Annotated in this window: 43 protein-coding genes and 1 tRNA gene; 19 read left to right on the top strand and 25 right to left on the bottom strand. The window is 71.5% G+C overall.

What is annotated here, in order from left to right; translation table 11 throughout:
• Positions 1-39: 39 nt before the first annotated feature.
• The 7 genes from ACOJTC_RS02680 to ACOJTC_RS02650 all read left to right on the top strand — a co-directional run bounded on the left by ACOJTC_RS02680 (position 40) and on the right by ACOJTC_RS02650 (position 7,642).
• Positions 40-906, top strand: a complete 867-nt coding sequence (locus ACOJTC_RS02680) for a 3-hydroxyacyl-CoA dehydrogenase family protein (RefSeq protein ID WP_357933485.1) — start codon at positions 40-42, stop codon at positions 904-906.
• Positions 903-1,172: an acyl carrier protein gene (locus tag ACOJTC_RS02675; protein WP_420115598.1), complete on the top strand. Its 270-nt coding sequence runs from the start codon at positions 903-905 to the stop codon at positions 1,170-1,172. The genes ACOJTC_RS02680 and ACOJTC_RS02675 overlap by 4 nt, the downstream gene beginning before the upstream one ends.
• Complete coding sequence (locus tag ACOJTC_RS02670) at positions 1,162-2,298, top strand: acyl-CoA dehydrogenase family protein (protein WP_420115600.1); 1,137 nt, start codon at positions 1,162-1,164, stop codon at positions 2,296-2,298. Before ACOJTC_RS02675 ends, ACOJTC_RS02670 begins: the two co-directional genes overlap by 11 nt.
• Positions 2,291-3,364: an HAD-IIIC family phosphatase gene (locus tag ACOJTC_RS02665; protein ID WP_420115597.1), complete on the top strand. Its 1,074-nt coding sequence runs from the start codon at positions 2,291-2,293 to the stop codon at positions 3,362-3,364. The genes ACOJTC_RS02670 and ACOJTC_RS02665 overlap by 8 nt, the downstream gene beginning before the upstream one ends.
• A gap of 73 nt (positions 3,365-3,437) precedes the next feature.
• Positions 3,438-4,241, top strand: coding sequence for an SAM-dependent methyltransferase (locus ACOJTC_RS02660; RefSeq protein ID WP_420115596.1), 804 nt, complete (start codon positions 3,438-3,440; stop codon positions 4,239-4,241).
• 82 nt (positions 4,242-4,323) lie between these two features.
• The gene (locus ACOJTC_RS02655; protein WP_420115595.1) at positions 4,324-4,779 is read left to right on the top strand and encodes a hypothetical protein; all 456 of its coding nucleotides are present in this window, start codon (positions 4,324-4,326) and stop codon (positions 4,777-4,779) included.
• A 1-nt stretch (position 4,780) separates the two neighbouring features.
• Entirely contained in the window at positions 4,781-7,642 is a 2,862-nt protein-coding gene (locus tag ACOJTC_RS02650; protein ID WP_420115594.1) for a tetratricopeptide repeat protein, read from the top strand.
• A gap of 90 nt (positions 7,643-7,732) precedes the next feature.
• Here ACOJTC_RS02650 and ACOJTC_RS02645 read toward each other — a convergent pair whose 3' ends face one another.
• From ACOJTC_RS02645 to ACOJTC_RS02620, 6 genes are all read right to left on the bottom strand, one after another.
• Positions 7,733-8,296, bottom strand: a complete 564-nt coding sequence (locus ACOJTC_RS02645; protein WP_420115593.1) for a dihydrofolate reductase family protein — start codon at positions 8,294-8,296, stop codon at positions 7,733-7,735.
• A gap of 4 nt (positions 8,297-8,300) precedes the next feature.
• Positions 8,301-8,780, bottom strand: a complete 480-nt coding sequence (locus ACOJTC_RS02640; protein ID WP_420115592.1) for an SRPBCC family protein — start codon at positions 8,778-8,780, stop codon at positions 8,301-8,303.
• On the bottom strand, positions 8,777-9,139 hold the full coding sequence (locus ACOJTC_RS02635) for an ArsR/SmtB family transcription factor (protein WP_420115591.1): 363 nt from the start codon (positions 9,137-9,139) through the stop codon (positions 8,777-8,779). The genes ACOJTC_RS02640 and ACOJTC_RS02635 overlap by 4 nt, the downstream gene beginning before the upstream one ends.
• Positions 9,140-9,688: 549 nt before the next feature.
• Positions 9,689-11,848: a hypothetical protein gene (locus ACOJTC_RS02630; RefSeq protein ID WP_420115590.1), complete on the bottom strand. Its 2,160-nt coding sequence runs from the start codon at positions 11,846-11,848 to the stop codon at positions 9,689-9,691.
• Between the two features lie 52 nt (positions 11,849-11,900).
• Positions 11,901-12,029, bottom strand: a tRNA-OTHER gene (locus tag ACOJTC_RS02625).
• A gap of 92 nt (positions 12,030-12,121) precedes the next feature.
• On the bottom strand, positions 12,122-13,342 hold the full coding sequence (locus tag ACOJTC_RS02620) for an MFS transporter (RefSeq protein WP_420115589.1): 1,221 nt from the start codon (positions 13,340-13,342) through the stop codon (positions 12,122-12,124).
• Positions 13,343-13,699: 357 nt separating this feature from the next.
• Between ACOJTC_RS02620 and ACOJTC_RS02615 the strand changes: the two genes are divergently transcribed.
• Both ACOJTC_RS02615 and ACOJTC_RS02610 read left to right on the top strand, forming a co-directional pair.
• The gene (locus tag ACOJTC_RS02615) at positions 13,700-14,923 is read left to right on the top strand and encodes an extracellular solute-binding protein (protein ID WP_420115588.1); all 1,224 of its coding nucleotides are present in this window, start codon (positions 13,700-13,702) and stop codon (positions 14,921-14,923) included.
• A gap of 19 nt (positions 14,924-14,942) precedes the next feature.
• Positions 14,943-15,311: a hypothetical protein gene (locus ACOJTC_RS02610; protein WP_420115587.1), complete on the top strand. Its 369-nt coding sequence runs from the start codon at positions 14,943-14,945 to the stop codon at positions 15,309-15,311.
• A 135-nt stretch (positions 15,312-15,446) separates the two neighbouring features.
• Here ACOJTC_RS02610 and ACOJTC_RS02605 read toward each other — a convergent pair whose 3' ends face one another.
• The 16 genes from ACOJTC_RS02605 to ACOJTC_RS02530 all read right to left on the bottom strand — a co-directional run bounded on the left by ACOJTC_RS02605 (position 15,447) and on the right by ACOJTC_RS02530 (position 36,666).
• Positions 15,447-16,886 carry an alpha/beta fold hydrolase gene (locus tag ACOJTC_RS02605; protein WP_420115586.1) on the bottom strand — a complete coding sequence of 480 codons (1,440 nt, stop codon included), beginning with the start codon at positions 16,884-16,886 and terminating at the stop codon, positions 15,447-15,449.
• Positions 16,887-17,077: 191 nt separating this feature from the next.
• Positions 17,078-17,755: an HNH endonuclease family protein gene (locus tag ACOJTC_RS02600; RefSeq protein ID WP_420115585.1), complete on the bottom strand. Its 678-nt coding sequence runs from the start codon at positions 17,753-17,755 to the stop codon at positions 17,078-17,080.
• 338 nt (positions 17,756-18,093) lie between these two features.
• Positions 18,094-19,203 carry an HAD-IIIC family phosphatase gene (locus ACOJTC_RS02595; RefSeq protein WP_420115584.1) on the bottom strand — a complete coding sequence of 370 codons (1,110 nt, stop codon included), beginning with the start codon at positions 19,201-19,203 and terminating at the stop codon, positions 18,094-18,096.
• A gap of 85 nt (positions 19,204-19,288) precedes the next feature.
• Positions 19,289-19,591 carry an acyl carrier protein gene (locus ACOJTC_RS02590; protein ID WP_377681864.1) on the bottom strand — a complete coding sequence of 101 codons (303 nt, stop codon included), beginning with the start codon at positions 19,589-19,591 and terminating at the stop codon, positions 19,289-19,291.
• Positions 19,591-19,716: a 3-hydroxyacyl-CoA dehydrogenase family protein gene (locus ACOJTC_RS02585; protein WP_420115583.1), complete on the bottom strand. Its 126-nt coding sequence runs from the start codon at positions 19,714-19,716 to the stop codon at positions 19,591-19,593. The genes ACOJTC_RS02590 and ACOJTC_RS02585 overlap by 1 nt, the downstream gene beginning before the upstream one ends.
• Positions 19,662-19,865, bottom strand: a complete 204-nt coding sequence (locus ACOJTC_RS02580) for a 3-hydroxyacyl-CoA dehydrogenase family protein (RefSeq protein WP_420115599.1) — start codon at positions 19,863-19,865, stop codon at positions 19,662-19,664. Before ACOJTC_RS02580 ends, ACOJTC_RS02585 begins: the two co-directional genes overlap by 55 nt.
• A 99-nt stretch (positions 19,866-19,964) precedes the next feature.
• Positions 19,965-21,146: a Rieske 2Fe-2S domain-containing protein gene (locus tag ACOJTC_RS02575; protein WP_420115582.1), complete on the bottom strand. Its 1,182-nt coding sequence runs from the start codon at positions 21,144-21,146 to the stop codon at positions 19,965-19,967.
• 10 nt (positions 21,147-21,156) lie between these two features.
• Positions 21,157-22,605, bottom strand: coding sequence for a cytochrome P450 (locus ACOJTC_RS02570; RefSeq protein WP_420115581.1), 1,449 nt, complete (start codon positions 22,603-22,605; stop codon positions 21,157-21,159).
• 3 nt (positions 22,606-22,608) lie between these two features.
• Positions 22,609-23,628: a 3-oxoacyl-[acyl-carrier-protein] synthase III C-terminal domain-containing protein gene (locus tag ACOJTC_RS02565; protein WP_420115580.1), complete on the bottom strand. Its 1,020-nt coding sequence runs from the start codon at positions 23,626-23,628 to the stop codon at positions 22,609-22,611.
• A 17-nt stretch (positions 23,629-23,645) separates the two neighbouring features.
• Complete coding sequence (locus ACOJTC_RS02560; RefSeq protein WP_420115579.1) at positions 23,646-29,576, bottom strand: SDR family oxidoreductase; 5,931 nt, start codon at positions 29,574-29,576, stop codon at positions 23,646-23,648.
• The gene (locus ACOJTC_RS02555; protein ID WP_420115578.1) at positions 29,573-31,009 is read right to left on the bottom strand and encodes an acyltransferase domain-containing protein; all 1,437 of its coding nucleotides are present in this window, start codon (positions 31,007-31,009) and stop codon (positions 29,573-29,575) included. Before ACOJTC_RS02555 ends, ACOJTC_RS02560 begins: the two co-directional genes overlap by 4 nt.
• A 138-nt stretch (positions 31,010-31,147) precedes the next feature.
• The gene (locus ACOJTC_RS02550; RefSeq protein ID WP_204925068.1) at positions 31,148-31,384 is read right to left on the bottom strand and encodes a DUF5988 family protein; all 237 of its coding nucleotides are present in this window, start codon (positions 31,382-31,384) and stop codon (positions 31,148-31,150) included.
• Between the two features lie 81 nt (positions 31,385-31,465).
• Positions 31,466-34,333 carry a helix-turn-helix transcriptional regulator gene (locus ACOJTC_RS02545; protein ID WP_420115577.1) on the bottom strand — a complete coding sequence of 956 codons (2,868 nt, stop codon included), beginning with the start codon at positions 34,331-34,333 and terminating at the stop codon, positions 31,466-31,468.
• 687 nt (positions 34,334-35,020) lie between these two features.
• Positions 35,021-35,503 carry a hypothetical protein gene (locus ACOJTC_RS02540; RefSeq protein ID WP_420115576.1) on the bottom strand — a complete coding sequence of 161 codons (483 nt, stop codon included), beginning with the start codon at positions 35,501-35,503 and terminating at the stop codon, positions 35,021-35,023.
• Complete coding sequence (locus tag ACOJTC_RS02535; protein WP_420115575.1) at positions 35,503-36,021, bottom strand: SigE family RNA polymerase sigma factor; 519 nt, start codon at positions 36,019-36,021, stop codon at positions 35,503-35,505. Before ACOJTC_RS02535 ends, ACOJTC_RS02540 begins: the two co-directional genes overlap by 1 nt.
• A gap of 126 nt (positions 36,022-36,147) precedes the next feature.
• On the bottom strand, positions 36,148-36,666 hold the full coding sequence (locus ACOJTC_RS02530) for a hypothetical protein (protein ID WP_420115574.1): 519 nt from the start codon (positions 36,664-36,666) through the stop codon (positions 36,148-36,150).
• Positions 36,667-36,887: 221 nt separating this feature from the next.
• On the opposite strand from ACOJTC_RS02530, the gene ACOJTC_RS02525 reads away from it, so the two are divergent.
• The 5 genes from ACOJTC_RS02525 to ACOJTC_RS02505 all read left to right on the top strand — a co-directional run bounded on the left by ACOJTC_RS02525 (position 36,888) and on the right by ACOJTC_RS02505 (position 41,441).
• Positions 36,888-37,124 carry a cold shock domain-containing protein gene (locus ACOJTC_RS02525; RefSeq protein WP_420115573.1) on the top strand — a complete coding sequence of 79 codons (237 nt, stop codon included), beginning with the start codon at positions 36,888-36,890 and terminating at the stop codon, positions 37,122-37,124.
• A gap of 456 nt (positions 37,125-37,580) precedes the next feature.
• Positions 37,581-38,261, top strand: coding sequence for a hypothetical protein (locus ACOJTC_RS02520; protein WP_420115572.1), 681 nt, complete (start codon positions 37,581-37,583; stop codon positions 38,259-38,261).
• A 232-nt stretch (positions 38,262-38,493) separates the two neighbouring features.
• Complete coding sequence (locus ACOJTC_RS02515; RefSeq protein WP_420115571.1) at positions 38,494-38,925, top strand: hypothetical protein; 432 nt, start codon at positions 38,494-38,496, stop codon at positions 38,923-38,925.
• A gap of 168 nt (positions 38,926-39,093) precedes the next feature.
• Entirely contained in the window at positions 39,094-40,596 is a 1,503-nt protein-coding gene (locus ACOJTC_RS02510) for a hypothetical protein (RefSeq protein ID WP_420115570.1), read from the top strand.
• 83 nt (positions 40,597-40,679) lie between these two features.
• Entirely contained in the window at positions 40,680-41,441 is a 762-nt protein-coding gene (locus ACOJTC_RS02505; protein ID WP_420115569.1) for a DUF429 domain-containing protein, read from the top strand.
• Positions 41,442-41,676: 235 nt separating this feature from the next.
• Here the strand turns inward: ACOJTC_RS02505 and ACOJTC_RS02500 are convergent, their stop codons facing one another.
• A complete protein-coding gene (locus ACOJTC_RS02500) occupies positions 41,677-42,297 on the bottom strand; it encodes a TetR/AcrR family transcriptional regulator (protein ID WP_420115568.1) in 621 nt (206 codons plus the stop codon).
• Positions 42,298-42,415: 118 nt separating this feature from the next.
• On the opposite strand from ACOJTC_RS02500, the gene ACOJTC_RS02495 reads away from it, so the two are divergent.
• Together ACOJTC_RS02495 and ACOJTC_RS02490 are read left to right on the top strand one after the other, a co-directional pair.
• On the top strand, positions 42,416-43,201 hold the full coding sequence (locus tag ACOJTC_RS02495) for an SDR family NAD(P)-dependent oxidoreductase (RefSeq protein ID WP_420115567.1): 786 nt from the start codon (positions 42,416-42,418) through the stop codon (positions 43,199-43,201).
• Between the two features lie 194 nt (positions 43,202-43,395).
• Positions 43,396-43,923 (top strand): DUF6244 family protein, encoded by a 528-nt coding sequence (locus ACOJTC_RS02490; protein ID WP_420115566.1) that lies wholly within the window; start codon positions 43,396-43,398, stop codon positions 43,921-43,923.
• Positions 43,924-43,955: 32 nt separating this feature from the next.
• Here the strand turns inward: ACOJTC_RS02490 and ACOJTC_RS02485 are convergent, their stop codons facing one another.
• The gene (locus tag ACOJTC_RS02485) at positions 43,956-44,606 is read right to left on the bottom strand and encodes a TetR/AcrR family transcriptional regulator (protein WP_420115565.1); all 651 of its coding nucleotides are present in this window, start codon (positions 44,604-44,606) and stop codon (positions 43,956-43,958) included.
• A 48-nt stretch (positions 44,607-44,654) separates the two neighbouring features.
• On the opposite strand from ACOJTC_RS02485, the gene ACOJTC_RS02480 reads away from it, so the two are divergent.
• Positions 44,655-45,311, top strand: a complete 657-nt coding sequence (locus tag ACOJTC_RS02480; RefSeq protein ID WP_420115564.1) for a CatB-related O-acetyltransferase — start codon at positions 44,655-44,657, stop codon at positions 45,309-45,311.
• A complete protein-coding gene (locus tag ACOJTC_RS02475; protein ID WP_420115563.1) occupies positions 45,308-46,213 on the top strand; it encodes a virginiamycin B lyase family protein in 906 nt (301 codons plus the stop codon). The genes ACOJTC_RS02480 and ACOJTC_RS02475 overlap by 4 nt, the downstream gene beginning before the upstream one ends.
• Positions 46,214-46,232: 19 nt before the next feature.
• On the opposite strand, the gene ACOJTC_RS02470 is transcribed toward ACOJTC_RS02475, so the two are convergent.
• The gene (locus ACOJTC_RS02470) at positions 46,233-47,027 is read right to left on the bottom strand and encodes an NAD(P)H-dependent oxidoreductase (RefSeq protein WP_420115562.1); all 795 of its coding nucleotides are present in this window, start codon (positions 47,025-47,027) and stop codon (positions 46,233-46,235) included.
• A 144-nt stretch (positions 47,028-47,171) separates the two neighbouring features.
• Here ACOJTC_RS02470 and ACOJTC_RS02465 point away from each other — a divergent pair, with 144 nt between their 5' ends.
• On the top strand, positions 47,172-48,020 hold the full coding sequence (locus tag ACOJTC_RS02465) for a helix-turn-helix transcriptional regulator (RefSeq protein ID WP_420115561.1): 849 nt from the start codon (positions 47,172-47,174) through the stop codon (positions 48,018-48,020).
• Positions 48,021-48,216: the final 196 nt, after the last annotated feature.

Genomic DNA, 48,216 nt, shown 5'->3' with positions numbered 1-48,216 from the left:
CGCTCGGGGCGAGGATCGTCGAGGGTCGGGGGCACACGTATGGGAGTCGGGTCCGACAGCCGGCCGGTCGCCGTGGTGGGCGCCGGGGTGATGGGAACGGGCATCGCCACGACCGTGCTCGGCAGTGGACGACCGGTGGTGCTGGTCGACAACGACCCGGCGGCGCTCGACCGGGCCACCCACACGATTCCCCTCCAACTGCGCCATGCCCGGCTGATGAACGCGGCACCGGCCGACGGGCAACCCGGCCGGCTGGTGACGGCCACCTCCGTACGGGAACTGGGTGGGGTCTCGGCCGTGATCGAGGCGGTCAGCGAACACCTCACCGTCAAGACCGCGATCCTCGTCGAGGTGGCCGGGGCCGTCGGCGCGGACGTCCCGCTCGTCACCAACACCTCGGGCATCCCGATCGACGAGTTGGCCGGGGCCCTGCCCCGACCGCACCAGCTGGTCGGCACGCACTTCATGAACCCCGCGTACCTGATCGACCTGGTCGAGGTGATCCGCGGGCCGCGTACCGGCGAGGCGACCGTGGCCGCGCTCATGGCCCTGCTGGCGGGCCTGCGCCGACGCGCCGTGCAGGTGCGTGACTCGCCGGGTTTCGTCACCAGCCGGCTGCTGCACCCGATGCTCAACGACGCGGCCCGCCTCGTGGGGGACGGCATCGCCACGGCCGACGAGGTCGACGCCCTCATGCAGGGCTGCCTCGGGCACCGGACCGGCCCGCTGCGCACCGCCGACCTCATCGGTCTGGACAACCTGGTGGACTCGCTGGCGGCGCTGTACGAACGCACGGGCGAGCAGCGGTACCGGCCCTGCGAACAGTTGACGGCGAAGGTGCGTGACGGCCATCTCGGCCGCAAGTCGGGCCGCGGTTTCTACGACTACACGGAGGTACTGTCGTGACGGCGGAGCAGAGCGCGGAGGTCCTCGACCCCGAGGAGACGTTGCGGTCGTACCTCACCGACCGGCTCAGGACCACCGTCGAGGTCGGCCAGGACCTGTTCGACAGCGGGCTGGTCAACTCGCTGTTCGCGATGGAGCTGGTGGTCCACCTCGAACAGACCTTCCAGATCGCCGTGCTGGGTGCGGACCTGCGGTTGGACAACTTCCGCTCGGTGCGGTCGATGGCGGCCCTGGTGCGGCGGCTGCGTGACGACCATGGCCGGTGAACGCCGCACCACCGCCACCGCCACCGCTCGCGACCTGACCAGCACGCTCATCGGCGACCGGGCCGGCGGCTGGGACCTCGCCGGTGAACTGCCCGTCGCGGTGCTACGGGAGCTGGGCCGGCAGGGGGCGCTGTGCGCCCAGGTTCCGGTGGAGTTCGGCGGGCTCGGTCTGAGCAGCGCGGACAACGGTGAACTGACCGCACACACCGGCGGCCTGTGCAGCTCGGTGCGTAGCGTGCAGACCTCCCAGGGCATGGCGGCCTGGAGCATCGGCCGGTTCGGCGACCCGGACCAGCGGCGGCACTACCTGCCCCGGCTCACCGGCGGGCAACTCGCTGCGGTGGCGTTCAGCGAAGCCGACGCCGGCAGTGATCTGGGCGCGATGACCACCCGCATCGAGATCGTCGACGGCGAGGCCGTGGTCACCGGGGAGAAGGTGTGGACCACGGCGGCCACCTACGCCGACCTCATCCTCGTCGTCGGCCGGTTCGGGTCGGGGGCGGCCGTCGCGGTCGTCCCCCGCGACCGTCCGGGGGTCCGGCTGACGCGGGTCCCGCATCCGTCGGGGTGCCGCGCGGCGGGCCACGCCGACGTCCGTCTCGACGCCGTCCGCCTCCCCGCCTCCGCGATCCTCGGCGGCGGTGGGCACGACCTGTCGATGCTGGTGACCGCGATGCTGCTCTACGGGCGGATGTCCGTCGCCTGGGGGTGCGTGGGCATCCTGCGCGAGTGTCTGCGGGTGTCGGCCACCCACGTGCGTGCCCGCTCCCAGTTCGGCACCGAGCTGGCCCGCCACCAGCTCGTGTCCCGGCACCTCGCCGAACTCCTCGTCGCCGAGCAGGTGGCCAGCCGTGCCTGCGAGCACGCCAGCAGGTGCTGGGACGACGGTGATCCGGGGCTGGTCGCCGCCGTGGTGCTGGCCAAGCAGGTCAGTTCGCGCAACGCGGCGCGGGGCGCGGCGACGGCCGTGCAGTTGCTGGCCTCCCGGGCCGCCCACGACGGGAGCCCGGTGGCCCGGGCCTACCGGGACGCCAAGCTGATGGAGATCATCGAGGGCACCACCGAGATCTGTCAGCTCATCCTCGCCGACCACGCGCTGGCCACGGCGGGGAGGGCCGATGCCTGACCAGCCGGTGAAGTGTCTCGTCTGGGACCTGGACAACACGCTCTGGCGGGGCACCCTGCTGGAGGGCGACGACCTCCGGCTGCCCGACGAGGTACGTGAGGTGATCACCACCCTGGACGCGCGGGGCATCCTGCAGTCGGTCGCCAGCAAGAACGACCACGCCCTCGCGTGGCGGCAACTGGAACGGTGGGACGTCGCGGAGTACTTCCTCCTGCCGGAGATCGGGTGGGGCCCCAAGTCCGAGTCGGTACGCCGGATCGCCGACGGTCTGCGGTTCGCGTACTCCGCTGTGGCCTTCGTCGACGACCAGCCCACCGAACGCGCCGAGGTCGCGTTCCACCTGCCCGACGTGCGCTGCTACAGCCACGAGGAGGTGCCCGGACTACCGCGCCGGCCGGAGTTCACCCCGGCGGTGGTCACCGAGGACGCCCGGCAGCGACGCCGCATGTACCAGGCGAACGTCCGACGTACCGCCGTGCAACGCGACTTCGCGGGGCCGGACCAGGAGTTCCTCCGCTCGCTGGACCTCCAGATGCGGATCGACCGGGCGACCGACCGGGACCTCGCCCGGGTCGAGGAGCTGACCCGGCGGACCAGCCAGATGAACGCGACGGGCGTGCACTACTCCGATGCGGCGCTGCGGCGGCTGCTCGACGATGCGGGCCACGAGGTCCTGGTGACCACCATGGCCGACCGGTTCGGTCCGCACGGGGCCGTCGGGGTCGTGCTGCTGGCGCGTCAGGAGGGCGTCTGGCAGGTGAAGCTCCTGGCCACGTCGTGCCGGGTGGTGCAGTTCGGGGCGGGGGCGGTGATCCTGAACTGGCTCGTGGACCGGGCCTTCGCGGCCGGCGTCCACCTGGTGGCCGACTTCCGCCCGACGGAGCGCAACCGGATGATGGAGATCGCCTACCGGTTCGCCGGTTTCACCTCCGATCCCTGCGCCTGCACGACCGGGTGCGACCGCCCGGACGAGCCGGACACCCAGCATCTGCATCTCGTGCCGACCCCCCGGGACGCGCCCGGCACGATCCGGGTCACCGCCACCGACCTGTTCCCAGCGCGCTGAACCCACCGGGATGTGGACGGCCCCCGGGGCCGGGCCGACAGATCCGATCGACAGTGAACACTGGAGGCCGTAGGTGACATCGACAGCAGACGACAACGCCACCCGGGTCGCGGAGATGTACGACGGTTTCGTCGGGGCGCAGATGCCGGCGAACCTGCACTTCGGCTACTGGTCGGACGACGGCGACCAGGTCGACCTGATCGCCGCGGCCGAACGGCTCACCGCCCGGCTGATCGAGCGGCTGACGCCCGCGTCGGGTCAGCGCATCCTCGATCTGGGGTGCGGGGTGGGTGGTCCGGCGCTCGACCTGGCCCGCTCGTACGACGTGGAGGTCGTCGGCATCACGGTCAGCGACGGTCAGGTGGCGGAGGCCACGGCACGGGCGCAGCGGGGCGGGTTGGCCGACCGGGTGCGTTTCGAGCTCGCCGATGCGATGGAGCTGCCCTTTGACGACGCGTCGTTCGACGGTGCGTGGTTCTTCGAGTCGCTGCTGCACATGCCGGACAAGCAGCGGGCGTTGTCCGAGGCGGCTCGGGTGCTCAGGCCGGGCTCGCGGCTGGCCCTGGCCGACTGCTTCCGCCGGCCCGGTTACGACGAGCCGACGGAGGTCGTCAACCTCATCGACATCGACGACTACGCACCGCTGCTGCGGGAGGCGGGGTTCACGGTGCTCGACATCCGGGACGTCACGGAGCACGCGGTCTTCCCTCCCCCGGCGCAGGAGCAGCTTCGGGAGTACATCCGTCTGCACCCTGACATCGCGCGGCTGTACGGCACGAGCATCACCAACTGGCTGTTCCGGGACGAGGAGGGTGCGCACGAGCGTGGCCCGGGTGGTTTTCCCGGGTACGTCCTGATCACGGCACAGCGTCGTTGACGGTGGCGGGTCCTGTCGGTCGCCTGCAGCCGCCGGCCCGGCTGCGGTTCCGCAGGTGGCGGTGACCGTAGATAATGTAACGATGACCCGTCGTAACAGGAGGATCGCCGGGTGGACGGCCGGGGTGGTCTGCTCGCTGGGCTTGGTCGGCCTCGGCGTGGCGTTCGCCCGCGTGGGCGTGACGGAGGCCGACAAGTGGGCCAGCACGCTCGGGATCTTCGCCACCGTGCTGGGGCTGGCGCTGACCGCCTACACCGCGGCAGCGACCCGCAGGTCCGCGTCGCACACCGGGCCGGTCGGCCGGGTCGACAACACGATCCGGGGCGGTGAGTTCGCCCAGTCGGTCGTCCAGGCCCGTGACCTGACCGTCGGCGGCCCGTCCTCCCCCGCACCTCCGGAGGCCGTCGCCGGTGCGGTGACCAACACGATCACGACCGGCACGTTCCACGGTCCGGTCGTCCAGGCCCGTGACATCGTCCGGCAGCCGCACGACCCGCCGGTCCGCGACGACGGGGCCGACCCGTCCCGGGGCTTGTGACGTGAAGGGCGACGGGTTCGGACGACGGCTCTTCGGCCGGCGGACGGAGGGGACGACCTCGAACACGATCACGGGCGGGGTGTTCCTCAACGCGGTGATCCAGGGGCACACCATCACCGTGACCCTGCCGCCGCAGGTCACCCCCGCCGGGTTGCCCCGCGCCTCGACGTCCTTCACCGGCCGGGAGACCGAGGTCGAGTCGCTGCTCAAGGAGCTGGCACCCGGTGGGGGCACCGGGGCGGGACCGGTGTCGGCGGTGGCCGGACTGGCCGGGGTCGGCAAGACCGAACTGGTCGTGCAGGCCGCCACCCGGGCACGACGACAGCCGGGCTGGTTCCCCGGTGGAGTGCTCTTCGTGGACATGTTCGGCTACGACCCGCTGCGGCGGCTGTCGCCCGGCGCGGCGCTGCTCGGCCTGTTGCAGGCGCTGGGTCTGCCCGGTGAGTACATCCCCGCGGGCGAGCAGGACCGCAGCGCGCTGTTCCGTAGCGTGCTGGCCGCCTACGCCGCACAGGACCGGCGGCTGCTCCTGGTGATCGACAACGCGGCCACCGCCGCCCAGGTGACGCCGCTGCTACCGAGCGACGACAGCACCGCCACGGTGATCACCTCCCGCCACACCCTGGCGGTCGGGGCCCGCCTGCACGACCTCGACGTGCTGGACGTCGAGACGTCCGTGCGGCTCCTGGCCGACCAGTTGAAGCAGCTGCGCGGCCCGGCCGACAGCAGAGGGCACGACGAGCCGCAGGCCGCCGCCGAGATCGCCGGACTGTGCGCGGGCCTGCCGCTTGCGCTGAACATCGCCGCCGGTCTGCTGGCCGACCCCGGCACCCGTACGCTGGCCTCCCTCGCGGAGGCGTTGCGCGCCGCGCACACCCGGCTGGACCGGCTGAGCCGGGAGGACCGTGCGGTGCGTGCCGCGTTCGACCTGTCCTACCGGCAGCTGAGCCCCACCCAGGCCCGCCTGTTCCGGCTGCTGCCGGTCAATCCCGGCCCGGAGGTCGGCACGGAGGCCGCCGCGTGTCTGGTCGACACCGATGCGCACCGGGCCGAAGCGCTCCTGACGGACCTGGCCCGTGCCCACCTCGTCGAGGCCGGCCCCGGTTGGGGGCGATGGCGGATGCACGACCTGGTCCGGCTCTACGCGCAGGAGCAGGCGGCCGACGCCGATGCTCCGGACGCCGCCCGCGCCAGGCTGTTCACCTACTACGTCGGGGCCACCGCCGCCGCCAGTGCCCATCTGCAGCCTCCGTCGGTCGCCGCCGAGCTCACCGCCAGCTCCGTCCCACAGGAGGCGCTGGCCCGGATCGAGACCACCTACGGGGCGGCCGGGCAGATGCAACCGCCCCCGGTCGTGGCCACCTTCTCCACCCGGGAGCAGGCGCTGGCCTGGTTGGAGACCGAACGGCCCAACCTGGTCGCCGTCTGTACGACCGCGGGCGTCCACGGGCACCGCACGGCCAGCATCGGGCTGGCCTCCCTCCTGCACATATTCCTGTCGTTCCGTCGGTACCTGTCCGAGCTGATCACCGTCACCGACAGCTTCCGGGCCATCTGCCGGCAGGCCGGGGACCAGCACGGCGAGGGCATGGCGCTGAACAACCTCGGCATGGCCCTCAACGAGGCGGGCCGGTCCGACGAGGCCGTCACCGCCCACACCCGGGCGGTCGAGCTCATCATCGGGCAGACCGGTGAACGGCACGACGAAGGCATGGTGCTGAACAATCTCGGCCTGGCCCTGCGGGCGGTGGGGCGGTTCGACGAGGCGATCACCGCCCACACCCGGGCGTTGGACATCTACCGTGAGATCGACGCCCGGCACAGCGAGGGCCTGGCGTTGAACAACCTCGGCCAGGTGCTGCGGGCGGTGGGGCGCTTCGACGAGGCGATCACCGCCCACACCCGGGCCGCCGAGATCTGCCGCGAGACCGGGGACCGGCAGGGTGAGGGCATCACCTGGAACAACCTCGGCGCGGACCTGCAGGAGGTGGGCCAGCACGAGCGGGCCGTCACCGTGCACACCTGGGCCGTCGACGTCTTCAGCGAGCTCGACGACCGGTACCACGAGGCCGAGGCCCAGCACTATCTGGGCTCGGCGCTGCAGATGGTCCAGCGGTTCGACGAGGCCGTGGCCGCCCACACCCGGGCCGTCGAACTCTTCGGGGAGACCGGTGACCGGCACAGCGAGGGCTTGGCGTTGACCGGCCTCGGCCTGACCCTGCGCCGTGCCGGACGGTGTGCCGAGGCGGCAACCGCCCACACGCGGGCAGCCCAGGTATACCGCGACACCGGCGACCGCGGCAGTGAGGGCACGGCGCTGAGCAACCTCGGTGTGGCCCTGCAGGACGCGGAACGGTTCGCCGACGCCACCGCCGCCTACGAACAAGCGGTGCAGGCGTACCGGGAGGCCGGTGACCGGCAGGGCGAGGGCGTCGCCACGAACAACCTCGGCAACAACCTGCGGGCAGCGCAGCAGTCGGCGGACGCCGTCGTCGCCCATCGACGGGCCGCCGACATCTTCCGGGCGGTCGGCGACCGGCACCGCGAGGGCAAGGCTCTGCTCGCTCTCTGCCTGGCCCTGCTCGACACGGGGCAGGCCGAGGGGGTGCGACGCCACTACGAACGGGCGATCGAGGCGTTCGCCGGCGTCGACGAACATGAGAGTGCGGCGTTGGTGCAGCGGTGGCTCGTCAGTCTTCACCCGGGGGCGATCCCGCCCGGGATCATTCCGCCGGAGTTCCACCAGGCGGCGTTCGTCGTGCTGATGAGGCTCGCGTTCGCCGAGGCCAGATCGGGTAGGCCGTCGTTGTGGGGCGGTCCCCGAGCTGTCCGGGACCCGTCGGACGGCAGTTCGGCGCCGTAGCTCCGCCGGGCCGGTGATGCCCTACTGGGACCGATTGACCGTTCGCCGCCGTATGATCCACGCCGTGCGACGACCGGAAGGGCTCGTCGTTCACCGTCCGAGGGGGCGGTAGCGCAGGTGTACGACGCCGTTTCCGAATCGGCGCTCCTCGAGAAGCTCAAGCTTGGCGCGCATGCCGGGCGGTAGTCCTGGTTTACCCCCACCGACGACGATGGGCAGGATGAACAGCTCGCACTCGTCGAGCAGTCCGGCCTTGAATGCCTGTGCCGCGAGGTTGGCGCCTCCGACCATCAGGTCGCTGCTGGCGGTGGCCTTCAGTCCGCGGACGGCAGCGGGGTCGAAACGGCGTTCGATCCGGGTGTCGGCAGTGGAGACGCCGGTGAGGGTGGTGGAGTAGACGATTTTGCTCGCCCCCTGCCAGACGCCGGCGAAGTCGGCCATGAGGTCCGACCTTGCCGCCAGAGCGGGGTCGGTCTCCCAGACGGCCATCGCCTCGTACAGGCACCGCCCGTAGAGAAACGTGCCCACCGGTCGCAGGCATTCGGTGTGGAACGCGAACACCTCGTCGTCGATGGGCAACCAGGCGAAGGTGCCGCGTTCGTCCTCCATGTAGCCGTCGAGTGAAACGTTGTTCATGTAGATCAGCTTGGCCATACCCCTACCTCTCGGTGGTCAGCTGCGCATTCACCAGGTTGGCGTCCAGCTTGGTGAACGCTTGACGCCAGCCCTCCCCGCTCGGCCGCGCCAGATGTTCGGGGAGCCACTGGCGGATCTCCAGTCGCGTCCGACCGTCCGTGTCGTCGTGGAACTCGATGCGCAGTCTCGTCTCGAACGGCTCGATGCCCTCCTGCAGCCGCCCACTGACGCGCATGACACCGTCGATCAGCTCGCCGTCGACGACGTCGGTGAGGTCGATGTGGACGTGCACGCGAATGCCGGGGTCAGCGGCGTTGACCTCGGTCCACCGTTGAAATCCGCCGGGGCGCACGTCGAACTCGATCTCGTCGCGCGGCAGTGAGTTCCCGATCGGGCCCCACCATGCCGCCAGGTGCTCGGGATCGGTGAAAGCTCGGTAGACGAGTTTCCGCGGCGCGTCGAACAGACGCGAGATCGCCAGCTGCGGCGTCGTCGGTCTCATTCCCTCTCCTGATGGTCGTCCGCCGCCGGCTCAGCGGCCTGCATCGCGGCGAGATGGACGTCGAGGCGGGTGAGGGACGAGTCCCACGAACGCCGGTGGCGCTCGATCCAGTCGGCCGCCTCGCGCAGCGGGCCAGCCTCAAGGTGGCTCGCGCGCCACTTGCCCGACCGCGACCGCGAGATGAGCGCGGCGCGCTCAAGCACCTTCAGGTGCCGGGACACCGCCGGCATCGAGATCGACAGCGGAGCGGTGAGCTCGGTGACCGTGGCGTCGCGTGCGGCCAACGTGGCGATGATCGCCCGTCGGGTGGGATCGGCGAGCGCCGAGAACACCACGCTGAGCTGATCGGTGGCTACCATCGAGACCCTCTCACTTAACCAACGTGTTAAACGTACACCCGGCAGGCCGCCCTCACCGCGCTCGACCCACCGGTGTCGCGCACCGACCGGGGCGAGTACACCGAACGCACACTGTTCGGGTTGGCGGGCGACGAGGCGGCAGCCGGCCGATGTGTCGGACCGCGACGTCACCGCGGTGGTCTGCGTCTCCGACCGGAGGGCACCAGGTGCCATCCGGGCTGCTCAGCGCAAGAGGGGGTCGGCGTACGGGGGCGGTGGCGGCTGGATCGAGATTCGTCCCACGTCCGCCGCCCGAGCGGACCCGCCGCGAGTTGAGCCGCCTCGCCGCGCTGAGCGCGTTCCGCCCCGGGTGAGGTTGCACGGGGCCGGTCGCCGTGCAGGGACCCGGACGTCGTGCCGGGCGGCGTGGGCAGTGACGACCGGACCACGATGCCGTATCGGGGACGTCGAGGAGAGCGCGGGGGCTGAATACCAGATCCTCCGCTTGCGCGGAGGTCCCGAATCGAACGGAACAGCAGGAAGCACCCGCATGGCCTCGACTGTCACAGCTTACCCGGGGATCAACTCGTTGAGTCGGCCCAGGGTGAACGCCTCCGATCCGTCCGGCAGGTTCTCCGGCGCCTCAATGCCGACGAAGGTGACCGGCTCGTCCGGCAGCCGACCGTCCCACGTCGTCACCTCGGCCCGCGTCCGCCACCGGTCGACGAGATAGGACACGGTCAGGTACCGCCGCTCCATCAGCGCCCGTACCCGGTCGGCCGTGGTGAAGGTGTTCTCCTCCACCCGGTTGAACGACGGCCGTCCCGGCAGGTACAGGTGCAGCCACACCGCCTGCCAGCCGCCCTCGTTCCTGGCGAACACCATCGGCAGCGCCACCCGGCCCTGGCCGCGTAGCTGCGACCGCGCCCGCACCGTCCGGGCGTCGAACGGCGCACCGCGCTGGTCCCGCGCCCGGGTCTGGTACCCGAACATCGACTCGGCGACCTCGTCGAACGACTCGCCCGCATAGATGTTGACCTGCGGAACGACGTACCGTCCGCCGACGGTCAGCGGGACGTCGATGAACTCGGTCGCGCCGTCGCGCGCATCGGTGACGTCGCCGGAGTGCACCACGCCGTCGTGCCGGTAGTTCGTCCAGGACACCTGACCGGAACCATGGAAGTCGTCGTCGAGCAGCAGCAGCGACAGGTCGTAGTCGGTTCGGCGGCTGGTCTGCCGCCAGTAGGCGAAGAAGCGCAGCAGCTCACCGGAGACCGACGCCCGTGAGCCCCTGGGCATGACGGCGAAGCCGCCCTCGGCTGCCTTGCCGGACAGCGGCAGGGCGACGTCGAGCACCTGCGGATCCACCAGCAGCGGTCGGTGCCACTGCGGCAGTCGGGCGGTGATCTCGGCGTCGAGCAGCGACGACAGCTCGGCCACCAGCCCGGCCGGCAGCGGCGGCCGCTCGTCGGGGCCAACCCACGCGGTGCGGGAGCGGCTCGCATACATCCGGGCCGAGGCGGGGGTCAGTCGGTTGTCGACGTGCTCCCGCAGCGAGAGCAGCACCCGGCCCGATGCCGAGCCGAGCGCGCCGGTGACCGCGTCGACGACCGCGGTCCGCTCCGACGCCGACGCCAACCGCAGCAGCCGGTCGGCGGAGCGCAGGAGCAGGCCCGGCGCAGCCGACAGCACCGATGCGGCCGGACCGATGGCACCGGCACGGATCGCCGTCTCGGCCCGGCCGGCGAGGTTGTGCACCCGCCGCTCGCCACGCGCGACCGTGAACACCGCCTGCGCGTGCGGCCACTTGTCGTACTCGTGCGGGTGCAGCCGCTCCCCGAGCCGCTTCCAGCGCTCCGCGTAACGTGCGACGTCACCGAGCTTGTCCGGGTGCGCGGCGACGACCTCGTTCAGCGCGGCCAGCAGCATCCGCCGCTCCGGGCGGCGGAAGGCACGAAACCGGGTGGGTGCCGCCAGCGAGACGTCCCCGCCGGAAACCTGGCAGGCGAGGCGCAGCACGTCGGTCGTGGTATCCACGCCGACCAGGGGCCGGCCGAGGACGAGGCGGATCCCGTTGAGGACGGCCCGGTTCTCCCGTACCGGGATCTCGGCCGGCTGCGCGCCGTCCGCGCAGGCCACCGCCAGCTCGCCGAGGATCGCGAGGTCGGCCTCGCCGTGCGGCGTCGGGCTGCCGGCCAGGGCCAGGTAGAGCCGTTCCGCCTCCACCTCGGCGGTGTCACCGAGATGCAGCAGGGTCACCCGGTCACCGGCCGTGGTGACCAACGTGTCGTGCGCGGCCAGCAGCTCCGCGTAGGTGTGCTGGTAGGTGCCGTAGGCCGGCAGGTCGAGCAGGTTCACCCCGCCCGAGAGGGCGGCGTCCCGCAGCTGCGCGTCGGTCGCCGCGCCCCCGCCGGTGAGCACGGCCGCCCGCAGCCGGTCGACCCAGAACTCGACGGTGTCCGGCACGTCGTGCGGGAACCCGATGAAGTAGGCGTTGTGCTGGACGTGGTCGCCGACCAGCTCGCGTACCGCAGAGACGACCGTGGCGGCGAGATCCATCGCCGGCCCGGGGGCCAGGCCGCCGAGGTGCTCCAGCAGGGCCCGCGAAGCCGAGAACCCGACACCGAGCAGCGCCGCGTCCAGCTGCCGGGCCACCGGCGTGCCGTCTCCGGGCCCGGCCGTGCTCGCCGGTACGCGCAGGGTCTTCTGGATGATCAGCTTCTCGATCACGTGCTCCTCCGTTCCGGTCGGCTCTGGCGGGTGGTGGCGCCCGGGGGCGCAGTGGGTCGCCGGGGACTCGAACCCCGAACCTTCCGATCCAACAGGGAGAAGGAAGCGCACCCATCGCCGCACGAGCGGAGGGCGGACGCGCTACTCAGTCGGATGCTCTAGCCAGTTGAGCTAACGACCCAGATGTCGATCATCCATCAGCCGGGTCGACATGGCCACCGGGATTCGCGGTCGCCGCCCGGGGCCGGCCGGGAGGTGCCGCGTGCACCGCAGCTACAGACCGGCGCGACGCAGGGTGGGGCGGGACAGGAACGCGGCGGTGGCGGTGACCGCGATCGCCGCATGGACCAGCAGGGCCGTGGCGAGGCCGAGATGCGCGAACAGGACGCCGATCAGCAGATTGCCCAGCGGAATCGCGGCGAACGCCACCAGTGCCAGCACCGCCAGCACCCTGCCCCGGTACTCCGGTTCACACCAGGTCTGCAGCAGCGACGTCCCCAGGCTCGCGGTCACGCCGAGCAGGGTGCCGAGCGCGACGAAGATGGTCACCACCAGGCCGAGGGAGGCCGCCGTCGCCAGTGCCGCGAGCAGCGCGGCCTGGGCCACGAGTGCCACCCCGAACACCGTCCCGGCGCTACGACGGGCGGGCACCGCGATCAGGGCGAGAGCTCCGGCCGCCGAGCCGACGGCGAATCCGGTGAGGAGCAGTCCGGCGCCACCCTCGTCGAGGCCGCGCGCACGGGCGAACAGGGCCAGTCCGACGTTGAGCACCCCGGCGCAGCTCAGCTCGTTGAGAAAGAGCACCAGCAGCAGCCAGCGCAGCTGGGTGTGACGCCAGGCGTACCGTAGGCCCGCCCGGACGCCGGCCGTGCCCTGACCGCGCAGGAGGCCGCCGGTGGTGGGCTGCTCCCGAGGAGTCGCGTACGGGCGGGTGACGGCGACGGCGACCATCGAGCAGACGTACGACACGGCGTTGAGGAGCGCGACCAGCAGTCCTCCGCCGAGCGCGAGTGCGTACGCGCCGATCGGCCCTCCCGCCGCCTGCCCGCCACGCAACGCCAGGGAATAGAGGGCGTTGCCGCGGACGAGGTCGTCCCTTGCCAGGAGCTGGGGTCTCAGTGCGGCCGAGGCGGGGACGAAGAACGCGCCGGTGACCGACATCGCCCCCGCCGCCAGCAGCAGCACCCACCAGGGGCCACCGACGAGCAGGGTGACGGCGGCAGCGATCATGACCACGGCGGAGGCCCCGTCGCTGAGGATGATCACCTTCCGGCGGCTGTGTCGGTCGGCGACGGCGCCTCCGTAGAGCAGCACCGCCAGTCGGGGCATGGTGGCCAGTGCCAACAGCAGCCCGGCCAGACCCGGACTGACGGTGGTGGCCAACGTCCAGGACAGCGCGATGTACCAGGCGGCGTTGCCCAGCGAGGACAGGCCGGTGCCGGTGACGAAGGCGAGATAGTTGCCACCGAAGACACGGCCGGAATGTGGTGGCACCGGTCCGTCAGGTCCGGCGGATAACTCGCGTGTCGATTCCATCAGCTCCCCCGTCGCCGTGCTGTGCGAGCCACCTGCGTGTGTCGTCCTGATCCCCTGATTCCGGGACACCGAACCATGTTCTCGCCCGACTGTTTCCGGTCCTCATGCGACAGCACCTCCCCAAGAGTGCATATCCCACAAGAGACAATTGCGTCGGCACCAAGGCTTCCGGCCAGGGCGGGCCGAATCCGGTTTCCGACAGCACGGCCTCCACCGGGTGGACCGGCCAGGCTCGTCATTCATCAACGCCAAAGCGTAATGTGATGAATGACTCGTTGCGCGCATGTGACCGTCCTGGATCGAAGGAGTCCGCACATGTCCGAGCAGTACTCGCGGCGCTCCTTCCTCAGCGGGGTGCTGACCTGCGGTGCGCTGAGCGCCTCGGCGGTCTACCTGCTGCCCGGCGGACACCGCCCGCCGCCGGTCGAGCTTCGGCTCGCCACCGGCGCCGACCCCACCGGTGCCCGCAAGCTCCTGCTGGCCATGTGGAACCAGGCCAACCCTGACACTCCGGCCCGGCTGACCGACGAGATCGAGGGCGGATCCGGTGACGAACGCACGAGGCTGTTGACCGCAGCCCGCAATGGCAGTGCCGACATCCTCAACCTGGACGTCGTCGACATTCCCGAGTTCGCCGCGCAGAAGCTGATCACCCCGATCCGGCTGGCCGACCGGAACTTCCTGACCTCGGTGAAGGACCTGCACCAGGTCGCGGACGCCCCGGACAGCTACTGGGCCGCGCCACTGAACACCGACGTCGGCATGCTTTTCTGGCGCAACCCCGAGACCGCCCAGCCCGGTCCGGTGACGTTGTCGAGCGTGCTCGACAACGCCGACACAGCCTCGTTCGTCGGCCAACTGAGCCCCAACTCGTCGAACTACAACGAGGGTTTCCTGGTCAACATCCTGGAACACGCCCTGTCCGTGGACCCTGACCTGCTCAGCCCGACCGGTGAGATCCTGTTCGAGCTGAAACCCTGGCAGAAAGCGCTGCAACCATTACAGGAGGCTATTGAGGCCGGGAAGGTCACCCGCTCCAGCGACGAGAACGCCAGCCTGGACACGTTCGTGGAGAAGAAGCCGACGTTCATGCGCAACTGGCCGGTGAAGTACCGCGAACTCCAGCAGCGCAAGGACGCTGACCTGCTGGCCGGGAAGATCCAGGTGTGCCCGCTGGCCTACGGGGTGCTCGGCGGCCAGAGCCTCGCGCTGGTGCGCACCTGTCCCCACCCCGAGCAGGCCATCCGGTTCATCAACTTCATGACCGGCACGGCAGCCCAGAAGGTCCTCGCCGGGCACGGCTTCGCCCCGACCCTCGCCGAGGCGTACAACGACCCGAACCTCCGGGCGGTCATCCCGCACCTGGAAGCAGTACGGGGTGCGGTGGAGAATGCCCGACCCCGACCGATGCACCCGGGATACCGCACGTTCGCCGAGGTTTTCGTCGACCACACCGCCCGCCTGGTGCGCAGTGATCCCGTATCCACCTCGGAACTGACCTCGGAGTTCATCGCCGCCATGAAGGCGGCGCTCGCATGACCGAAGTGGAGGAGGTTCCGTGAAGGTCGAGCCGTGGCAGGTGCCGATCCTGGTGATGGCCGGCATCATCCTGGCGGAGCTGGCGACCAGGGTGATCCCGCGCCGCTGGACGGCGCACCTGGCCCGACAACAGGTCCGTACCGTCGCGCTCGGCGGGCTGGCGGTCCTGGTCATCGTCGTCGGGGTGTTGGCGCTCGGACCGGACCTCGCCGACCAAATCGCCAGCGTGGCGGCGTCCATCGCCGGGCTGGTCGCGCTCTGGCTGACCTACCGGTCGTACCAGTTGCAGACCACCGCGACCCCGGACGCCGCGACCCCGGTCGGGGCGGCGCGGGACGCCACCGAGCCGGAGGCCGCGGGCAGCACCGGTCAGCCGCCCGGTCGCTGAGCGGCTGCCACCCGTCAGACCGCTCGGGCCGGTCGTCCCGGTGCAGGTGATCAACGTCCGCTGCTGGCCCCACGGTCGGCCCGCACCGCAACGGGCACACCGCCGATCCTTGAGCGAGGGACGCCATGGGCGCTGCTAGCAGGCGGTGTCGTGCTCCGGCAGGTGCCCGTGCACCAGGTACGCGGTGACCGCGCCCGTCAGGCAGGTGTCGGCCGGGCCGTTGAGGACCGGCGCATGGGTCCGCCTGTCCACGGTGACCAGCCGGGATCCGGTGATGGCCCGGGCGGTTGCGATCGAGTTGGCCGGTGGCACCGAGGCGTCGCGGAGTGCGGCGACGACGAGCGCCGCCGGTGCCCGGTTGCCGGCGAGCGGCGGCGTGTTGTCCCGGCTGACCGGCCAGAAGGCGCAGGGGTTGAGGTTGGCGATCGACGGGCCGAAGACGGGATAGCGGGTGCCGAGTCGGGCCAGGTCGCGGCGGTAGGTCGCCGGGTCGCGCGGCCACGCGTCGTCGCTGCAGCGGAATGCCGTGTTGACCGCGGTGTGGTTGTCCGCGGGCACACCCGGGGTGCCGGGCAGCGGGGCCGGTCGCGGGTCGAGGGGGATCGGTGGCGGGCGGTGGGCGAGGATGGCGGCGAGGTCGGTCGCGACCACCGGCCACAGGTGCTCGAAGTACGTCGCGATGACCGTCAGGGAGCCCAGTTCGCCGGCGGTCCAGGCGTGGTCTCCGGCCACGATCGGCTCGGTCGCGGCCCCGGCGAAGGCCCGGCTGAGGGTTGCCGCGACCTCGGTCGGTGTCGCGCCGAGTCCGAACGTTGCGCTGTTGTCGGCGAGGTATCCGGTGAAGGCGGCGTAGTTCTCCTCGAAGGCCGGGATCCGGGCCAGCTCGTAGGGACGCCAGGCGAGGTCGTAGTTGACCGGGCTGTCCAGCACGAACCGGTCCGCCCGGTGCGGGAACAGGGTGCCGTACGCGACGCCGAGCATCGCCGCGTATGAACCTCCGAGGAAGGACAGTTTCCGCTCGCCGAGCGCTGTCCGGATGGTGTCCATGTCGCGGGCGGCCTGTGCGGTCGTGGCGAACGGCAGCGCCCAACCGGCGTGCCGGGCGCAGGCGCGGGCGTACGCGCGGGCCTGCGCGGCGGTGTCCGCCAGGGACTGGTACGTCGCGGTGCGGACCCAGTAGCCGCCCGGTTCCTCCTCCGGCTGGCCGCAGGTGATCGGGGTGCTGCGCTCGACGAAGCGCATGTCGAACCCGACGATGTCGTAGCGGGCGAGCACCGCGGGGTCGACGACGGCGGCGAGGTTCAGCGGCTCGGGGACGCCGGCGCCGCCCGGCCCGCCACCGGTGGTGACCAGTACGCCGCGGCGCAGCGCCGGGTCGGTCGCGGGGAGCCGGGAGATCGTGATGTCGATCGTCGGGCCGGTCGGCCGCGCATGGTCGAGCGGCACCTGGACGGTGGCGCAACGCAGGCGGCTGTCGTCGACGCCGGGGCAGGAGCGCCAGGCGAGGGTCGCCCCGCTGGCCGGCGCGGCCGGGGCGACGGCCACGGTGAGGAAGGCGACCACGACAGCGGCCATCGCGCGCATTGGCGTCCCCCGACAGTAGATCCGCACAGGTCTATGTCGGACACGTTAGGGCGGGTGGTTGCCATACCGCAACGTGTCTTCGGCACCGCCCCCGTCCCGCACCCTCGGGTCGACAGGTCGTCGCCCCACGGATCACTGCCCTCCTTCCCTGCACCGGGTCGGCCGGTCCTGCGGGCAGGCGTTCAGGAGGAGCAGGTGTCGAGCATGGTCTGCAGGGCGGACTTCTCCGACGATTGCAGTCGTAGGCCCCAGGTGTACTTCACGGTGATCCACATCTTGCTGTAGGTGCACCGGTACGACGACAGCGGTGGCTGCCACGTCGACGGGTCCTGGTCGCTCTTGGACTGGTTGACGTTGTCGGTCACCGCGATCAGTTGCGGGCCGGACAGGTCGTTGGCGAAGCTCTGCCGACGGCTGGTCGTCCAGGAGCTCGCGCCGGAGCGCCATGCCTCGGCGAGGGGGACCATGTGGTCGATGTCGACGTCGGATGCGGCGGTCCAGGTGGCTCCGTCGTAGGGGCTGTACCAGCGTCCGGACGTGGCCTGGCAGGAGGAGTTGACGACGACGGAGGTGCCGTCGCGTTTGAGGACCTGTTCTCGGGTGTCGCAGCTGCCGCTGACGGTGATCCAGTGGGGGAACAGGTCCCGGGAGTAGCCGCTGGTGGAGCCCTCGGTGGCGACGGTGAGGGCGTTGAGTTGCGACTGCGCGGTCGCCTTCGACGGGATCCCCGGCGGCGTCGCCGCCGCGGTCCCCGCGATGCCCGCCGGGAGGGCCGCGCCGACGAGCGTGGCGAGTGCCAGCGTCACGGCGCGCACCCGGGGCCGCGCAAGTCCGGGCGTCTTCGTGGTCGGTCGTGCCATGCCGTGCCTCCAGGTCGCCATCGACAGCATATGCAGTCACCATCTTCGATGAAAGTGACGGCTGGATGGCAGCCTCGTGAAGAGCCGCAAAGATCGGGAGCAACGCTCACCCACCGCTGGGCCAACTGACCACGGGGCCAGCTGGCCCAGGGTCGGAAGTCGGTCCCCGCCGCGTTCACCACCGGCGGAAGCTCCTGGACCGACCCCGTGCGGCGATCCCCTTGCCCTGATCGTCGTTCTCCTGTCGAGGTCGATGCAGAGGATCCCTCGACTCCACAGCTCGACGATCAATCGGCCGTGACTGCGCGTACGGGCCGGTGGAGGCCGGGTACGGGCGGTCAGCCCGCGCCGACGGACGCCGGGCCGGCCAGGTCGGGGGCGGTCAGGTGGAACGTCGAGGGAGCGGGTTGCCGGCGGGCCATCAGGTGTAGTCGCTGGACGGCGCGGTCGGCGTCGACGGCGATGCGGTCCCGGCAGGCGCAGGGCTCCTCGTCGAAGCCGGCGAACCGGTAGGCGACCTCCATCATCCGGTTGCGGTCGTTGGGCCGGAAGTCGGCGATCAGGTGTACCCCGGCGCGGGCGGCCTGGTCCACCAGCCAGGTCAGCAGGACCGTGCCGGTGCCGAAGGACACCACCCGGCAGGAGGTGGCGAGCAGCCGCAGGTGCCACACCTCGGGGTGCTTCTCCAGGACCAGCACGCCGACCGCGCCATGCGGCCCGAAGCGGTCGGTCAGCGTCGTGACCAGGACCTCGTAGCGGGGGTCGGCCATCAGGGTCCGCAGCATCCGGTCCGGGTAGTGCACGCCTGTCGCGTTCATCTGGCTGGTTCGTAGGGTCAGCTCCTCGACCCGGGACAGTGTCGCGGCGTCGGCCCGCCGGATGTGCATCGCCAGGTCGAGTGAGCGGAGGAAATCCTCTGCGGGGCCGGTGAACCGGGCCTGCTCGTCCGCCCGCCGCTGACCGGCCTGGTACATCTGCCGGCGACGGCGGGCGTCCACGGTCACCGACGTCGGGGTGAACTCGGGGCGGTCGAGCAGGGTGGTGGCCAGGCCGGCGTCGTAGCAGCGCACCTGCGGAAGGTGGTAGGCGACCTCGGCCCGTTCGGCGGGCTGGTCGTCGATGAAGGCGATGGTGCCGAGTGCGAAGCCGAGCTGGTCGGCGATGCGCCGCACGGCGTCGGACTTGCGTCCCCAGCCGATCTGCGGTGCCACGAGGTATTCGGCGACGCCGAGCGCGCGCAGTCGGGCCCAGGCCGGCTCGTGGTCGTTGCGGCTGCACACCGACTGGAGGATGCCCCGGGCGTCGAGGCCGGTGATCACCGCCTGGATCGGGTCGGGGAGCACGACCTGCTCGTCTTCGAGCAGGACGCCCTGCCAGAGGGTGTCGTCGAGGTCCCAGACCAGGCACTTCACGGTCACGGGTGACGCGGGCGGGGCCTCGTCGGTCACGGCGGCTCCTTCGTGGGTTGTCGCTCGTCGGCCGTCCGGGCGGATGACGAGCGTGGCGGCCCGGGCGGGCGCGTCGGTGGTGGGGTCAGGCACCGTGGTCTCCGGATTCGCCGGTGCGGAGTCGGTCGACCAGGGCGACCATTCGGCGTACGGTCCGGAAGTTGTCCAGCCGCAGGTCGGTGCCGCGCACGGTGACCCCGTACGTCTGCTCCAGGTGCACCACCAGTTCCATCGCGAACAGGGACGACAGCCCGCCGGCGGCGAACAGGTCCGTGTCCGGTGGCCAGGACCGCCCGGTGCGCGCCGTCAGGAAGCGCGCCAGCTCCGGTGCGAGGGTGTCGGCACGGTTGCCGGTGTCCGACACGTCCTGGTCGGATGGCACAGTCATCACAGGTCTCCCTCGTAGTGGTAGAACCCCTGCCCGCTCTTGCGGCCGAGGCGTCCGGCCCGGACCTTGGTCAGCAGCGGCTCGCAGGGGCGGCAGTGCTCGTCGCCGGTCCGTTCGTGCAGCACCCACAGGGAGTCGACCAGCTTTCCAGGTCGATGAGGTCGGCGGTGCGCAGCGGACCGGTCGGATGTCCCGGAGATCCCTGCAGGAGGGTGTCGACGGATTCGACGCCGGCCGTGCCGGCGGCTACCACCCGGACCGCAGTGTTGATCATGGGATGCGGGATGCGGCTGGTCACCGGTGTCGCGTTCTGCCCCGTCACCAGCGTCTCCCTTCGTTGCCCAGCCCGGTTCGCGGGCCGCGCCGATCACGGTCACACCTCGGAGTGGTCCGCCTTCCGCCCCTCGACGGACGATCCGTTGACGGACCGGGCTCCGTCGGCGACCCACGATCCGTTGACGGTCGGTGATCCGTTGACGGTGGACGCGTCGGTGGCGGTGCCGTCGGTGGGGACGCCGGGGTCGGTGTAGAACTGCCGTGCCCACTGCCGGTACCGACCGATGGGGCCGTCTCCCCGGGCGAGCTTCGGCTGTTCGACGTGCTCCTGGTGGTGCCACATCAGCAGGTCCGCGCCGGTGTCGACCGAGGCCACCCGTTGGGCGATGACGCTGAGCAGCCGGGCGACGGGCATCGCCGTGGCCCGGGCGGCCCGCTCGGGCAGGAACGGCAGGCCGGCCAGTTCCAGTTTGGTGCCCATCCGCAGGTGGATCCGACCCGGGGTGGTGGGGGTGGCGTGCAGCATGACGTGCAGGTCGCCCGCGCCGTTGGGCAGCCGGGTGCGGGCCGCGATGGTGGCCAGTCCGATCACGGTGAGGGTGTAGGACTGGCGGATCTGGCGCATGACGGTGCCCCGGGCGGTCGCGGTGACGGTGCTGACCGGCTCCCCCATCACCGGTGTCCCCTCGATGACCAGGTCCCGCAGTCCGTGCAGCGCCGGGAGGTGACCCCAGTCGAAGGCGTTCTCGATGACGTCCTGCGGGTGCCCGGCGATGTCGAAGGTGTTGTGGCTGAACGGTTGCCGATCGTCCATGCCGAAGGTCGGCACCTGCCACTGCGGTGCGAGGCCGAGGGCGTGCCACCACACGTAGACCGATCCGTTGGCCTCGCAGACCGGGAACTGGCTCAGGGTCGCCTTGGGTGGCGGCAGGTCGTAGCCGGTGCGGACGCAGGCCCCGGAGGGGTCGAAGGCGAACCGGTGGAACGGGCAGACGATCTCCTCTCCGTCGAGGGTGCTGCCGACGCCCAGGTGTGCCCCGAGGTGGGGGCAGCGGGGGCGGACCGCACGCAGCAGTCCGCGGGGGGTCCGGTAGAGGACCACCTCGCCGCCCATGATCGGGCGGGTGGTGATGGTTCCGGGGCGGACCTCGTCGGAGAAGGCCACGCAGAACCACCCGTTCGGGTCGGGGCGGGTGGGCCGGTGGAGCCGGTCGGCTGGCGCGGCGGTGTGCCGCCGGATCTCGTGGTCGCGGAGCAGTTGTTTGACCAGTGGTTTCATGGTTGTTCTCCTAGTGGGCGACCGGGCAGGTGCCGGGGCCCGATCCGACGGTCGGCGGTACGGGCTGCGACGTGGTGACCGGTGGCGCGTGGGTTGCGGTGGTCTCCGTCCGGCGCTGCCGCAGCCGCAGGCGCAGCCCGCGCGAGCTGAGGCTGGTTTCCACCTTGGGCCGGAAGGGTTCGTCGCCGACCGGGGTCAGTTCCCAGCGGGCCGTCACGGCGGTGAGGGCGAGGATCGCCTCGGTGAGGGCGAACTGGTCTCCGATGCACTTGCGTGCGCCGGCGCCGAACGGGACGTAGCTGGCCCGGTCGGGTGAGGTGTCGAGCCAGCGGTCCGGGTCGAAGCGGGTCGGTTCGGCGTACAGGTCGGGTCGGCGGTGGATCAGGTAGGGGCTGAGCACGAGGGTGTCGCCGCGGCGTAGCCGTACCCCGTCGAGTTCGGCTTCGCCGGTGACGGTCCGGGTCATCATCCAGGCGGGCGGGTAGAGCCGGAGGGTTTCGGTGACCACCCGGGCCGCCAGGTCGAGTCGGGGCAGATGTTCGGGGCCGGGGAGCGCGCCGTCCAGGACGGTGTCGGTCTCGGCGTGGAGTCGGCGTTGGATGTCCGGGTGGGTGGCTATCAGGTACAGGGCCCAGGCCAGGGTGATGGCGGTGGTTTCCATGCCGCCGAGGAAGAAGGTGAGGGCCTGGTCGGCCAGTTCGGAGTCGCTGAGTTGCCGCTCGTGGTCGCGGCTTTCCACGTCGACGGCGGCGACGAGTGCGGAGAGCAGGTCGGCGTGGTCGGTGGGGTCGGCGCGGCGGGCGGCGACGATGTCGGTGATGGTGGCGAACAGCCGGGCGCGGGCCTGGTCGTAGCGTCGTTTGGCGGGGGTCGGCAGCCGGCGGAGCAGGGCCGGGGTCATCATGCGGCGGAAGAAGGCGCTCACCACGGTGTTGGTGTCGGCCAGGGCCCGGCGGAGGGTTTCTGCGGGGAGGGACCCGCTGAACATCGTCTCCATGGTGGCCTGGGTGGTGAGGGTCATCATTTCCCGGGTGACGTCGAGTACCTGGCCGTCGTGCCAGGAACCGGCGGTGGCGTCGGAGGCCCGGCCGAACACTGCCGCGTAGCCGTGCAGGCGTCGGGGGTGGAACGACGGTTGGCACAGCCGTCGTTGCCGCCGGTGCAGCGGGTACGGGCAGGTGGACAAGCCGTCGCCGATGACCTCCCTGATCCGGTCGTAGATCGGGCCGCCCTTGTCGAAGGTGCGGTCGTTGACGAAGACGTGCCGGGTCAGGGTCGGGTCGCAGATGAGCAGTGCGGTGGTCGGGCCCAACCGGACCCGCACCATCGTCGGATATCCGGCCAGGGAGCGGATGAAGGCCAGCGGGTCCCGCAGCAGGGGCAACGCGTGCCCGAGCAGGGGTAGTGCGCCGGGTGCCAGGGGTACCGACGCGGTGGTCGTCGTGTGCGTCGCGGTCATGGGTCACCTCGTTTTCCGGTCTGCCGTCGTCGCGCCGGGCGGCGGGCGGGTGATCTCGAGCAGGGCGGTGGTCCAGCGGAAGCCGAGGCCGAAGCTGACGACGAGGATGCGTTCGCCGACCCGTAGTGCGCCGGTGCGGAACATCCGGTCGAGGGCGAGCAGGACGTCGCACGGGCCGGCGTGGCCCAGGTGGCGGCCGAAGGTCCAGTTGGTGTCGGTGGCGCGGCGGTGCAGCGGGGGGCCGGAGAGCACCAGGTCGAGCACGGCCGAGCCGATGGCGATGGCCACCACGTGGGAGATGTCGGCGGCGGTCAGGCCGGTCTCGTCGAGGACGGTGTCGACGCAGTGGCGGGTGCGGCGTTGCAGGGTGTCGATGTGGGGCAGGAGCCCGGTCTGTTCGGCGAGGAAGCGTCGTCCGGGGCCGGCGGCGTCGTCGGGTGCACCGGCGCGGGTCAGCACCTCCAGTTGCGGTTCGGTGGCCTGGGCGGTGGCCAGTAGTCGGGCGAAGCCGGTGCCGCGGGTGAGCACGGCGGCTGCTCCGGCGTCGCCGGCGACGTAGCCGATGTCGCGGACGTGGGCCCACCGCTGGTGGGGGAAGCGGGCGGCGGCGGTGACCAGGGCCGCCGGGGCGGTGGGTTGGGCGGTCAGGTGTTCGGCGGCGGTCACCAGGGCGGCCGCGCCGCCGTCGCTGGCCGCGCCGACCTCGATGCCGGTGCTGCGGGTGGCTCCGAGGACCCGCAGCAGGTAGGGCGCGGGTGTGTAGTGGTCCTCGTCCTGGAAGGTGGCGTGGGCCAGCAGGCTCACGTCGGTGCTGGGGACGTTCGCGTGGTGCAGTGCCAGCAGGGCGGCCCGGGCGGCCATCTGGGTCGCGGTCTGCGCGGTCGAGACCGCTGCGGAGGTGAATCCGTTGGCGGCGGCCATGGACGGCCGACCGGGCGGGGTGCCGTCCCACGGGTCGTGTTCGGGTCGGATCGGGGGTATCCAGGAGCCGGTTCCGGCGATCGTGATGTCGTGCCACAGCACCGTTGTCTCCTCGGCGGTCAGGGAAGGGCCGGTTGGGGGGTGTCGGCGTGCGGCCGGATCAGCCTTCCGCTGTGGTCGGTGGCGTGCGCGCTGACCCCGGTGACGCGGGCCAGGACGTGGCCGTCGGGGGTGGATGCGGTCAGCGTGCCGTCGGCGAAGCGGCAGTGCAGGCGGATCGTCGGGTGGGCGGCGCTGAGCTGGCAGTCGTTGCCGGGTCCGCCGAGGTCCACGGTTTCGATGCCGGCCATCGGGCCGACGAGGGGTGGCCGGTCGCCGTGGGGTGGCAGGAGCAGCAGGTGCACCATGGCGTCCAGCAGGATCGCCGGTACGGTCATCCCGGCCAGGGCCGGGCCCCATGCCTGGTGGTCGAGGCGGAAGGTGGCGCTCGTGCCGTGGGGTCCGCGGGCGTACTCGCCGGTTCCGGCGAACGGGCCGCTGAGGGTGATCGGCAGGTCGGCGGAGTAGACCGGCATCGTGAAGTCCGGTTCGGGGCGGTGTGCCGTCTGGTCGGTCGGCGCGGGCAGTGCGGGGTGCCGGTCGGCGAGCACGACGGTCGTCTCGCAGAGCAGGTCGTTGAAGCGCAGGACCTTGCCGTTGCGGCCGATCCGGTTGGTGGTGATCCGGACCGCCACCACGGCCCGGTCCGGGGACCGGTCGGTGAGCCGGGCCTCCACCGTGATGGTGCGGGGTGGGCCGGCGGACCTGACGGTCACCGACGTGTGGCAGGCCAGGTCACGGAATCCGGTGACGGTGAGGTCGGGGCAGAGGTGTGCGGCGGCGCCGGCGGCGGCTTCGAGGGCGAAGGTGCCGGGCAGGACGTACTCTCCGTTGACGCGGTGGTGGCGCATCCACCGGCCGTCCTGCTCGGCGAGGGTGTGTGGTTCCCAGGTCTTGGTGAACACCGCCCAGCGGTGGCCGCGCAGCAGGACACCGTCGAGCAGCGGCGTGGCCAGGGTCGGGTCGGGTGGGGTGGGTGGCGGCGCGTCCGGTACGGGCAGCGGCAGCGGGCCGCTGGTGGTGTCGGTGTTGATCCCCCGCTGTCCGAGCAGGACGCGTTCCTCGTCGCGGATGAAGAAGACCGCCGCCCCGTTGCCGGGTCGGGTCACCGCGTCGAGGAACTGGGCGGCGCCCTGTCTGCTGCTGATGTAGGCGTCCATCCGGTTGCGGCGCAGGGTCTCCTGCATGGCGGTGCTGCTGGCGACGCCGACCTCCCGCCAGCCGCTCCAGAGGATGGCGAGTTCGCGGTGTCCGTCGGGTGCGGTGCGGTCGGCCCAGGCGCTCGCGTAGGCCAGGTATTCGTTGACGGCGCAGTAGTCGACGTCTCCGGGGGCGGGGGCGAGGGTGGCCAGGGTGCTGAAGTTGCACCAGATGCGGGGGGGCCGGCCGGTCAGGGCCCGTTTGAGGTTGCGGTAGCCGGTGGCCTTGGTGGCCCGTACCGCCCGGAAGTCGGTCAGGGTCTTCGCGTGCAGGGCCCGGGAGCGTAGGTCGAGGACGGTGTTGATGAGCAGATCGATGCGTCCGTGCCGGTCCATGATCTCGTCGAGGACGGCGGTGGTCCGGTCCGCGTCGAGGACGTCGCCGACGCGGTGGTGGACCCGGTCGGGTCCGCACAGTTCGGTGAGCCGGTGCACGGTCCGGCGTACCTCCAGGCGGGCCTGGGCTCGTTCGTAGGCGTTCCTGAGGTCCCGCAGCGACGCGTCGGGGTGTTCGCGGCGTCCGGCGGCGATGTACGCGGCCTGGGACGGCAGTTCGTCGTCGGTGTCCGGTAGCGGGGTGCGGCCGATGACGTACAGGTGGGGCCGGTCGGTGGTGCGGGCCACGGCGTCGAGGAGTTCGGGGGTGATGCCCCGGGCCCCGCCGAAGGCGACCACGACCGCGCCGGGGGGCAGCGCGGGTTCCGGTGTCTGGTGCGGGGGCCCGTCGTCGGCGACGGTGAGTTCGTACCAGTTCTGTCCGCGGCAGGCGAGGGTGTGCGTCGGTACGCGGGCGGTCGCGGCCCGGGCCAGTTGTGCCAGTGCGGTCGGGGCGTGTGACGTGTCGGTGATCAGGGAGTTTCCGCTGCACTGCGGGACTTCGGCCCGTACGGAGCGGACGAGTCCGGTGAACAGCCCGGCGAGGGGGTGGGTCGTTGCCTGCGGTAGTGCGGTGAGCAGCACGGCGGCGAGTGATCCACCGGCCCGCAGGGCGGGCAGCGCGGCCTGGATGGTGGTGAACGCCAGGTCCTGGAGGTCCTCCAGGCGGGCGGCTTCGGTGTCGTCGGTGTCGTCGGCGGGGGTTTCGAGTCGGGTGAGGATCCGGATGTGGCGTGGCACGAACGGTAGGCCGGCCAGGGCGTCGGCGGTGGCGTCGGGCGGTACGTGGGTGGCGGCGTCGACTCCCGGCCTCGGTGACCAGATGGCGATGTCGGGGCCGGTGACGGCGGCGGCGAGGTCCGGGGTGTCGGTGACCACGATGCTTCCGGCCGGGATCGCGGGTCCGTCGGGGTCCGGTGGGGTCAGCGGCCGCAGGTGGAGGGTCTGTCGGCGGCCGATGGGCTGCTCGGCGGGTTCCGGGGCGGCCCCGTTCGGTTCGGGGCCGGTCGGTCCGGTGAACCGGATCGTGGGTGATCCGGGGGCGGCCGGTGACACGACGGTGCCGGTGCCGGTGACGACGCCCCGCAGCACCGCCAGCAGGGCGTCGAGGGCCAGGTAGGTGCGGTCGGTGCCGGCGGCGGCGGGCAGGGCGTGGGGCGGGTCGTCGGCGGTGCGCTCGGGTGTCGTGGTGAGGGTGCCCAGGATGGGTAGGCCGTGGTCCCGGGCGGTGCGGCGGCGGGCGACGGCGACGACGGCGGCGCCTTCGGCGACCGTGCGGCCCGCCGGTACGAGGGTGTCCAGGTGCGCGTCCCATCCGCTGATCGGCCGTAGGCTCACCGCGCCGACGAGGGCCAGGTCGCAGGCCCGGTGGCGGAGCTGGCGCAGGGCCAGGTCGAGCGCGCAGTGCGTGGAGTCGCGGTGGGCGTAGACGCTGGTGCCGAAGCCCCGGAAGTCGTAGTAGTTGGCGGCCCGGCCGGACAGGATGCAGGAGACGGCGCCGGTGAAGTCGTCCTCGTTGAGTTCGTCGGGAACGACGTCGCCGGCGTCGGCGAGGGCCTTGGCGAGGTACTCCCGCAGTGTCTGGGCCTGCCCGGGGTCGGGGAGCAGGTCGAATGTGGCGGCGCACTCCTGCGCGTGGACCCGCAGCGCGGCGCGGGCGTTGTGCGTCGTCGGCAGGCTCGCCCCGACCAGGATCGCGGTGCTGGGCCGCAGCGTGGTTCCCGGTTCGCCGAGGTCGGTCAGGAGCGGTCCGAGGGCTTGGAGCATCATCAGGTGGGCGGGGTCCATGTGCCGCATCGTGCGGGGTGGGATCCGCACGTCGAGGGGGGACGGCAGCGGGTAGGGGCTACCGAAGCCGGGCTGCGGGGTGGGGCCGTCGCCGACGAGCCAGGCGGGCACCCGGTCGCGGTCAAGGCCGGGCAGGTGGGTGTTCCAGCCGACGACGACGAGGTCATCGGCGTCGGCGGTGCGGTCGGTCACCGATGGTTGGTGGGCGGGTCGGGCCGTCGGTATCCGGTCGGCGAGCACCACATGGGCGTCGGCTCCACCGAGACCGAACGAGGACACCCCGACCATCCGCGGACGGGCTTCGTCGACCGGCCAGGGTGCGTCGGTGACCGGCACCGTGAGTCGGGTGCCGTCGCCCAGCAGCGGGTGGGGGTCGGTGACGACGGTGTGGCCGGGGATCGTGCGGTGGGCGAGGGCGACCAGCGCGTGCGCCACCGACACGAGTCCGGCCAGGACACCGGTGTGGCCGAAGACCTGTTTGTTCGACGTCAGCAGGCACGGCCGGTCCCGCTCGCCGAGTCGTGACAGCAGGGAGCGCAGTTCGACCTCGTCGCCGACGGGGGTGCCGGTGCCGTGGGCCACCACCCAGTCGACGTCTGCGGCGTCGACGCCGGCGTCGGCCCAGGCCCGGCTGATCGCCAGTTCCTGTCCCCGGGTGGCGGGCGCGTGGATGCCCTTGCCCCGGCCGTCGGCGGCGAGTCCGGTGCCGAGGACGACGCCGTGGATGTGGTCGCCGTCGGCAACCGCGCGGGCGTACGGTTTCAGGGCGAGCATGACGGCGCCCTCACCGATCAGTGTCCCGTCGGCCGCCTGGTCGAAGGGGCGGATCCGGCCACTGGCGGTGATGCCCTGGGCCCGGCAGAAGAGGGTGAAGCCGATCGGTTCGATCACCGAGGTGCCGCCGACGAGCGCGACGTCGCAGCTTCCCTCCCGGAGGGCTTTGACGGCGGCGTCGAGGCAGAACAGTCCGGTGGCACAGGCCGCGTCGAGGGTCAGGTGTTGGGCGTCGGGCGGGATCAGGCCGCGCAGCGCGTTACGGGACACCGAGGCGGGCAGGTAGGCCAGGGGGTTGCCGCCGTCACCGCCGTAGTGGGCGCTGATGGCGTGGTCGGCGAGTTCGGCCAGCCAGTCGTCGTCGCCGCTGCGCTGGATGGCGTCGCGGATGAGGCGTCGGTACTCGTCGCCGAGGACGATGCCCTGCGTGCCGAGTCCGGTCTGGTCGTGGATGCCGGTGGTCGCGGCGAGCCACCGGTCGCCGGGCCGACGGTGTACTCCGGTCAGGGCCTGGACGGTGCAGTGGCGCAGCCACCGGGTGGTGCGTGGCCAGCCGGGGTGTCCCAGGAACCCGTCGGGTTCGGCGACGGAGGCGGGGTCGGGGACGAACCCCTGCACGTAGCCGGCTTCCCGGATGTAGAAGCTGTCGGTGTCCGTCGCGCTGGCCGACCAGAAGTGCCGCAGGTCGAAGGCGGACGGTTCGCTGGCCAGCAGGGCGCCTTCGCGGAGCCGGTCGTAGAGGTCGGCGGGGTTGTTGGTGCCGGGCAGGACCACCCCGAGGCCGACCACCGCGATGGCGTCCGGGTCGTGTTCGGGGCCGGCCTGTGGGCTGTGCGGCTGCGGGTGACGGACCGGGCGTGGGGTCGCGGGGGCCGGTTGCGGTTCGGCGACGGCTCCGGTGGTCGACGGGGGTGGTTCGGTGCTGTTCCCGGTGGTCGACGGGGGCGGTTCGGGTACGACGGCGGCTGCGGGGGGGGGAGGCGACGGGGGTCGGGTGGGTACGCCGACCTGCGCGGCGAGTTTGCTGTGCAGTCGTAGGCCCTGCATGCCGCCGATACTGATGCCGCCGTCGGCCACGAGAGTCTGCCCGGTGATGAATCCGGTGTCCGGGTGCAGGAGGTGGACGAGCAGCCGGGCCGCATCGGGGGTGGAGATGGTACGGCGGTTCAGGTCGCTGGCGCGTGGCGAGTCGCCGATCGCGGCGGCCGGGTCGTCGAGGTTGACGACGATCTCGCTGGCCACGGAGCCCAGCAGGACGGTGTTGACCCGGATGTCGTGGTCGGCCAGTTCCAGCGCCAGGTACCGGACGAGGGACTCCAGGGCGGCTTTGGTGACGCCGCCGGGACCGTAGCCGGGGACCGGCTGGTGGGCGCCGACGCTGGACAGGCAGAGAATGGCTGCTCCCGGGCGGCCGACCATCAGCTCGGCGGCCCGGCGGGAGCAGTGGTAGGCGCCCATGACGTTGGTGGACCAGGCCCGCTGCCAGTAGGTGTCGTCGACGTCGAACAGGGGCAGGAACGCGCCGCCGGCCGCGTTGTTGACGAGGAAGTCGAGGCCGCCGTGCCGCTGCCGGATCAGGTCGAACATCCGGTCGATCTCGCCGCGTTTGGCCACCGAGGCCCGGATGAACTCCGCGCTGAGGCCGGCTTCGGCCAGTTCCGTGCGCAGCAGCTCGGCCTGGTCGACGGAGTGGAAGTAGTTGACGACGACGTGTGCGCCGCAGGCGGCCAGCCGACGGACGATGTCCGCGCCGAGGCTCTTGGCCGCGCCGGTCACCAACGCGACCCGGCCGTGCAGGTCTGATGTGTCGGTCATCGGGCGGTCGCCTCCGCCTGCGCCTGGACGACGGCCTGCGCGATCCGCCGCAGGGTGCCGATGGTCAGCAGGGAGGTGTTGGCGCGCAGGTCCGGCAGGCCGTACCGGTCGGCGACGCGGCCGAGCAGGGCGACCTGCTTGAGTGACTCCACGCCCAGGTCGGATTCCAGGGCGTCGTCGTCGCCGAGCAGCTCCGGCGGGTAGCCCAGGTAGTCGCCGTACAGGGCGCGGATCTCGGCCAGGACCGTCGCGTACCGCCGGTCGGCGGCCGGTGCGGGCTGGGGTGGGTCGACCGTCACCGGGGAGGCCGGGGTCACCGGCGTCGGCGGCGTCAGGACGGACGGCGCAGCCGGGACGACCGGGGTGGTTCTCGCTACGGGTGGCGGTGCCACCACGTCGGGGGCCGGGACAGGTGGCGCAGGCGCCACGGGTGGCGGGGACACCGGGACACGCAGGGGTGCCGGCGTCCGCACCGGGGGTGGGGCGGTGTCGGTACGGCTGGCGACCAGAGCCCGGACGGCCGCGACCGGGTCGTGCTCGCTCAGCGGTACGACCGCCTGGACGCCCGGGACCGACGCCTCGACGAACCGGGTGACGACCGGCCACTCCCCGCATTCGATGAACGTGTCCGCGCCGGCGGCGTGCAGGGCGCGGACCGTGTGCAGCATCCGGACCTGGGCGGTGAGTGCGCCGGCCACCAGCTCGACCGGGTCCTCGTCGCCGATGTCCCGGCCCAGCCAGGGTGAGGACACCCGCCACCGTCCGCCGCCGTAGGAGACGCGGGGCGCGGAGGCCCGCAGGTCCCGGGCGGCCTGCGCGACCGCCGGGGTGTGGGTGGGGTGTGGGACGTCGAGGCGGACGCTGGGCCAGCCGAGCGCCTCGGCCACCCGTTCGGCCTCGTCGATCTGTTGTCTCGGTCCGCTGAGGACACTCTGTCGGGGGGTGTTTTCGCAGGCCAACACCAGGTGTGGGTGGCCGATCAGCCCGGCGAGTGACTCCGCCCGGCGGCCGTCGACCCCGACGGCGAGCATCGTGCCCGGCCACGCCTGCCGGGTCAGTGCCCGGGACCGGGCCACCGCCAGACGTGCGGCGTCGCCCACCGAGACGTGTCCGGCGACGGCCAGGGCCCACAGTTCGCCGATGCTCTGTCCCACGATCGCCACCGGTTCGACGCCCTCGGCGACGAGCAGGTGGTACGTGGCGAGGCTGACCGCGAAGATCTCCAGGTAGTGCACCTCGGGGCTGTAGGGGCGTTCGCCGGCGGCGTCCTCGATCAGGCGGGTGCTGATGTCGGGCAGCCCCAACTCGCGGGCCGCCTTGTCGATCAGGGTCAGCGCCTCACGGACCGTTTCGTAGCGGTTGTGCAGGTCGCGCAGGGTGCCCGTACGGGGGGCAGCCACCGTGCCGGGCATGACGAAGACAGAATCCACCATGTGCGTCACCCTCGTTTCCATCCCGGTGGTCGGGCTGTGGTGCGCCGTGCCGGCGCAGGACAATCGACGACGTGCGAGGCGGTCCGGGTGCGGTCTCCCCCGGCCCGCGCCGCCCGGCCGGGGCAGGTTCCCCGCCGGCTACTCGGCGATGCGGGACCGGTACGCCCAGCGGAAGACGAGCGGCTCGGTGTCGCTGTCGTCGGGGCGTTCGAAGTGCTCGTAGCCACCGTTGTGCGGGATCTTCACCTTCGGCGCGTCCGGTGAGATCCACTGGCTGCGTAGCTCGGGTGGCAGGCTCGCCGGGCCGCCTTCGAGTGCGATCTGGATGGTGGCGTGGGGGGCTGTGGTGTCGTCCGGCTGGGCGGGGACGGTCATGCGGATAGCTTCCCCGGGCCGGACGAATGAGACATGCGTCAGCTGACGCAGAAAACCGCCTGAAGGTCGGCGAGTCATCCGTCATCGGGCGCCGGCGTTGCGCAGCACCTCCCGGGCGATCTGGTTGCGGCTTTGCAGCCCGAGCTTGTGCAGGGCGCGGGAGATGTGCGTCTGGACCGTGCGGCGGGTCAGGAGCATCGTGGCGGCGATCTCCGGCGTGGAGCGGCCCTCGGCGACGAGCACGGCGACGCGCCGTTCGGTGGCGGTGAGTGCCGCCCAGCCCGACACCGGCCGGGGCGCGCGGGGGCCGCTGACTCCCCGGCGTACTCCCCTGCCCCGTAGCCGCGCCTCGGTGCGACGGACGTCCCAGGTCGCGCCCATGCGGCTGTACAGGCCGATCGCCTCGGTGGCGGCCGCCCGGCACTCGTCGGTCGCGCCGTGGCCGGCCAGCACCACCGCGAGGTCTTCGAGGGTCGCCGCCAACTCGGTCCTGGGGCCGGCTGACCGGTAGTGCTGCACGGCTGTGCGCAGCGGCCCAGGGTCCTCGGTGGCCAGGCCCATGCAGCGTTGCCGCATGGTTGCGGCCCGCCCCGGTGTCTTCTCGGCCTCGGTCCACAGGCGCGTCAGGTCGAGGGTGGCCGTCACGGTCGAGGTGTCCGTGCAGGCCGACGCCATCCGGATGAGGTCCGCGAACCACGGATGGTGGGGGCCTGTTCCGGTGTCGGGGCGGTGCTGCAGCATGGTGGCGAGCAGTGCGGCACCCCGTTCCGGTTCACCCTGCTGTTCGGCGCGTACGGCCCGGGCGGCGAGGAGGAACCCCTCGCCGTCCTCGTCGGTGCTGCGGTCGGCCGGCACGTCCGGGTGGGAGTGCAGGTGGGTTTCGGCGAGCGCGCGGTCGTCGCGCCGGACGGCGATCAACGCGGTGACGCCCCGTCGTAGCAGTGCGGGTCCCCCGCGGTGCAGGCCCGGATAGAACGGGCCGCAGGGGTCGTCCGCGACCGGGGTCAGCGCCGTCAGTGCCTCGTCCCAGCGGCCGACCCAGTAGTGCAGCATCGCCTCGGTGACGCCGATGGACCCGGCGGCGATGTCGTGGGCCCGGCGGCGGATTTCCCGGGACAGTCGCAGCACCCTTTCGGCCTCGCGCCAACGGGCCATGTTCTGCAGGCTCACGACGCGGCAGTGCAGGGCGAACATCTCCAGTTCCGGGTGGTCGGGGTGACCGACGAGGGCGGTGAGCGCCTGTTCGGCGTGCCGGAGTGCGGCCGGGTGGTCACGCCGGTCGGAGCGGGTGAGGGAGAGCACGACGCTGGCGCCGGCGATCGCGCAGTCGTCGCCGCAGCGGCGGCCGGCGTCGAGGGCCTCGCCGGCGAGGGTCTCGGCTTCGCTCGACCCGCCGGTGCCGGCCCGGCTGATCAGGGCCAGGGTGCCCAGGAGGCGTCCGCGCCACGGTTCGGGTATCGCCGCCCGTCGGGTGAGCGCCTGTCGCAGGATCAGTTCGGCCTCGTCGGTCTTCCCGCTGTTGTTGAGCGCGCGGATCAGCAGCCAGTGCAGCTCGCCGTGCGCGTCCAGTCCGGTGGACGACGCGAGGGCCTCGCGGGCGCGGTCGGCGGCCTCCTCCCACCGGCAGAGCAGTTGCAGCGCGCGGGCCAGTGCGACGCTCAGCGCGGCCCGGTGCGGGTCGTCTGCGGGAAGCTGTCCGAGCTGGGTGCGCAGCAGCCGGACCGTGAGTGCCGGGTCGGCGTGCGTCAACGCGGGGGCGGATCTCTGGAGCCAGTCGGGCACCCACCGGTTCTCGACGCCGCCCGCCGCTTCCAGTTGGTGTGCCACGGTGAGCGGTTCGGCGGCTGCGGCGGCCAGCTCCCGGGCCAGGTCGAGGTGCAGCGCCCGGCGTAGCGGCAGCGCGACGGCGTCGTGCAGGGCTTGGCGGATCAACGGGTGGCAGAAGGTCATCCGCTGTCCGGAGCCGGCGAGGATGCGGGCTGCGACGGCTCTTTGCACCACGTCGGCGAGGGCCCGCACCGGGCGGCCCAGCACGACGCTGAGGTCGGTGACGGTGAACTCGGTGCCGAGCAGTGCGGCGGTCCGCAACACGTCCCCGGCGTCCGGCACCAGACCGAGCCGGCTGGTCAACGCGGCGGTGAGGGCCGGGGGTATCCGGTCGTCGTCGTCACGCAGGTCCGCGTGTCCCGCCACGACCTGGACCAGGTCCTCCCGGGCCAGGACGGCGGCCAGCTCGTGCAGGTAGAGCGGGTTGCCGACCGCTGCGCCCGACCACCGGCTGAGGGTCGGGCCGGGTGGCGCTCCGAGTAGGCCGGTCAGCAGCTGCGCGACCTGCGTTTCGTCAAGCGGTGTGAGGCTCAGCAGGTGCTCGTGGCCCCGGCCGGCGCTGACCGGGGTGCGGGTGGGACGGGAGGGGTCCTGACGGTGTGCGGCGACCAGAAGCAGGGGCAGATGGTCGGCGCTGGCGGCCAGGCGCCGCCAGACCACGGTCGACGGCTCGTCCATCCAGTGTGCGTCGTCGACGATCAGGACGGTCGGGCCCGCCGCGCAGAGGTCGTCGACGAGGGAGACCAGCATGTCGGCCACGGCGGCCAGGGCCGACCCGGTGGCGGGGAAGACCGGCGGTCGGCCGAGCAGGGTCTGGGTGATGTCCGCCCGGGACGGATCGTCCGGCCGTTGGCGGACGCCGAGACAGGCGAGTAGGACGCTCAGTGGTGACTGGTGGGAGAGTTGGTCGGCGACGGCGTGGAACACCTGGTGTCCGCGGTCGGCTGCGGCTTGGGCGATGATGGTGAGCAGCAGGGTCTTGCCGATGCCCGGCTCACCGACCAGCCGGAGCGCCGAACCGGTCCCCCGCGCCAGCCGGGTCAGCGCTGTCTGCGTGAGGCTCAGCTCACGCTCTCGCCCGACCCATACCTCGGACCCGGATTCCGGGCCTATTCTCAGCATTCCCATCGAAGGTGAATTGCCGCCGAAGGCCTCTCCGGCGACGGACATCCTTTTCCCCGCTGAGCCGAAATCCATCACATCGTATCGCCTGGAAATCAGCTCTATGGTGGCCGCTGGACCGCGCCACAATGCACCGGCAGGCGCCCTGGACCGCCCTCCGCCAGATCAAATAATAGTCTGATATTGCGAGTGCAACACCGCATGATGAGCCATCATCATGGGAAATGGTCGGAAAATCAAGGGAGGATCGGCGGGTTACCGCAGGCCACTTCGCAGGGACACCACCGGGGAGAGCGCCGGATCGCACAATACGTTTCGGTCAGGTTAATTTATGTTGGTCGGTGGGTTCCTCGACGGCGGACAGACGCAGCCACGCCGCCGGGCGGGCCGCCACCGCACCCCGAAGGACGCGAGGCTGACAGGGTGAATTCACATCGTCATCGCGAGGGGATTGCCGAATTCCTGCCCGCCTTCGCATCAAGTCCGGCGAGGTCGCCGAATCAGCACGCCAATCACCACCTCGAAAGAGACTTGATCTCCCAAGGTCGAGTTCGATGCTACAACGCCGCCCGCCAAATCCGATAGCCCTGAGTGAATCTTCACCTACCTTCGGTAACGGGTCGGTGATGCTCGATGTGCCGCGCCGACCGCGCGGCGAGGAACGTGGCCGGTCCGGGCGACAGGCGGTCAGGAGGTGCAGAACGGTGCCGGCCGGGTCAGGCCGAGTTCCCTACACTCCCATTCGGTGCCCTGTTCCTGGTACCGCCACCCCGCCTCGGCCGTGTAGTGGAACAGGTAGCGGATGTCGCCGCCCGCCGGCCGCTTCACCTCGGCCGCCGCCCACGTCTGCGCGCACTGCACACCGGTGGCCGCGAAGGACCAGCCAGTCGGCAGTTCGACCAGGTCCCCGAGGGTGTCGATCGATGGACAGTCGGGTTGCCCGGGGTCGGCTGCGGGAGGTGCCGACGGGCCGGGCCGGTGGTTGACGGCGAAGGCGACCGTACCGCCGACGGCGAACACCAACGCTGCGGCTGCGGCACCGGTGGTGATGGCCGCCCGCCGTCGCAACTGCCGGGACCTGCGCAGGGTCCCCTCGTACAGGTCGGCGCTGCCGCCGTGCTCGCTCAGCTCGGACAGGGCCTGACGCAGCGGCCCGAGGTCGTCGGTCATCAGGCCTCCTCCATCACGGCCGAGAGCAGCTCGGGCGCGAGCTCCCGCATCCGGGCCAACGCCTTGCTGGTCTGACTCTTGATCGTGCCGACCGAGCACTGCAACAGCTGCGCGGCCTCGGCCTCGCTGCGGTCCTCGAAGAAGCGGATCACCAGCACCGCCCGCTGCCGTGGGGTGAGCCGGGCGAGCGCCTGGTGCAGGGCGAGCTTGAGATCGGTACGGCCGGCGTGGTCACTGCCGGGCTGGGCCACGTCGGCCAGTTCCCCGGGAAGGGACTCGGCCACCCTGCGCCGCCGCCACCAGCTCACCTGCTGGTGGTACATCGCGGTACGGGTGTACGCCTCGAAGTGCCCCGGGTCGTGCAGCCGCCGCCGGCCCCGGTGGGTCCGGGCCAGTGCGTCCTGCACGAGATCCTCGGCGAGGTGCCGATCGCCGGTCAGCAGGAACGCCGTCCGGAGCAGAGCCGGCGAGCGGGTCCGGACGAACTCCCGGAACTGGTCGTCGATCGAGTCCGCCATGCCCCGCTCGCATCCCCCGACGTGCCGGCACAGGTTGTCAGGGCACGACGGCGTCGGTGCGGCCGGCTGACTGTGGCGCACACCGTAGCCAGCGTGCGCCACAGCACGCAAACCCGGCCCCTGCGGTCAGCCGGAGATGCAGAACGGTGCCGGCTCGGTGAGGCCGAGGTCCCTGCAGTCGTATCCGCTGCCCTCGCCGTAGTACTTCCAGCCCGTACCGGCCGTGTGGTGGAACAGGTAGACGCCGTCACCGGTCTTCGGGCCCTGCGGGACGGCTCCCGCCCAGCCCTTCACACACTCGACGCGGCCGAAGGTCATCCCCTTCGGCAGCTCGATCAGCTTCTGCAGGTCGGTCCCTGAGGGACATTCGGCGCTCGCGACACCCCCGGCCGCCTTGGCGGTGACGGTGGGCCTGGTGGCGGGGGCGCCGTCCGTCGGGGCAGCCGTGGCCGGCGCGGACACGGTCGAGCTGGCGCCGGGTGCCGCCGTGGCAGTCGCAGCGGGCGCGGATGCGGTCGCGTCGGCCCGGGGCGCCTCCGTGGCGGAACAGGCGGGTACGAACAGGACGGCGGCAGCGGGAAGCAGCAGGAAGCGACGTGCAGACATTTCCGGACCCCTATGGATCGTGGTGATCGTTGCGTACATCCGGGTACATGCGATCCACCGCCGGCAGGTTGCCGTCGATCGGAACTTTTTGTCGGGAGACGTCGGTGACGGTGCGTCGACCGTTGATCCTGCTCTCGCTGTCGTAGCCGCAGGAGCCACGGTGCAGGGTGTCCGTGTCCGCGGCCCGGCCGGGTGATGACCCTGGCAGCGGCTCGCGCGGCAGTCACGCGCGGCCTCCGCCCACCGATACGCTGGCGATCGTGAGCGATCAGGGTCTGCAGGACAGCGGCGTGGTGGAGACCTGGCACCCGGACGAAGGTTGGGGAACCATCGCCCTCGATCACACTGAGCTGATCGTCTGGGTGCACTTCAGCCACATCGTCGCGGGGCCCACGGAATACCGAAGCCTGACGCCGGGTCAGCGAGTGCGTTGCCGCTACGAAGTCCCAGGCCAGGACGGCTACCCCGCCCGAGCTGTCGACGTCGCCACCCGCTGAGCCGGCGCGACGTGCCAGCAGGGCTACCGGAACGACCTGTCGGTAACGCCGGCAGCCCCAGGATGGCGTCCACCGCCACTCGTCCGTCGGCCCAAGCCGGCCGGACGGCCGGTCACGGCAGCGGGTCCGACCTGATCCCGCGCGTCCACCGGTGCGCCAACCTGAGCACGCCCCGCGACAGATCCGGTCTTTCGATGCGTGGTACCCCATTGTGCAAGGACGTTCGGGATGTCGCTGCCGGCCCGGCCCCTGCCAGTAGTCCGGCAACCCTCCGATGAATCCTGACAGCGACGGTCGAGCCGCCAGAACTTACACCGGTCGATAATCGATCTCAACTGATCCGGTCTTTGGACGGGATAAACTGTGTCGTCACAGGCGACCGTCACAGCACCCGGTGCCGGGGAGGACACGATGACACCTCGACCGTGTACGGACGGCACGTTCCAACATCTGTCGGTGGATCTCGCTCTCGAACGCGCCGGGGAATACGGGTCTCGGGGGTTCACGCTGTGTTCGACTCCGGGGCGTCCGGTCTGGGGCCATGACCAGTGCGCGATCGACCTCGCCTACGAGATGTACCGCAGCGACACGCACGTGAACATCACCGCGATGCCGTCGTGTGTGGAGTGCCTGCGGGTGGCGGAGTTGTTGAAGGATCCCGATTCGGCACCGCCGCTGCATCGGAGGCCTCCCCCACCGGACTTTGCTTCGGGGTTCACCGGCGACGAGATCCGGATCGCCCTGCGCACCGACATCGCCACCGGTGCCTCGCCCGGCCAGGGGGCCGCCGTACACCTGCTGACCCTGACCGCGCTCCCCGACCAGCCGGGCTTCGGCGACCTCGTGCGGATACTGGATCTGTTGTGGGACGACGAGGTCGTGCGGATGGGACGGGTCACCGATTGGGCGGCAGTGGTCGGATTCGCGGCGACCGCCGCCGTGCCGGACCGTGACCGGCACATGGCCGCCGTTGCCGCGAGCCTCGCCGGCGGGCCACCGGCCGACCTCGGAGCCGCCACCAGCTCCGTCGACGACCCGACGGCGGCCCGTCGGATGGTCGAGGCGATCGCGATCGCCACGGGCCACGGCGACCGGTGGAGGCTCACAGAGGTACCCGCCCCGAGCGCCTACGCGTAACCACTGTCGGATGCCCTGCGGGCCGCCACGGAAGGCGTCGGGTGGCTGCCGCACAGGCAGGGTTCCTCATCCGATCGCCCACCGCCAGGCGAAGGGGCTCACGTGGAGGCCTCCGCCGTGCTTCGACCCGGCGGTGCACGCCGACCGCAACGTCGTCGGCCGCCGCTTCAGCGAGCGCAGCTGAGTACGCCGACTCATGCCTGGTCGGGTCGGGCCGTCCACGCTGGACCGGATGACGTCTGACGGGGTCGGCGCGGGTCGACGGGGTGGCCCGATCGTAGGCCTGGTGGTCCTGCTCTGGGTCGGCGGGCTGATCGCGGCAGCCGCCTGGTGGGTGAGCATCGCTCTCGAGCTGTGGAACGTCAACAACGGCGACCAGCCCGGCACGCTCGCTGACCTCAGATACCGGGCGAGTCTGGCCCTGTTCGTCGCCATGGTGGTGGCGGTCGCCGGGCCAGCGATCGTCGCGCTCGTCGCGTACCGGCTACGGCTGGTCCGCACCGCTGTCGTCTTCCTGGTGCTGGCTGTCGTGATCGCCGTGCCCGCCCTGCCGTTCGCCGTGCGCGTCGGCCATGACCTCACTCCGGTGCCGAGAACGACGCCCGTCGCGCCGGAGCACTGTGTGGAGTACAGCGGGGGCGACAACCGCTGTCCGGGCGGCTGACGGGAGCGGTTGCGTCGGACCGTCATGCCATGATGCCGTTCACCTCGACGGCATGGAACACGGCGGGATGGTCACGGTGACGGTTCGGGATGACACAACGATGGGCGGGGCTGCCGGTCAGTGGCCGTTGGCCTGCCCGCCCGGGCTCACCGCGCGGCGGTTCACCCCATGACCGGCTGGGCGCGACTGCACGTCAGCTACTGCCAGTACGAGGTGGTCACCCTGCCCGGCGGGGACGGCATGCCGATCTACACCGTCGGTGATGACCTCCTGCACGTGGGCGGGCCGAATCACGTCACCGGCTTCTGCGGCATCCACACGGGTGAGATCGAGGCACGCCTGCGGGTGCTGTCCGGCCCGCCGGCGGAGGTCGACGCCGGTTGGGACGCGATCAGTGAGGCTACCCTCTGGAGTCCCAGCGGCCGGTTGTCGGTGGTCGGCCTGATGAGCGGTTCCGCGGAGAACCTCGACGACGTCGCCGTGCCGCGCGGGCTGATCCGCGTACGGGTGCACGCCCGCCGCCGCCTGCACGAGGGGGTACGCACCGACGACGACCCGCCCGAGCAGCACGAGCTGCATGTGTGGGCGGTGAGCGAGCAGACGCCGTGCCGCACGGTACTGGCCGACCCGACGGCACGCCGTTGGGAGCAGAAGCCGGCGGAGGCGGCCGAGTGGGCGATGCTGTCCCTGGTGCCGCGTCCGTCCACCCGGCCGGCGGGGATGCCGCCACGTCCACCCGACCCGTACGAGGACGACACCGGACTCGCCCGGGTGACGGTGGTCCGCCACCGGCCCGCACCGGTGGCCCTGCCGGTGGGCGTGCTGCCCGTCGGTGACCTGGAGGTGCGCCTGGACCGGGTCGACGCGGAAACCTTCAGGTGGTCGTGGGCGACCGCCGATTCACCGCTCTTCCCCGACCCGCTGACCACCGTGCCGGACGACGAGCCCAGCACGGTACGGCTGACCACCGGGCCCGACGGCGTCACGCTGCGGCATGAGGGGGTACGGGGCCGGCACGCCGTGGCCCTCGGCCTGATCTGGGACCACCTGCTCGACGGCACCGGGACACTCCCCTGGACGGAGACCCTGCGGGGACAGGCCGCCGAGGCGACCGCACAGGCCGAGAAGCTCCGCCGGCTCCGGGCCGAACGGGAGGCCGAACGTTGGGGAGGCGCTCCCCCGTCGGATCGTGTCCGCAAACTCCTCGGACACGCGCAGTCCCTGGCACGGATCGACCGCCGGTTGCTCGACCGCATCGAGGCGCTGCCCGCCGATCGCCAGCGGGAGATGGCCTGCTGGGCGGCCCGCCGCGCGATGCGGGTGGCCGGGCTGGAGCAGATCGGCTGGATCGCCGATGCTCTCGCCGCCGCCGAGGCCGGTCGTCCACTGCCCCGCGCCTTCACCGAGCAGCACGGTGCCGCCGCGACCCGCCGTCTGTTGTCGGACCCTGAGGTGCCCCGTACCGTCATTCCCCTCGCGCCGAACCCGGCGGTGTACGGCACACTCCGCGTCACCGGGATGCTCCAACAGGCTGTCGCATTCCCCGCCCTGGTCGCGTTGGCCGAGCACGACCCGCTGGGCGCCGCGATCGACGCCGTCCGCGACGCGGCGATCGCCCACGGCGAAGACCTCGACCGCTTCCTCACCGAGGCCCACGCCGCTCTATCCTGAAGCGACCCACAGACATGTGGTCGACCGGCGCGGAACGACGTGATGAGCAATCGGGAATCCACCGTACCCAGTAGGTTCGGCAGATGCTGACGGCGGGAATCGATCTTGCAGCGGAGGACACCAACACCGCCGTGGCCTGGATTCGCTGGACCGGGACCACAGCGGTGCTGGAGGAACTGGTTATCGGAGCCGACGATGACGAGCTTCTCCGGGCGGCGTCGACGGCCGACAAGGTGGGGATCGACTGTCCGTTGGGGTGGCCTGCGCCGTTCGTGGAGTTCGTCGTCGCCCACCACCGTGGCGAGATGGTCACCCCCACCGATCTGATCGGGCGCGACTGGCGCCGCAGCCTGGCCTGGCGTCACACCGACCTGGTGACCCGGGAGGTGACGGGTCGCAACCCACTCAGCGTCGCAGCGGACCGGATCGCACACACGGCGATGCGATGTGCCGGTCTCCTGGCGCGGCTCGCCGCAGCTGGGCAACCCGTGGACCGCAGCGGCTGCGGAACGGTCACCGAGGTCTATCCGGCAGCGTCGCTGAGGCACTGGGAGCTGCCGAACCAGCGGTACAAGGGACGACGCAACAACGGTGCGCTGAACGATCTGATGGACCGACTGATGGCCGCTACGCCGTGGCTACAGCTCGGCGAGTTCGAATCGGCGTGCCGGCACAGCGACCACGCAGTGGACGCTGTCGTCGCTGCCCTCACCGCGCGTGCGGCTGCCGTCGGGCACGCCACCCGCCCCGGTCCCGCCGAACTGGCGAGCGCCGTCACCGAGGGTTGGATCGCGCTACCGACCGCACCGCTGACCGACCTCGTCACCGCAAGCGCGACGGATTGACGGCAGCGCGGCCGAGGTCCAGCCCAGCCCTGTCCTGTTCCGTCACTGGTGAGCGAGCACCTGCGGCGTTGGTACCGCTACCCAGCACCCGGTGTTGGTGCACGTCGACGACGCCGCTGCGCCACTCCCCCTAAAGCGTCCTAGGACATTGCTTTGCGGCGGGGTGTTCTCGTTGCGGCTGTCGAGGGGTGAGGATCTGCGTCATCGGCGATCAGGTGGGTGAGGCCCGGCCCGGTCAGGTCTGGTAGCGGGCGCACATGGTGTTGACCGCTTCCCGCACAGCGTGTTCGATCGCGGTCCGCTGCGGTGCCCAGTCGGTGAGCAGGAGCGTGGGCCAGAAGACGAAATTGGAGATCATCCCGAGGAACTGGGTCGCGGCGAGATCAGGGTCGTCGACCGTTGCCGAGCCGGCCCTGTCGGCGGCGACGAGGTAGCGGCTGACCGACTCGAAGTAGGGCATCTTTCCTCGGCTGAACTGCGCCTCGCCGAGTTCGGGGAAACGCGGCAACTCTGCGATGACGATGCGGAACAGCGCGGTCATCCCCGGGCGGGTGAGCAGTTCGACGTACCGGTGACCGATCGTGGCCAGGCCGGCCTTCAGGTCCTCGGCCGACGGCTCCGGTGCGTCGGCGTCCTCGACCTGCCAGGACTCCGTCACGATCGCGTCGAAAAGCGCCGCTTTCGTGGGGAACTGCTTGAAGAGCGTGGCCTTGGAGACCCCGGCCGCCTCCGCGATCCTGGCGAGGGAGGTTCCGTCATAGCCGGAGGCCAGAAACAGGCCGGTGGCGGCCGTGAGGATGGCCGCGCGCTTCTCCTCGGCGACGCGCCTGTGGTACGCCGACGGCTCGGTGCTCATGGATCCCAGTATGCCCGATGGCGAGGTGAGTCACTTGACTCATCTTACCGTCGGCCGTAGCGTCAGATGGTGAGGTGAGCCGGTCAGCTCACCAGATTCACTCCTCGAAGGACATGCCATGTCACGTTTCACCAACCAGACCGCACTGATCACCGGCGGCACCGGAGGACTCGGCGAAAGCCACGTCCGGACCTACCACGCCGAGGGCGCGAACGTCGTCATCGGCAGTACGGCGGGAAGCCTGGGCAGGGCCACCGACCTCGCCGCGGAGCTGGGCGGACGGGCCGTCGCGGTCCGCCTGGACGTCGCCCGTGAAGACGACTGGACAACCGCCGTCGCCGCGGCCGAGCACACCTTCGGCACGCTGACGATCCTGGTGAACAACGCGGGTACCCAGAACCCCGCCACCACGATCGAGTCCACCGACCGCGCCCGCTGGGACCGCACCTTCGCGATCAACGTGACCGGGCAGTACCTCGGCATCAAAGCCGTCACCCCGGCGATGCGACGAGCCGGCGGCGGCGTGATCGTGAACATCGGTTCGACGATGGCGTACGGCGGCACCGCCCGCTACGCCTCCTACGTCGCGAGCAAATGGGCGATCCGGGGCCTGACCCTGAGCGCCGCACTCGAACTGGGTCGGGACAACATCCGGGTGAACGTCATCCACCCCGGAGTCGTCTCGACCAACCTCATCCACGAACCAGCCGCGCCCGGCGAACGGCCGATCTCCGACTTCTACGACCCGGGGCCCTACGCGATCCCCCGCCTCGGCGACCCCGCAGACGTCAGCGCGGCGCTGCTCTACCTCACCTCACCGGACGCGTCGTTCGCGACCGGGACCGAACTGGTACTCGACGGCGGCCTGCTGCTGGGTCCCGCCCTCCCGATCGGCGTGGCCTGACTGGACCGCGCCCACGAACGTGGCGGGTTCTGAGCCGCCGGTCGCGCCGAACGTCCGCGATCGCGTCCACGGTCTCGACGCTTCGGGCACGGCAGCATGTGTCGGACTCCTGCTGCTGTCTCTGGTGGCCGTGGAGTGCCTTCGGTAGCGTCGGGTGCACCCGTTCGCCGTTCTCGATTGGGGATGCCGCTTCGATGTCAGCCGTTGAGAGAATCACTGGTGAGCTGCGTGCCCTGATGGCCGGCGTCGAACGGGCCCAGGGGTTGACCGCCACCGCCGACCGGCAGGCGCAGGAGGTGGCGCTGCGTGCCGCGGGCGCCGGCTTCCTCGCCGTCGCCGCAGGGGTGGCCCGGGTGCGAAGCGCCCTCACCGATGTCCAGGGCGGTCTGGGGCGGCTCGAAGGTTCGATCGGTGAGGCGACGAAGGCCGTCGCCGCCGTACCCGAGCAGGCCACCCCGCAGGAGACGATCGCCGCGCTGACGCCCGTGCAGAGCGCCGTCGGCACCGCCCGTGACGCAGCCGGCGGTGCCGTCACCCGGATCGGTGAGACGCAGCAGCTCGTCACCACGGTCCTGCAGGGTGGCCAACCCGGACCGCTGCTACAGGCGCTGGACGGCATCAAGCAGGTCCTGATGCAGGTCGTCGCCCGCACCAACGGCGCACGGCAGGCCGTCGAGGAGGCGATCGCCGAGGCGCAACGGGTGGGATCAGCGGGTAACTGATCACCCCGGCAAAGGCCGGCATGGTCGAACCACTACGGCGTGGTCGACCTCGCCGGGCTGCTGAAGGCGCCGGCTCGGGCGGCGGTGGCCGCGCTGCGGGCGACACGGTCGGGAAGGTCCGCCTCCGTCGTCGCCCGCAAAAGCAGGAGCTCGTGGTACAGCGGGGCGGTGGTGGCGATGAGCAGCTGGCGCGCATCGGTGTCCGGCGGAACCTCACCCCGTTCGACGGCGCGGCGGGTGATGTCGGCGCAGCGGTCGTACCGGCCGGCCCAGAAGGCGCTCAGGGCCCGGGCGGCCCGCTCGGACCGGAACGACGCGGCGATCAGCGCGACGGTCACCGGGTCGGTGGTCAGTGCGGTGTAGACCTCGTGGTTGACCGCGACCAGGTCACCTTCGAGCGATCCCGTGTCGGGCGGACGCCAGGCGTCGGCCCCCGCCTCGTCGAGGACGTCGGCCAGCAGGCCACCGACGTCCCGCCAGCGCCGGTAGACCGTCGTGCGGTGGACACCCGAGCGTTCGGCGACCACCTCGATGCTCAGGGAGTCGTAGCCGTGCTGCACCAACTGGGCGAGCGCGGCGTCGAGGACGCGGCGGCGGACCGCCGCGCTGCGCCCGCCGGGTCGACGCGTGGGGGCGGTCACCGTCTCGTCGGGAGGATCGCTTGTCGGTGGGGGCGACGCCATGCCACGATGTTATCGCTACATCCGTAGTCTTAACGAGCGAGGTTCCCCGTGACGCCCGACCCGACGGCCCTTCACCCCGTGGCGGCGCATCCCCGTGTGGTGTTCCTCAAGCCGCTGGTCACCTCCCCCAGAATCGTCGTCGGGGACTACACGTACTACGACGATCCCGACGATCCGACCGGCTTCGAGCAGCGCAACGTGCTCTACCACTACGGACCGGAACAGCTCGTCATCGGCCGGTTCTGCGCGATAGCGGCAGGAACCCGGTTCCTGATGGCCGGCGGCGACCACCCGGTCGTCGGCCCGTCCACCTTCCCGTTCACCCTCTTCGGCGGCGAGTGGGCCGAGCGGACCCTCGACGTCGTGCTCGCCCTGCCCAGCCGGGGCGACACCGTCGTCGGCAACGACGTGTGGTTCGGTCACCGCGCCACGGTCATGCCGGGCGTACACATCGGCGACGGGGCGATCATCGCGGCCGGCGCGGTGGTCACCACCGACGTCGCGCCCTACACGATCGTCGGCGGGAATCCGGCGCGACCGATCCGGCAACGCTTCAGCGACGACGACGTCCACCGGCTCCGGCGGGCCGCGTGGTGGGACTGGCCCGCCGACCTGATCACCCGGCACTCCCGCACCCTGATGACCGGCACGCCCGCCGAGATCGAACGCACCGCCATCGAGTACGGACTGGAGCGAACCCGGTGACCGCCGTCCTCATCGAGGAACACCCCGTGACCGACGCCCGCAGCGGCCTGTACGGCGTCACCACCGGACCCGACGACGCGCTGTGGTTCACCCTCGCCCACAGCGGCCGGGTCGGACGGATGGTCCCGGGCACGCCACCGACCACCTACCTCGTCGACCCCGCCGGGCAGCCCACGATCATCGTCGCCGGGCCCGACGGCGCGCTGTGGTTCACCGAGTCGCGGGCCCACCGGATCAGCCGGATCACCACCGACGGCGACACCACCAGGTTCCCCGTACCCAGCCGTGGCGGCGGCCCGTACGGCATCGCCCCCGGGCCCGACGGCGCCCTGTGGTTCACCGAGATGAACGCCGACCGCATCGGCCGGATCACCACCGACGGCGCGGCCAGCGATTTCCCGCTCCCGGTCACCGGCGCCTACCCGTCGGCCATCACGGCCGGCCCCGACGGCGCCATGTGGTTCACGATGAACCAGGCGAACGCGATCGGCCGGATCGACATGGCCGGCACCGTCACCGTGCATCCGCTGCCCACCGACGCCGCCGCCCCCGTGGGGATCACCGCCGGCCCGGACGGAGCCGTCTGGTTCGTCGAGATCGCTGCCGGCCAGATCGGAAGGATCACCCCCGCCGGCGCGATCGCCGAGTTTGCGCTACCGGACCGCGCCGCCCGCCCCCACGCCGTCACCACCGGTGGCGGCGGCGACCTGTGGTTCACCGAGTGGGCGGGCAACCGGGTCGGCTCCATCACCACCGACGGGACGATCGAGGTCCATGACCTGCCCACCCCGCGCTCCGAGCCGCACGGCATCGCCCTCGGACCCGACGGCGCCCTGTGGACGGCCCTGGAGAACGGCGCCCTGGCCCGGATCGGCCCCGCAGGTCGTTGCCGCGCGGTGTGAGGTCATCGACGGTGACTGTTCATCGTCCCGGCGGCTGGTCCCGCACGTGCAGGCTGAAACCGCTGCGGCCGGCCGTCTCCAGGCCCTCCTTCAACCGCAGTGACGGCACCTCGTAGTCACCGAAGTTCTGCCGCCGGAACGCGATGGGCGCGGTGGTCTCCAGCGTCAACAGTCGTTGCTTCCACCTTGTCGCGGCGTCCGCGAACGTGTCATCGGAGATCCTGTAGGCGCCGTACAGCACGAACGGCGGCAGCACCTCCAGGCCCGGGTAGTAGAGGATCCCGTGGTGGATCGGGAACAACAGGTCCTCGATCGGGCCGTTGATCCCGCGATCGGTGTAGTGCGACTGCGGGCCGCCAACGGTCACCGAGAGGATCGCCCGCCGGCCGAGCAGCGTCCCCTCACCGTAACGCTCGCCGTGGCGGGTCTCGTCGTGCACGCCCACGCCGTAGGCGAAGTGGAAGGAGAACACCCGGTCCACCCAGCCCTTGAGGATGGCCGGCATCGTGTACCACCACAGCGGGAACTGGAAGATCACCGTGTCGGCCCAGAGCAGTTTCTCCTGCTCTTCCGTCACGTCGGGGGTGAGCGCGCCGGCGTCGTACGCCCCACCCGAACTCCGTACCACCCGCAGCGGGCTGGTGGCGTACCCGCCGAAGTCGGCCGCGTCCACGGCGGCCTTCCAGTTCATCGCGTACAGGTCACTCACCCGTACCTCGTGACCGGCGGCCTCGAGGGTGGACACCGCGACATCCTTCAGCGAACCGTTCAGCGAACGCGGCTCCGGATGGGCGTACACGATGAGGGTCTTCACGGCTGGTCCTTTCGACGGCGTGTGTCGCCACCCATGCTCGACGGCCGGGAGCGCGCCGTTCAGGGACGCGCGTTCCGTCGGACCGGACTTCCTGGTACTGGCAGGACCACCCGCCCGCCTGTCGTCGCAGCGATACTGGAGGTCATGGACGATCTCGCGGGCTTCCTGCGTACCCGGCGCTCCCGGGTCGACCCGTCGGTCGCCGGCATCCCGACCGACGGCCGACGCCGCGTCGAGGGGTTGCGTCGCGAGGAGGTCGCCCACCTGTCCGGGGTGAGCGTCGACTACTACGTACGCCTGGAGCAGGGCCGCGCCACCCAACCGTCGGAACAGGTCCTCGACGCGCTCGCCCGGGTCCTCGGACTCGACGAGACCGAACGCGGCCACCTGCACCGGCTGGCCCGGCAGCGCCGCCGTCGCGACAGGTCACCCGGCGGTCGCCCCCGGGCGGAGCTGCTGCGCGTACTCGACCTGATCATCGACGCGCCGGCCCTGATCATGGACCACCGGATGGACGTGGTGGCCGGTAACCGCCTCGCCGGACTTCTCTACGGCCGCACCCCGACGGGCCTGAACACCGCCCGGCACATCTTCCTCGAGGAAGCCGAGCGTGGTCTCTACGCGGAATGGGAGAAGTGCACCCTCGACGTGGTCGGGCACCTTCGCCTGGCCGCCGGCAAACACCCCGGCGATCCGCGCCTGGCCTCGCTCATCGGCGAACTGTCCATGGGCAGCGAACGCTTCCGCCGGCTCTGGGCCCGCGCGGACGTGCGCGCCCGCACCCATGGACGCAAGGCCTTCCGGCACCCGCTGGTCGGACTGCTGGAACTGCACCAGGAGAACTTCGCCCTGCCCGACGGATCGGGCACGGAACTGATAGTCATGTCGGCGCCGCCGGAGAGCCCCGCCGAGGACGGGCTGCGCCTGCTGGCAGCACTCGACGACGGCGGAAACCCCCGGGGGAAGGGACTGCGGTTCACCAACTCGACATGAACCGCGCGCCCCTCCCCTCCCACACCACCCAGGTGGACGTCAGCCGCCGGCCGAGGAGATCCCGCAGCCGTTGCGCGTGACGACCGGCGACCTCGCCAGCCGTCGAAGTCGAAGGTCATCACGGGACGGTCGTACCGGCCCGAGCTGCCCTGTCGTCGGTGCGGTGGTCGGTGGTCGCCGTTACCGGAGCGGTCAT

Origin of the sequence: Micromonospora sp., from assembly GCF_048594385.1 — a bacterium.
Lineage (GTDB): Bacteria > Actinomycetota > Actinomycetes > Mycobacteriales > Micromonosporaceae > Micromonospora > Micromonospora wenchangensis.
The sequence above is the reverse complement of the archived record's forward strand: the minus strand, read 5'-3'. Positions and strand labels throughout refer to the sequence as shown.

Excerpts from the sequence above, each read along its gene's own strand:
- ACOJTC_RS02680 (WP_357933485.1), top strand. The coding sequence starts at position 40 with ATGGGAGTCGGGTCCGACAGCCGGCCGGTCGCCGTGGTGGGCGCCGGG.
- ACOJTC_RS02670 (WP_420115600.1), top strand. The coding sequence starts at position 1,162 with ATGGCCGGTGAACGCCGCACCACCGCCACCGCCACCGCTCGCGACCTG.
- ACOJTC_RS02665 (WP_420115597.1), top strand. The coding sequence starts at position 2,291 with ATGCCTGACCAGCCGGTGAAGTGTCTCGTCTGGGACCTGGACAACACG.
- ACOJTC_RS02655 (WP_420115595.1), top strand. The coding sequence starts at position 4,324 with ATGACCCGTCGTAACAGGAGGATCGCCGGGTGGACGGCCGGGGTGGTC.
- ACOJTC_RS02645 (WP_420115593.1), bottom strand. The coding sequence starts at position 8,296 with ATGGCCAAGCTGATCTACATGAACAACGTTTCACTCGACGGCTACATG.
- ACOJTC_RS02640 (WP_420115592.1), bottom strand. The coding sequence starts at position 8,780 with ATGAGACCGACGACGCCGCAGCTGGCGATCTCGCGTCTGTTCGACGCG.
- ACOJTC_RS02635 (WP_420115591.1), bottom strand. The coding sequence starts at position 9,139 with ATGGTAGCCACCGATCAGCTCAGCGTGGTGTTCTCGGCGCTCGCCGAT.
- ACOJTC_RS02615 (WP_420115588.1), top strand. The coding sequence starts at position 13,700 with ATGTCCGAGCAGTACTCGCGGCGCTCCTTCCTCAGCGGGGTGCTGACC.
- ACOJTC_RS02605 (WP_420115586.1), bottom strand. The coding sequence starts at position 16,886 with ATGGCCGCTGTCGTGGTCGCCTTCCTCACCGTGGCCGTCGCCCCGGCC.
- ACOJTC_RS02600 (WP_420115585.1), bottom strand. The coding sequence starts at position 17,755 with ATGGCACGACCGACCACGAAGACGCCCGGACTTGCGCGGCCCCGGGTG.
- ACOJTC_RS02590 (WP_377681864.1), bottom strand. The coding sequence starts at position 19,591 with ATGACTGTGCCATCCGACCAGGACGTGTCGGACACCGGCAACCGTGCC.
- ACOJTC_RS02580 (WP_420115599.1), bottom strand. The coding sequence starts at position 19,865 with ATGATCAACACTGCGGTCCGGGTGGTAGCCGCCGGCACGGCCGGCGTC.
- ACOJTC_RS02575 (WP_420115582.1), bottom strand. The coding sequence starts at position 21,146 with ATGAAACCACTGGTCAAACAACTGCTCCGCGACCACGAGATCCGGCGG.
- ACOJTC_RS02570 (WP_420115581.1), bottom strand. The coding sequence starts at position 22,605 with ATGACCGCGACGCACACGACGACCACCGCGTCGGTACCCCTGGCACCC.
- ACOJTC_RS02560 (WP_420115579.1), bottom strand. The coding sequence starts at position 29,576 with ATGACCGACACATCAGACCTGCACGGCCGGGTCGCGTTGGTGACCGGC.
- ACOJTC_RS02555 (WP_420115578.1), bottom strand. The coding sequence starts at position 31,009 with ATGGTGGATTCTGTCTTCGTCATGCCCGGCACGGTGGCTGCCCCCCGT.
- ACOJTC_RS02550 (WP_204925068.1), bottom strand. The coding sequence starts at position 31,384 with ATGACCGTCCCCGCCCAGCCGGACGACACCACAGCCCCCCACGCCACC.
- ACOJTC_RS02545 (WP_420115577.1), bottom strand. The coding sequence starts at position 34,333 with ATGCTGAGAATAGGCCCGGAATCCGGGTCCGAGGTATGGGTCGGGCGA.
- ACOJTC_RS02540 (WP_420115576.1), bottom strand. The coding sequence starts at position 35,503 with ATGACCGACGACCTCGGGCCGCTGCGTCAGGCCCTGTCCGAGCTGAGC.
- ACOJTC_RS02535 (WP_420115575.1), bottom strand. The coding sequence starts at position 36,021 with ATGGCGGACTCGATCGACGACCAGTTCCGGGAGTTCGTCCGGACCCGC.
- ACOJTC_RS02530 (WP_420115574.1), bottom strand. The coding sequence starts at position 36,666 with ATGTACGCAACGATCACCACGATCCATAGGGGTCCGGAAATGTCTGCA.
- ACOJTC_RS02515 (WP_420115571.1), top strand. The coding sequence starts at position 38,494 with ATGACGTCTGACGGGGTCGGCGCGGGTCGACGGGGTGGCCCGATCGTA.
- ACOJTC_RS02510 (WP_420115570.1), top strand. The coding sequence starts at position 39,094 with ATGACCGGCTGGGCGCGACTGCACGTCAGCTACTGCCAGTACGAGGTG.
- ACOJTC_RS02505 (WP_420115569.1), top strand. The coding sequence starts at position 40,680 with ATGCTGACGGCGGGAATCGATCTTGCAGCGGAGGACACCAACACCGCC.
- ACOJTC_RS02500 (WP_420115568.1), bottom strand. The coding sequence starts at position 42,297 with ATGAGCACCGAGCCGTCGGCGTACCACAGGCGCGTCGCCGAGGAGAAG.
- ACOJTC_RS02495 (WP_420115567.1), top strand. The coding sequence starts at position 42,416 with ATGTCACGTTTCACCAACCAGACCGCACTGATCACCGGCGGCACCGGA.
- ACOJTC_RS02490 (WP_420115566.1), top strand. The coding sequence starts at position 43,396 with ATGTCAGCCGTTGAGAGAATCACTGGTGAGCTGCGTGCCCTGATGGCC.
- ACOJTC_RS02485 (WP_420115565.1), bottom strand. The coding sequence starts at position 44,606 with ATGGCGTCGCCCCCACCGACAAGCGATCCTCCCGACGAGACGGTGACC.
- ACOJTC_RS02465 (WP_420115561.1), top strand. The coding sequence starts at position 47,172 with ATGGACGATCTCGCGGGCTTCCTGCGTACCCGGCGCTCCCGGGTCGAC.